Origin of the sequence: Roseibium sp. (assembly GCF_965216085.1) — a bacterium.
GTDB lineage: Bacteria > Pseudomonadota > Alphaproteobacteria > Rhizobiales > Stappiaceae > Roseibium.
On record NZ_OZ244138.1, the window covers coordinates 632,969 to 689,603 of the forward strand.

The following is a 56,635-nucleotide window of genomic DNA, read 5'->3' on the forward strand; positions in this document are numbered from 1 at the left end:
TGGTGCCACCGTCTGTTGTTCTGGTGCTTTATGCCATGATCGCACGCGCGCCGGTCGGACAGCTTTGGCTTGCCGGTATTGTACCGGGTCTGATGATGGCGACTATGTTCATCATTTACATTGCCGTGCGCTGCAAGCTGCAGCCAAGCCTTGGACCGGCCCTCACCATGGATGAGCGCGAGGCCTCAAAGGACGACAAATATCGTCTTTTGCTCGCCGGTCTTCTGCCACTCGTTATTTTCGCTGTGATGATGGTGCCCTTCGTCAATGGCTGGACCAGTTTGGTCGAAAGCTCTGCGATTGGAGCGCTAGCAGCGCTGCTGGCTTCGATCCTGAAACGCCGGATGACCAAGGACATTCTGGTCCTATGTCTGCGCAACACCCTGGGCATCTCGTGCATGTTCATGTGGATCATTCTGGCAGCGCTCGGCTTCGGCGCAGTTTTTGACGGACTTGGCGCGGTCAAGGCAATCGAAAACCTCTTCACCGAACAGCTTGGCCTGTCACCCTGGATGATCCTGATCCTGATGCAGCTGTCGTTCCTGGTCATGGGAACTTTCCTGGACGACACAGCCATGCTGGTAATTGTTGCACCACTTTATGTGCCGTTGGTTGCCACACTCGATCTCGGTATGCCGGTTGGTCAGGTGCTGATCTGGTACGGGGTGCTTTATACGATCACCACTCAGATCGCCTATATGACGCCGCCGTTTGGCTACAATCTCTTCCTGATGCGGGCGATGGCGCCCAAGGACATCACCATGCGGGACATTTACGGATCGATTACGCCGTTTGTCTTGGTGATGGCCTTGGCGCTGGCTCTTGTCATGGCTTTCCCGCAAATCGCTCTTTGGCTGCCGGAACTGGTTTACAGCCGATGATGGGGTGCGCGGGACAACAACAAGATATCCGGAGGAAACGGATTTTACATTTGCGGTTGAATGAGACCCGGTGAACGGGCGGGCCGCTTGAACTTGAAACCGAAACTAGGGGAACAGAAATGACGAACAGACGTGATTTTCTTAAAAAAGCTGGTACCGGCACCGTTGCCGCCGCTGGCGCAGTAACTCTGGCCGCACCGGCCGTCCATGGTCAGACACCGATCAAGTGGCGTCTTCAGACCTATGCCGGTCCGGCACTGGCTGAGCACGTGATCAAGCCGCACATTGATGCCTTCAATAAGGCTGCCAATGGCGAAATGGAAATTGAACTCTACACCGCCGACCAGTTGGTCCCGACCGGTGAATTGTTCCGCGCCATGCAGCAGGGCACCATCGATGCCGTTCAGTCTGACGATGACTCTATGGCGTCGCCGACCGAAGTCACCGTCTTTGGTGGTTACTTCCCGTTTGCATCCCGCTATTCCCTCGACGTGCCGGTTCTGTTCAACCAGTACGGCCTGAAGGAAATTTGGGAAGCTGAATACGCTAAAGTTGGCGTCAAGCATATCTCTGCAGGTTCCTGGGATCCGTGCCACTTCGCCACCAAAGACCCGATCCGCTCGCTGGCTGATCTTAAAGGCAAGCGCGTTTTTACCTTCCCGACAGCAGGCCGCTTCATGGCTCAGTTCGGCGTTGTTCCGGTCACCCTGCCTTGGGAAGACATCGAAGTTGCCGTTCAGACTGGCGAACTCGATGGTATCGCCTGGTCGGGCATCACCGAAGACTACACCGTTGGCTGGGCCGATGTGACCAACTACTTCCTGACCAACAACATCTCCGGTGCCTGGGCTGGTTCGTTCTTTGCCAACCAAGAGCGTTGGAATGAGTTGCCGGATCATCTGAAAACCATGCTTCAGCTGGCCATGGACGCATCCCACTACTATCGCCAGTGGTGGTACTGGGGCGGCGAAGCCAACCTGCGCGTCAATGGCACTAAGATGGAACTGACCTCCATTCCGGACGAAGAGTGGGCAACTGTTGAAACAGCCGCATTGAAGTTCTGGGATGAAATCGCAGCTGAGTCTGAAACCAAGGCGAAAGTTGTCGAGATCTTCAAGAAGTACAACGCGGATATGCAGAAGGCCGGCCGGCCTTACCGCTATGGCTAATGCACGCCTGGGACTGGCCGCGTCGCTGTGCTGATGCGGTCCGTCCATGCAACTACCGGTCCGGATCTTAGAACCGTCCGGACCGGGACTTTCTAAACTGAAACAAAACACCAAACCGCCCTACAGGGATCCGACACATGCCTGGCAATTTGACCTTTGATGCACTGAAATCTCTCGTTTCTACCGGCGAGATCGACACGGTGCTCACCTGTATCGTCGACATGCAAGGGCGGCTGATGGGCAAGCGTTTCCACGCCCAGCACTTCGTCGACAGTGCGTATGAGGAAACCCATTGCTGCAACTACCTGCTAGCAACGGATCTGGAGATGTATACGGTGGAAGGTTATGCCTCGACCAGCTGGTCAGGTGGTTATGGTGATTATGTCATGAAGCCGGATCTGTCGACGATCCGCTTAATGCCTTGGCTGGAAGGCACCGCGATGGTGATCTGCGATGTGCTGGATCATCACACACACAAAGAAGTTCCACATTCTCCGCGCGCCATGCTGAAGGCACAGGTTGCCCGTATGAGCGAGCTCGGCCTGACCCCTGTTATGGCAACCGAATTGGAGTTCTTCTTGTTCGAGAAGAGCTTTGATGAGCTGCGTAAGAACGGTTACCGGGATATGGAACCAATCTCCGGCTACAATGAAGATTACCACATCCTTCAAACGACAAAGGAAGAGGATGTGATGCGGCCGATCCGCAACGGCCTTTATGGGGCGGGCATTCCGGTTGAAAACACCAAGGGTGAAGCCGAAGCCGGTCAGGAAGAGCTGAACATAAAATACGCGCCAGCACTCGATACGGCCGAATATCACACGATCTCCAAGCATGCGGTGAAGGAAATCGCCTGGGCCAAGGGCCGCTCTGCGACGTTTTTGCCGAAATGGCGCAGCGATAAAGTTGGGTCTTCGTCCCACGTGCACCAGTCGGTGTTCGACAAAGACGGCAACAATGTCTTCTGCGATGCCAACGGCGAACACGGCATGTCCGAAATGATGCGGCACTATCTCGCCGGCCTCATCAAATACGCACCGGACTACACTTATTTTCTGGCGCCTTACATCAACAGCTACAAGCGCTTCCAAAAAGGCACTTTCGCCCCGACCAAAACGGTCTGGTCGATCGACAACCGCACCGCCGGTTTCCGCCTGTGCGGTGAAGGCACCAAGGCGCTGCGGATTGAATGCCGGATCGGCGGGTCGGATCTGAACCCTTATCTGGCGCTTGCGGTTCAGATTGCTGCAGGCCTGAAAGGTATTGAAGAAAAGCTGCCGCTCGACAAGCCGACTTCCGGCGACGTTTATGAAGCAAAAAAAGCCAAGGAAATTCCGCATACCTTGCGCGATGCGCGCGACACCATGCGCAAGTCGAAATTCCTGCGGGAAGCTTTCTCCGACGCAGTGATCGATCACTATGCGCGTGCGGCGGAATGGGAAATCGAAGAGTTCGACCGGGCCGTGACCGATTATGAAATCGCCCGGGGTTTTGAAAGAGCCTAACAATGACAAACAAAGTAACCTGTGTTTCTCCGATTGACGGTTCCGTCTATGCGGAACGTCCGGTGTTGTCTGCCGACGAAGCACGCGCAGCCGTTGCCCGGGCCAAATCGGCCCAGCTTGAGTGGCAGAAGCGTCCGCTGAGCGAGCGGATTTCATTGGTCTTGGCTGGTGTCGCCAAGGTTGGTGAGATGAACGATGAGATCGTTCCGGAACTTGCTCATCAAATGGGTCGCCCGGTCCGCTATGGCGGTGAATTTGGCGGATTCAATGAGCGCGCCACCTATATGGCCGAGATTGCCGAAGAGGCTCTGGCGCCGATTGAAGTGGCCGACGATGCGTCCTTCAAACGCCTGATCAAGCGCGTTCCACATGGTGTGGTTCTGGTCGTAGCGCCTTGGAACTATCCTTATATGACGGCGATCAACACGGTTGCACCGGCTCTGATCGCGGGTAATTCCGTTGTCTTGAAACATGCTTCCCAGACGCTGCTCGTCGGTGAGCGTATGGCCAAGGCTTTCCACGACGCTGGTGTTCCGGCTGATGTTTTCCAGAATGTCTTCCTCGATCATGGCACAACGTCTGCACTGATTGCTGAAAAATCCTTCGGCTTTGTCAACTTCACCGGCTCCGTCGGTGGCGGTCAGGCGATGGAAAAGGCAGCGGCCGGTACCTTCACCGGCGTTGGCCTGGAGCTCGGCGGCAAGGATCCGGGTTATGTCATGGAAGACGCCGATCTGGATGCTGCCGTCGACACGCTGATCGATGGCGCGATGTTCAATGCTGGACAGTGCTGCTGCGGTATTGAGCGCATCTATGTGGTCGAGAGCCTCTATGACGCCTTTGTCGAAAAGGCGGTCAAGATCGTTGATGGCTATAAACTCGGCAATCCGCTGGACGAAGACACAACCATCGGCCCAATGGCCCATGCCCGCTTTGCGGCTGAAGTCCGTGCTCAGACGGAAGAGGCGCTTGCGGATGGCGCCAAGGCCTTGATCGATCCGGCCAAGTTTCCGGAAGACGATGGCGGCGCCTATCTGATGCCGCAGATCCTGGTCAACGTCGATCATTCCATGCGCGTCATGCGCGACGAGAGCTTCGGCCCGGTCGTTGGCATCATGAAGGTTAAGGACGACGCGGAAGCTATTCGTTTGATGAACGACAGCAACTTCGGTCTAACGGCTTCGCTCTGGACCAAGGATACCGCACGCGCGGAAGCGATTGGCGATCAGATCGAGACGGGGACTGTATTCCTGAACCGCGCGGACTATTTGGACCCGGCGCTGTGCTGGACGGGTTGTAAGGACACTGGCCGCGGTGGTGGTCTTTCCATCATCGGCTTCCACAATCTGACCCGCCCGAAATCCTATCACCTCAAGAAAGCTCAATAAGATGGTGCTGACTGCAAATTGGTCATATCCAACCGCCATGCGCTTCGGCGCAGGTCGCATTTCGGAAATCGCCGATGCCTGTAAGGCCTCCGGCATCTCCAAGCCGCTGCTTGTTACGGACAAGGGTCTGGCAAGCATGGACATCACCACCAAGACCCTGGATCTTCTGGATGCCGCCGGTCTGGGTCGAGGCTTGTTTTCAGACGTTGATCCCAATCCGACCGACTTGAATGCGGCGGAAGGTGTCAAGGTTTATCAGGAAGGCGGTTATGACGGCGTTGTTGCTTTTGGCGGCGGCTCCGGTCTCGATCTTGCCAAGGTCATTGCCTTCATGGCCGGGCAGACCCGTCCGCTTTGGGACTTTGAAGATGTTGGTGATTGGTGGACACGGGCAAATGCCGACGCGATCGCGCCGATTGTTGCCGTTCCAACCACAGCCGGAACTGGGTCGGAAGTTGGCCGCGCAAGCATCATTACCAAGGTCGATACGGCTGAAAAGAAAATCATCTTCCACCCGAAGATGCTGCCGTCCGTGGTCATCTGCGATCCGGAACTGACGGTCGGCATGCCGAAGTTCCTGACCGCTGGCACCGGCCTCGATGCCTTCGCGCATTGTGTGGAAGCCTACTCCAGCCCGCATTACCATCCGATGAGCCAGGGCATCGCTCTGGAAGGCATGCGGCTGGTCGTTGACTACCTGCCGCGCGCCTATGCAGATGGCACGGATCTGGAAGCACGCGGCCATATGATGTCGGCGGCTGCCATGGGTGCAACGGCGTTCCAGAAGGGCCTCGGCGCCATTCACGCGCTCAGCCATCCGATCGGCGCGGTGCACCACACCCACCACGGCACAACGAACGCTGTGTGCATGCCGGCGGTTCTGCAGTTCAACAAGTCTGCCATCGCAGAACGGTTCGACAAGGCCGCTGGTTATCTTGGCATCGAAGGCGGTTTTGACGGCTTCTGCGCGTTCGTCGATGAGTTCAACGCATCGATGAACATTCCGAAGACCTTGACCGACCTCGGCGTCAAGGATGCGAACATCGAAGAGCTGACGGCTGCCGCCCTTCGCGACCCAAGCACAGGCGGCAATCCAATCGAAATGACCGCCGAGAATACACGGGCGCTTTTTGAAGAGATCATGTGATTTCTTTGGAAGTTTTCAATAAAAAACAATTGGGCGCCAATCGGCGCCCTTTTTGTATATCAACGGTGCCACACTTCTTGTCGCCCTAGCGAAGGCTGGGGCCAAGTAACCTCATGAAATAGCTTTTTCGCGGCAATACGCGACACGGAGTGCTGGGTCCCAGTCTTCGCTGGGACGACAACAGATAACGGCTTCAATGCCCGCCCATGTCCCCATGTACCGCGACCATGTCCAACTCCGCGGCCTGGGGTTTGATTGCTGAAAATCCTTCGCGGATTCCTTCGGCAGACAATTCGCGCTGGACGGCGAGAAGGGTGTTGTCGTCGTGCTCGGCGCACATTTCGGCCATGTAGGTGAGTTCTTCAGATGCAACACCGCGGGCAGCGTCAACGGATGGCGCGCCGTAGATGTCGACAAAATGTTGGGCCAGCCGGGTCACCAGCGTATCGAATTCACTTTCCTCAATTGGCGTGATGGCTACAAACGTCACCCGGCCAAAGGTTTCAAGTCCCAACCAGCCGTTGGTGAAGGCTTGCCGGGCTTTGCCGGTGAGTTCGGCCTCGGTCCAGTCGGAAAACTCAAAGCCGCCGGAGAGGCACCATTCTCCCGTGCGGGCCGGGGAGAAATAAACATTCTGGTCACTCTCATCGAGGTGGATCGCACGAGCGAGTTTCATGATGTTCCCTCAAGTAGAGTGGTGAGCGGGATGAGCTTGGTGGTGTCGCCGGTCCGAAGCAGCATGCCGAAGTCTTCGTCGAGACCGACAAAGGTTCCGGCCTCTCCGCCAATTTCGATCTCTTCACCAAGATTTTGTGCCAACCCGCGCCAGTCGGAATGGACCGGGCGCGGGCCGTCCTCCTGCCAACGGTTGATCCAGTAAAGCGTGTGCCGGACCCAGCTTTCAAGCAGCTGATCGGGCGTGATCTCGCTGCAGCCTTCTTCCATCAAATAGGTGCGGTCGGGGTTCTCGCCGGGATTTCCCGCCTGGCTCTCGAATTCGAGTTCCAATCCGACAACTAGCCAATCCGGGGTAGCGGACGGATCTGTTCCAGACGCCTGGACCCGCAAGCGTCCGCAGGTCGCGCCATTCACCCGGATGTTGCCATCCCACTCCAGATGGACAGCAACCTCAGGCGGCGCCAATGCGCCAAGAGCGGCCTGAAAACCGAGGCCGCAGACGGGAAGCATGGTCATGGCCTGTTCCAAAGGAACTTCAGGCGTGAAAATCAGGGTTGCGCGCAAAATGCCGCCGTCAAGATTGTAGGCGACCGTTCCGGGATCCGTGCCCATGACTGCCAAGGCAATCGCCTTATCGAAGGGATCCGCTTGCCCCTCCAGCGGTACACCTTGGAAAAGCGGAGGAAATTGCAGCTCGCTCACGCAGGTACCTCCTCAGCTGTTAATTGGGCTTTGAGCGCATTGGCCAGCTTGGTGAAAGCGGCGGACTCGGGCGCATCCGGCGACTGGATCACAGCCGGGGTGTCGCTGTCAGCTGCAGTGCGGATGGACAGGTGCAGCGGAATTTCTGCCAGAACTGGAACCCGTAATTCAGCCGCTTCTTTCGCCACGCCGCCATGACCGAAGATATGTTCTTCATTGCCGCATTTGGAGCAGATGTGCGTCGACATGTTTTCCACCATGCCGAGGATGGGCACCTTCATTTCCTGGAACATGCTGATGCCCTTGCGCGCGTCCAGCAGGGCAATGTCCTGCGGTGTTGAGATGATCACAGCACCATCGACGGCGAATTTCTGGGACAAGGTCATCTGCACATCGCCGGTGCCGGGCGGCAGATCGACAATCAAGATGTCGAGCGCTCCCCACTGAACCTGGGTCATCATTTGTTGAAGTGCGCCCATGAGCATTGGCCCGCGCCAGACGACAGCCTTGTCCGCCGGGATCATCAAACCGATCGACATCAAGGTGACGCCGTGATTGCGCAAGGGCAGGATCGTCTGCCCGTCTGGCGAAGACGGCCGGCCTTTGATTCCAAGCATTTCTGGCTGCGACGGTCCATAAACGTCGGCATCCAGCAGACCTATTTTCAGTCCTTGTGCAGCGAGGGCACAAGCAAGGTTCGACGCCACCGTCGACTTGCCGACACCGCCCTTGCCGGAGGCGATCGCAACAATCTTTTTGATCCCCGGAACTCGCTGCGGACCGGAGGTTCCTGGCGCTGCTGGGATTGGCTTGATCGGTTTGAGTTCACCGGGCTGCGGAGCGGTCTCTGGTGCGGCCTGGGCACTGGGCTGATCAGAATGGGACGTGAGAATGACCTGCGCCGACTTACAGTCGGCGAGATTTTGCAGTTTGGCGGTCGCCTCTTCCCGGAGACGCTCCATCTCATCAACCCGGCTTGGGTCTATGTTCAGGACAAAGCGGACAACACCATCGTTAACAGAGAGCCCCCGCATCATACCGGTCGCCAGCAAGTCTTCGCCCGTTGAAGGGTCAAAAACAGTTTTCAGGGTCTCAATGACAGTTTCGCGCGATAACGGCACGTTAGCTCTGCCCCTTTATTTCGCCTTCAACGACATGCTCCATCCCGAGCTCTTCGATCGTCAGCACGGCTTTGATTTTCAAGTTCTTGCCCGCCGGTCCACCTGCTTCGCGTACCGCATTTTCAATAGCTTGCTGGGAGGTGACCCCAACCTGTTTTAGAAACTTGCGCATCGACATGTTAAAATCATCGTTCATTTGGTTCTCCCGGTATTTGTAACATGCATTGACGTGTCGGCACCTGCGCTCCTAGGCTGGCGTATTAATACCAGCTGCGTGAGGGAGGAGCGCGTGTGCTGCCGTTTATTTTTATTGGCTCTGATTGGAGTGGGTCTGATCGTTGGATCTCCCGCCAGAGCACTTGCGGCCGGATCTTTCCAGCTGAGCGTGCCGCAGGATCTGCGCGATAGCGGTTTTCTGAAATATCTTCTGCCGCGGTTCTCACTCAAAACCAACACCCGTATTGAACTGGTGGATGCCGGAACACCTGCCGATGCGGACCTTTCCGATGGGGCGGATGGAACGCCCGTATTTGAAGGTCTCGGCAAAGTCTGGGTCTTAGCTGTAAAAGTGGACGCGCCAGGTGTTGTGCGGTTTGAAGAGTGGCTCACAGGGGATGTCGGCCGGCGGACGATAGATGGTTTTCCAGCTAAGAATGGTGTTTCGTTTGCCGCAGCCGCTGCCCGTGCTGTGGAAGTGGACCCGGGCCTGATTGCCGGTGATGCCGGGCGCGGTGAAAAACTGGCGGTCCTGCATTGCGGCCGTTGCCATCGGGTCAATGCAGCAAAGCGGATCTCAGGAATTGGGTCGACGCCGTCGTTTGCCATTATGCGCAGTTTCGCTGACTGGCAAGCACGGTTTGAGGGCTTCTTTGCGATCAACCCCCATCCGTCCTTTACCGTGATCAAAGACGTCACCGAACCCTTCGATGAAACCCGGCCACCTGCGATCGTGCCGGTGGAAATGACCATGGGCGAACTGGATGCGATCATGGCTTTTGTATCGCGTATTACTCCGGCCGATCTTGGCGCACCGCTCAAGGTCCAATAATCCTTCAGGCTCACGGTCAATGGTCACGCCGGATATAGTCGTCGGTTGTGCGCACGCGCGGGTGTTCACCAGCGGCAAACGGATTGTTTTCGCTGTGATAAGCCGCATTGACCCGGCAGTCGTCGCACATCTGAATGAGCCGTGCCGCACCACCTTCCTTGAACATGGAGTGTTTTCCAGCCAGCTTTTCGATCATCCGTTCCACTGTCGAGCGCACCCCAAACGGCTTGCCGCATTCGATGCACTCAAACGGTTGTTCTTCCTTCAGGACAATCGGCCTCAGTGCTGTGTCGCTTAAGTTGAGCTGTGGCACCAAAGATAAGGCACTTTCCGGGCAGATCGTTGTGCAAATGCCGCATTGAAGGCAGGCATCTTCCTGGAACTTGAGTTGCGGCTGATCAGGGTTTTCCTTAAGGGCACCAGACGGGCACAAGGATACACAGGACAGGCACAAGGTGCAGGCATCGGCGTTCATCGAAACCGCCCCATAAGGTGCTCCTGTCGGCAACTCTATTACAGCATCTGCTTCATTCAGGGCCTTTGCCGCAAGGCGTGTCACTTGCCTGCGGGACCCGAGCGGCAAGATCGGCGATAAGGCGGGTGCTTCCACTTGCTCAATATACAACTCGGCTTCCAGTTGATCTGGATCGACTGGTTCGATGAGTTTGATCTGCCGGTTTCCTGAAATTGCGGTCGCCAACTCTGCCTGGAAGGGCAGGCCATCCTTTTCGGTTTGCGGTGACAGGAGCACAGTCACCGAGGAAAAGCCGCAGGCTAAAGCTGCCAGGGCCTCGGCGTGTCCAAAGGCGGCCAGGGCCGAGACTTCCATTGGAAGGACATCTGCCGGCAAACCTTTGCCATAGCGTGCCGAGAGCCGGATCAGTTCTGCGCCATGGTTTGCGTCGTGCACCAAAAGGCGCGGCGGCTCGTTGACCGCCTTTCGCCACGTGGCGGCGAGCGTTTCTATCCGCTTGAAAATGTGCTGGGGTGCGGGCGCATCGTAAGAAACGGCACCGGACGGGCAGACTGCAGAGCAGGTGCCACAGCCGGCGCACACCATCGGATCAATCGTTATATGATCCCCAGCAGGTTTGATCGCGCCGGTCGGGCAAAGGTCCAGGCATCTGCTGCATCCCGGCTTTTGGGCCCGGGAATGCGCACAGAGATCTTCATTCAGTTTGACGTAAATCGGTTTTTCGAACGTGCCAATGAGCTGAGAGGCTTCAAGAAGTGCATTCGCATAGGCCTCTTTATTGCCCGGATCAGCGCGCAAATAGCCTTCACGCTTTTCAGCCGCCGGGAACAAAGGTGGCTCCCTGCGCAGATCAACGATGATATCGCAGGCGCTGCGGGCACCGCTGCGTGGATCGGTCCAGTTCAGTGGTCCGCGTCCACCGGGGACCCGTTCCTGCAATTCATCGAAGGATACATTGAAACCGCCCAACGCTCCGGTCGCCGATTTCACCCGGCCGCGCACGACATCGAAGCGGCGATCATCCCCAACCGGGATTTCGTCTTCGGGGTCGATGAGAACTGTAACACTCAGAGTTCCACAGAGGCTGCGGGCTGCCGAAAGGGCGATCTCTGCTTCACCAAAAACGAGGCATGTGCCTTCAGACGTGACGTCGACAACCTTGTCGGCAGGCGCAGGCAGGATAGCATCTGCAATCAGAGCTGCCATCTTCGGTGTCGGAGAGGCTTCATCAGCTCTCCAGCCAGCGCGGTCGCGTATATCAACGAATAGAGGATCATTGACACCAAGGTCTGCTGCCAATTCTTCGAAGGTGGTGCGCTCCTGCTGACATGCAATCAGAACATCTCCGGATTGCAGGGCTGATTCGGCGTCGGCGGCCTCTGCCCGGCACAAGGCCGTATGTACTTTGGAACACGTTAAACCCGTAAGTTTTTCAATCTGTTCTGCATTGATCGACTGGCTTTTCAGGCAGTCGCACAGCAGAAGTTTGGCGTCCGTCATTATGCGCGCGTCCTCTCCCCCGGCATCTCGTTTCCGGCCTCTCCCAAGCGGAAATCAAAACACCAACTCCATAAACAAGGGCGGTGAGGGGCGTACGTCAAGTGTCCTTTAGAAGGACTTGAATTTTGCCGACGCTGCGTCAGCATAAGAGGGGAGAGAAAGTGCCGGCTTGTTCGGTGCGAGGGAGGATGCGTGTCCGTGAATACAGAAAGGACCCGGTCGATGCCGGTCGGCGTGGTCGTGCGCCGATTGCCGGGTGTGACCAAATGGCAGAAGTGGTCCTGGCGGGCGGTCTCGCTTCTTCCAGGCGCTGGAAACGCCGATTGGCAAGTGCTGCGTGAAGAAGGCGATGCCGTCGAATACCACGCTGCCACTCTTCCTCTGGAGCTTCACCGTGCGGATGCGGAAGCTTATTTGGCCGCTCTCTCTGACAAGATCCCCTCCCTTTATGTTGTCATGCGACCCGCTGAACAGCTGGACCATGACGTCCCGATGGAAGTCGTGCTTGTCACCGCGTCGGCCTATGAAGGGCAAGACTATGCGGATACCAGCGAAGTTCTGGTTGAGAAGGTGCCGATGCCGCCTGGGCTGGTCGCCTGGGTTCGGGACTTTGCTGAAGCACATCACGAAGAAGAGATTTTTATCAAACGTAAGCGCGACAAAAAACGGATCGACTTGGAAGAAGAAGGCATAGGCGATCCACGTATTCGCCAACTCGCAGATGTTTACAGGTCCCCTCGCGGCAAATCGAAAGATGTCTTGCAATGACATCCGGTTCCAACGATCCAACAGACTTTTGGTCCCGCCGCAAGGCTGCGGTGCGGCAGTCGGAAGAACTGGAGCGGCAAGAGTTGGAGGCGGCTGAGGCCGCTAAAGGCCGGGCTGAGCTGGAGGAAAAGAGCGATGCGGAAATCCTGGCGGAGCTCGAACTTCCCGATCCGGAGACTTTGAGTGAAAAAGATGATTTCAAACCATTCTTGGCGTCTGCTGTCCCAGAGCGTTTGAAACGCCGGGCGCTCAGGCGGATGTGGGGTCTCAATCCGGTCCTCGCAAACCTGGATGGCCTCGTCGAATATGCGGAGGACTACACCGATGCCGCGACGGTGATCTCCAACATGCAGACCGTTTATCAGGTCGGCAAAGGCATGTTCGACCGGTTTGCACAAGATCTGGAGACCGAGGAAGACGAGAAGGATGCTGAAACTGGAGTAGAAGAGCCAGAAGAATACGCAAATAATGATGCAGTGCGGGAAGGCCAGAATATGGCATTGCACCAAAGTACAGGTGAAAAAGAAACAGCATTTGTGCAATTGACGCAAGGAGATGCCTTGATGCAAGATGCCAACTTGCGCGATGAGTGCGTGTCTTCGGTTGAGCCATTGGCGGTGGAAGAGGAGGAAATACCTCCCAGGCGCCGCCGAATGCGGTTTGATTATTCGTGAATATCTAACCGGCGGTGTAAGGGCCAACTTATCGCGTATGAGGGAGGAAACGGCGCATGGCCGCTGTTGTGACGGAATATGTAATCGACCCGGAAGACCAGGCGAGAGCAGACTTATATAATTTTTTGGGTGTTTTGCTGGTTTCTCCGGCGGATCAAGAGTTGCTGCGCCAAATCGCCAGTTTGCAAGGTGATGATACGCCCTTGGGATCTGCGCTTCGTATTCTTGCAAAGGTCTCGGCAGTTACAACTCCGGAAACCGCAGAACGTGAATTCAATGCGCTGTTCATCGGTCTTGGCCGCGGGGAATTGCTCCCCTATGCCAGCCATTATCTCACCGGTTTTTTAAATGAGAAACCCTTGGCGAATCTGCGCCAAGCGATGTCTGAGCGTGGAATTGAACGCGCCGAAGGCAAAAAAGAGCCAGAAGACCATATCGCATCCCTCATGGAGATTATGGGTGGATTGATCGTGGGTCGTTTTGGCACGGTGACGTCCGTTGCCGAACAAAAAGTCTTTTTCAAATCACATGTCGGCCCTTGGGCCATTCACTTTTTCAGCGATCTGGAAGCTTCTGGAACATCCGTGTTCTATTCGGCGGTCGGTTCGCTGGGGCGGCAGTTCATGGAGATCGAAGACCAGGCATTTGAGATGCTGCCCAATTAGGTCGTCAGCAGGTTTCTGCTGGTGGCATTTGAGTTCACGTAGGCAATTTAGGGCGGCATTTCCGCCCGCTAGGAGAGGAGGATTGCGACGATGAAACGACCCGATAAGGGGGCGCCTGAGCGAAGTTCAGGGCGCCGGGATTTCTTGAAGTTGGCGGCCATATCCGGTCCCGTTGCAGCGGCAGCTGTGGCGAGCAGCGGTGCTTCTGCGGAAGCAGCTGAGCCAGATCTGTCTTCGGACAAAATGCAAGATACAGCGCACACCCGCGCATATCTCGACAGCGCCCGGTTCTAACTGGACCCTGTGACACCCCGGCCGATGGTTGCGTGACGCCCGATGGCCGGTTCACTGAATAAACCCAGCCATATCGATTTCGATATTAGCAAGGTAGGGCAAGATGCTTAGGAAAAAGACCAATGGGGTTGCGCGACGCCCCCAGGGTGCAAGTATCCTTAGAGACGCTGCACATAAATCGGTAGACCGCAGGACTTTCTTGAAAGGTTCTGGTGTTGCCGCAGGCGGTTTGGCCGCCATCACCGCCATGGGCGGATCTGTCACCAAAGCCCAGGCACAAGCCGGCTCTGGTGCCGTTCAAAACGTAAAATCTGTCTGCACACACTGTTCCGTTGGCTGTACGGTCATCGCGGAAGTGTCCAACGGCGTATGGGTCGGGCAGGAGCCCGGATGGGACAGCCCCTTCAACCTCGGTGCGCATTGCGCAAAAGGTGCGTCGGTGCGCGAGCATGCGCATGGCGAACGCCGCCTGAAATATCCGATGAAAAAAGAAGGCGGCGAGTGGAAGCGCATCAGCTGGGACGAGGCGATCAACGAGATCGGCGACCAGATGATGAAGATCCGCGAAGAAAGCGGTCCGGACAGTGTGTATTGGCTCGGTTCGGCCAAACACAATAACGAACAAGCCTATTTGTTCCGTAAGTTTGCTGCCTATTGGGGCACCAACAACGTGGATCACCAGGCCCGTATCTGTCACTCGACAACGGTCGCCGGCGTAGCCAACACATGGGGCTACGGCGCCATGACCAACAGCTACAACGACATCCACAATTCCAAAGCGATTTTCATCATCGGCGGAAACCCGGCTGAAGCACACCCGGTTTCGCTCTTGCATGTTCTGCGCGCCAAGGAACAGAACAACGCGCCATTGATCGTCTGTGATCCACGGTTTACCCGGACCGCAGCACATGCCAACGAGTATGTCCGCTTCCGCCCGGGTACGGACGTTGCCCTGATCTGGGGTATTCTCTGGCACATCTTCGACAACGGCTGGGAGGACAAAGAGTTCATCCGCACCCGTGTCTGGGGTATGGACCAGATCCGTGAAGAAGTTGCCAAGTGGAACCCGGAAGAAGTTGAACGGGTGACTGGTACGCCGGGCAGCCAGCTGAAGCGTGTTGCGCGGACGATGGCCAACAACCGACCGGGCACCGTGATCTGGTGCATGGGCGGCACCCAGCACACCAACGGCAACAACAACACCCGCGCTTACTGCATCCTGCAGCTCGCCCTTGGCAACATGGGTACGAGCGGCGGCGGCACCAACATTTTCCGTGGCCACGACAACGTTCAGGGCGCAACGGATCTCGGTGTTCTGTCGCACACGCTGCCGGGTTACTACGGCCTGAGTGCTGGCGCATGGGGGCACTGGTCCCGCGTTTGGGAAGAGGATCTTGATTGGCTGAAAGGTCAGTTCGCTAAGACGACTGGCGCCGACGGCAAAGAAAAGAACCTGATGAACCTGACGGGTATTCCGGTGAGCCGCTGGATCGACGGTGTTCTGGAAGATCCTGCGAATATGGACAATCCGGACAAGGTTCGGGCCATGGTGCTTTGGGGTCATGCTCCGAACTCCCAGACCCGTATGTCGGAAATGAAGAAGGCCATGGAAATGCTGGACACGCTGGTCGTCATCGACCCGTATCCGACCGTTTCTGCCGTGCTTCATGACCGGACCGATGGCGTTTATCTGCTACCGGCCTGTACCCAGTTCGAAACCCGTGGGTCTGTGACTGCGTCGAACCGTTCGCTGCAGTGGCGCGACAAGATTGTCGACCCGCTGTTCGAGAGCTTGCCAGATGAAGTCATCATGGCGAAGTTCGCGAACAAGTTCGGCTGGGGCGATCGTCTCTTCCGCAACATTGAAATGGAAGATGCCGAAACACCGAATGTCGAGGACATCACCCGCGAATTGAACCGGGGTCTGTGGACGATCGGCTACACCGGTCAGTCTCCGGAACGCATCAAGTCGCATATGGAAAACCAGCACACCTTCGATCGCACGACTCTACAAGCGATCGGTGGGCCGAACGACGGCGAATACTACGGTATGCCGTGGCCGTGCTGGGGCACTCCGGAAATGAAACACCCTGGCACTCCGAACCTTTACGACATGTCCAAGCCGGTTGCCGAAGGCGGCCTGAGCTTCCGGGCAAGGTTTGGCGTGGAACGCGATGGCCAGAACCTGCTGGCTGATGGCGTTTCGAACCCAGGTGCGGAAATCCAGGACGGTTATCCGGAATTCACCATGCAGATGCTGATGGATCTCGGGTGGGATGGCGATCTGACCGATGAAGAGCGGGCGTCGATTGAGGCGGTTGCCGGTCCGAAGACCAACTGGAAGACCGATCTTTCGGGCGGCATCCAGCGGGTGGCCATCAAACATGGCTGTTCACCGTTCGGCAATGCCAAGGCACGCGCTGTGGTCTGGACCTTCCCGGATCCGATCCCACTGCACCGTGAGCCGCTATATACCCCGCGCCGGGATCTGGTGGCCGATTATCCGACCTATGAGGACCGGAAATTCTACCGCCTGCCGACGCTTTACGCTTCCATCCAGAAGCAGGACTTCTCCAAGGATTATCCAATCATCCTGACGTCCGGCCGACTGGTGGAATATGAAGGCGGCGGCGACGAAACCCGGTCCAATCCGTGGCTCGCGGAGCTGCAGCAAGACATGTTCGTCGAGATCAACCCAAGAGATGCCAACAATCTCGGGGTTCGTGACGGCGCGCAGGTCTGGGTTGAAGGGGCAGAAGGTGCCAAGGTCAAAGTGATGGCCATGGTGACCGAGCGGGTCGGTGAGGGCGTTGCCTTCATGCCGTTCCACTTCGGCGGCCATTACCAGGGTGAAGATCTGAGATCCAAATACCCGGCTGGCGCTGATCCGTATGTCCTTGGTGAGAGCACCAACACCGCTCAAACCTATGGCTATGACTCGGTCACACAGATGCAGGAGACCAAAGCGACCCTCTGCAAAATCTGGGCCGCGTAAGGGAGGAGAGAACGAATGGCACTTGGTGGACAAGCGAGGGCTAAGTTCCTCTGTGACGCTGAGCGGTGTATCGAATGCAACGCCTGCGTGACCGCCTGTAAAAACGAGCATGAAGTGCCCTGGGGCATCAACCGCCGCCGTGTCGTCACCATCAATGACGGCAAACCCGGCGAACGGTCGATCTCCGTGGCCTGCATGCACTGTTCGGACGCGCCCTGTATGGCGGTGTGCCCGGTCGATTGTTTCTACCAGAACGAAGAAGGTGTGGTCCTTCACTCCAAGGACCTGTGCATAGGCTGCGGCTACTGCTTCTATGCTTGCCCCTTCGGTGCTCCGCAGTTCCCGCAAGCGGGCAACTTCGGTTCACGTGGTAAGATGGACAAGTGCACCTTCTGTGCAGGTGGTCCGGAAGAGAACCATTCGACTGCAGAATTCGCGAAATACGGCCGCAACCGTATCGCGGAAGGCAAACTGCCGCTGTGTGCAGAAATGTGCTCCACAAAAGCCTTGCTTGCAGGGGACGGCGACGTTGTGTCGGCGATCTACCGTGAGCGTGTGGTTGCCCGTGGCTTCGGCTCCGGCGCCTGGGGCTGGGGCTCTGCATACGGCCAAAGAGGCGGTTAAGCCAGGTTACTAAAACCCGTCTGGATGAAGTATCCAGGCGGGGACCTGACTCACGTCCTTCTGAAGATTTCAAACATGTGCGGGGCGGCCATGCAGCCGCCCTGCGTGTCTCCGACTGATGTACTCGTGTGAGGTTCCAGACATGAAACGCCTGGCTCTGATTATGGCTGTCCTGTTTGCATTCATGACCCAAGTCGTTGCGCAGGATTCTGGCGCGAGTGAGGGCGCCGTGGATCGCTCGGCAACAGGAGGGGCTCAGACACTCGAAGATATTTTGAAGCGCCAGCGCGGCGAAAAAGTCGACTACGATTTCAAAAGAAATGCGACCGGCGATCCTGACTCTGCGGCAGGTATATCCTCACAAATGGGGACGCTGGGCGGTGTGTCCGACCCTGAACTCTGGCGAGCCCTGCGCTACGGGTCCGCGGACATCACTGTTTCTTCTGGCGGGACACCGGCAACCGTGCTGATGCAAGACGGTGGCATGCGGTGGCTGGAGTGGCGTAAAGGGCCGCTGGCGACATATGGCGGTATCCTACTGCTGGCCACGCTGGCATTTCTCGGGTTATTCTACCTCTTGCGCGGGAGAATCCGCATTGACGGCGAAAAAACCGGACAAACGATTACCCGTTTTAAGGCGATCGAACGGTTTGGGCACTGGCTCCTCGGTGGATCCTTCATTCTGCTTGGACTGACAGGTCTTATCACCTTGTTCGGCCGGATGCTCATCATTCCACTGATCGGCCATGATGCGTTCCATCCGCTCGCTTCGATGTCAAAGTGGGTGCACAACAACGTCTCCTGGGCCTTCATGTTGGGTCTGGTGATGGTCTTTGTCATGTGGGTTGCGCACAACATCCCGAACAAGACAGATCTAAAATGGATTGCCGTTGGCGGTGGGCTTTTGAAAAAGGGTGTTCACCCGCCAGCCAAGAAATTCAATTTCGGCCAGAAAATGATTTTTTGGAGCGTGATTGTTTTTGGCGCGCTGATCTCCATCACCGGGCTGTCTTTATTGTTCCCCTTCCAGATGCCGATGTTTGCTGCTGTATCTGATGCTTTAAACGCTACTGGCCTGCCGCAGCTTCTTGGTTTTGGAACTCTGCCAACCGAACTTGCGCCGCATGAGGACATGCAATTGGCGCAGTTGTGGCACGCGATCCTGGCATTCATTCTGATGGCCATTGTGCTAGCCCATATCTACATCGGCTCGGTCGGTATGGAAGGCGCCTATGATGCCATGGGCACGGGCGACGTGGAGTTGCAGTGGGCCCGTGAACACCACGGCCTCTGGGTCAAGGAAGTCGAAGCAGCTGAAGCAAACGAAAAGGAACGGGACGCCGCCGGGGCGGTTCCGGCTGAATAGATGCGTCCGGGTATTGTCCGTGCGTCCTTTGACGCTTTGTCAACGCTAGAAGCGCCGTTGATTAGCTGTCTAAATAAATGCCGGTTGTGGCATGGGTTTCTGGTTGCCGGGGCGGTGGTTTTCAGCGGCCAACCCCAACTTGCGGGAGCCGCCGAATTTCAAACCCTGAAAGGCCATGGCGGGCCGGTGATGGATATATCGGTTGCTAAGGAAAACGGACTTGTTGCGACCGCAAGCTTCGATAACTCTGTCGGTGTTTGGTCCGGCCGCATGCCTCAGTGGCTGGAAGGCCATGAGGCGGCCGTCAAGGCGGTAACCTTTGTTGATAAGGAACGCCTTGTCTCGGCTGGCGACGACAACGATCTGATCCTCTGGGATCTGAAAACCGGATCGCAAACCAAGCTCGAAGGTCATACCGCAAAAGTCGTTGGGATCGCGGTTTCGCCGGATAAAAAGCTCATCGCCAGTGCCAGTTGGGATTCGCGTATTGGTCTTTGGGCGATTGCGGGCGGTGAGCCACAATTCCTCAGCGGCCATTCGTCGGGCGTGAATGCGGTCGCATTTTCCCGAGATGGGCGCTCGCTTTATTCGGGCTCGGTTGATGGCTCCGTCATCCTTTGGGACTTGGACAAAAGAACCGAAAAACGCGTAATCGACCGCAATGGGTTTGGCATCAATGTGCTGGCCCTCGGTGGTGGGGACGAAGGACCCGCGAGCTGGCTTGCCTATGGCTCTCAAGACGGTGTCACCCGGATGATCGACTTGAACACCGGCGAGCGCCTGAACGAGTTTTCCTTGGACCGGCGGCCGATCCTCGGGCTGACGGTCAGTCCGGATGGTAGGCGGCTCGCGACAGGGGACGGGCAAGGGTATATCACCGTTTTTGATACAAAATCCTGGCGGATCGAAACCGACTTCCGGGCCGCTCTTAAAGGACCGATCTGGGCCTTGGCCTTTTCCCAGGACGGCAGCGTGCTTCATGCTGGTGGTATCGAAAACATCGTCTATTCGTGGCCTGTCGCAGACCTGGCCAGTTTTGATCCAATGGCCACTGAGACACCGCTTTTCCTCCGCAAGCCGGACGAAATGAGCAACGGCGAACGGCAATTTGCCCGCAAATGTTCGATTTGCCACTCGCTCACGGAAGACGGCATTCGTAAGGCCGGTCCGACGCTCCATAAGGTCTTTGGCCGAAAGGCAGGTACATTGCCCGGATACAGTTATTCGGAAACGCTTCTAACCTCTGATATCATTTGGTCGGGCGAAACCATCGATCAATTGTTCTTAGATGGACCTGATCATTATATACCGGGCTCCAAGATGCCGATGCAGCGGATTGTCTTGCAGGAAGATCGCAAGGACCTTGTAGAGTATTTAAAAACGGCAACGGTTTCTGGCCAGGCCGGGGAAGGACACCAATGAAAGCCATGCTGACCGCCTTTGCGGCCATCGTTGTGATTGCGATTGGCGCCAATCAAGTTCTGGACCGAGCCGGGTTTTCCAGTGCCGACCAGACAACCGGTAATGCTGTCCGGCTCGGGAATTAGATCTGCTACTTGTTGAAATCACAAACAATAGTGCACGTTTGACCAGTGCCAGTGTGTTTACTTTTGCCGTCTTGAGATAAGGACCTGGAATTCCGGGTCCTTGTGAAGGGGCTGAAGCGCCCAGAAATTCTCTAGCCAGGCCGTTTGCCCCTGCCAATCGCTTTCAAGCAAAAGGCGGATGTTGTCGAGTGCCCGTTGGTTGTCACCTGCCATGACGCTTGCTCCCGCGGCGGGGAAACGGCACCAATTGATATCGGCGCTTGCTTGTTCAAAGTGAGTGGCGAGTTCTGCGCAGTATGCAGAACCCAGATCACCGATGTTTTCCGCGGGCAACCTGCAGCTATAAGCGGTGTAGCGATCCAATTCGGTAAGGCCGATTGACTTGGCGGTTGCAATCGACCCTTTGTTGGACGCATGCGTATGCCATTCAATATCGGCAATTCCACGCTGAAGACAGGCATGAATCGTTGCGGATGCGGCAGCCTGGGCAAGTCCTAGCCGCCTATATTTTGAGGATGTTCGAACGCCAATTTCGCACCGTGATCCACACACGCTGTCTGTCAGGCAATGGCTGACGATTTGTTTGTTGTGGAGCGCGCAGACGCCGACCGCATTCTCAAAAAACGCATCTGGTGAACGCCATTCCTCGACCGCGCGTCGGAATAGGTCCAAGTTGCCAGGATTCCGGTTAAACAAGTTTCTATCTATCGGTACAAATTCAAATCCAGCAGGCGGTTGGATAAGCTCAGGCAGCGGATTGCCAGATGCAAAACCGAAACGAAGCCGTGGGTGGGGCAACGCGTATTTGTTGCTCCAAACCTGATCAAGAAACGGCCCCCAGTGGTCTTCACAATAAAGGTAGGCCCAGTCTGGAATGATTGCCCAGATCCTTTCCAAACTGTGCTCGGCGGGCTTCAGTTCACCTGCAAGAAAATACATGTCCCCAATAACAACAATCGCCACTTCAGGGTTGGGGCGGTGGTCGACCCAAATGTCTCCCTGACTGGTTCCGTTTAGAACGGAAAGAACAGCAACGTGTGTGCTGGCAAGTTCAGCCAGTGCGGATTGAGCCGTCGAGACGGCGTGTTTTTCGAGTTTGAACATGAGAATGCGATCCTATGGCTGTTACGCAGTGGAGCTGCGCAACAGGCAAAGAGAACTGGAACAAAGTCAGAGATGTTCCGATGACGTCCGGTATGTGCTAGCCGGCATCCTGCGTGGTGGTGTCTATCATCTTGGCACCTCGCTTTTTCTGTTCAATTCATCGCACGGGGAGTTTAGGCGTCTTCTAAGGTTCTAACAAGAGTTTTGGTTTGGTGGTGTGCCAGCTTGTATTGAAGAGTTAACTGGATCCCTTGTTCGCATTTGCAAAAAATAGCTGCTGGCCATCAATCTTATACGCGGAGATGGCGGTTTGACCCTCTTTCGACAAAAGCCAATCGATAAACCGTTGTCCCATTGCGGCTTTGACATGCGGATGGGTTTCCGGATTCACCAGGATTACGCCATACTGGTTGAACATCTTCGAATCCCCCTCAACAGCAATTTCATGCGTCCCTTTGTTGCCGAAAGCGATCCAAGTGGCCCGGTCAGTCAGAACATAAGCGCCCATGCCGGTGCCCGTATTGAGCGTTGCGCCCATTCCAGACCCGGTTTCCCGATACCAGCTGCCCGATGCCTGTGCGGGGTCGATCCCAGCAGCCGTCCAGAGCCGGAGTTCTGCCTTGTGCGTGCCGCTGTCATCGCCGCGCGAGGCGAAGGTTGCTTTGCCTTCTGCAATTTTTGTGAGGGCGGCAGAAACATCGGTTAAGCCGTAGACACCGGCTGGGTCGCTGGCAGGGCCGACAATCACGAAGTCGTTGTACATGACATCGGCGCGGGACACACCAAAACCATCGGTAACAAACTTCTCTTCAGACGGTTTAGAGTGCACAAAGAGGACATCGCCGTCCCCATTGGCGGCGTTTTTGATCGCCTGTCCGGTGCCGACCGCAACCACACGCACTTCGATCCCCGATTTTGCGGTGAACTTTGGCAAGAGGTCGTCAAACAGGCCAGAGTTCTGTGTGGAGGTCGTTGACTGAACAATAATGAACTTGTCTTCAGCCTTTGCTGATTGATCTAAACCAATCGCGGCAGCTGCGGCGAAAACAAGGCTAAAAAACAAACGTTTGGACATGAAGTAGATCCTGAATATCAGAAAGAGTGAAACTGTGTTTATTGGGAGGTGTAGAGGCGCCCATCGCGCCATGCGCGTGCGGGCTCACTTTTGGGGATGGTCAACACGCGGCCGGCAGTTCCGGTTTCTGCAACCCGACCATCTTGCAAAAAAACAACGTCCTGCCCCAATCGGCTGGCCTGACCAGCATCATGGGTGACAAGAACGATGGTGATACCCTTGGCATTTGCGTCGAGAATCAATTGTTCGATGGCAGCAGTCGAAGCTGGGTCGAGGCTCGCGGTGGGTTCGTCCAGAAACAACAAATCTGGCTCGCAGGCGAGGGCACGGACGGTGGCAAGGCGTTGCTGTTCCCCTCCGGACAGCACTCGTGCCGGGCGGTGTGCCAAATGCGCGAGCCCTGCCGCGTTCAACGCCTGATGGATCAGGCCTTCACATTTAGGCCTTTTGTGACCCCGCACCCGCAGAGCGAATTTCAGATTGGCTGCTGCCGACCGGCGTAAAAGAACCGGCCGCTGAAAGACCATCGCCTGAGCTTGCCGAGCCGTTTTGTCGAGCGGGCGGTGTTGCCATAGGACTTGCCCATCAGTCGGGGTGATCAAACCGTGCAGCAAGCGCAGAAGCAGGCTTTTTCCGGCGCCGTTCGGCCCCATGATGACGGTCCGAGATCCGCGCCGGATCTGAAGGTCGATGTTGGAAAGCAGCTGATGACCGGACGTTTCAAACCCAAGACCACGCGTCTCCAGGAGGATTTCGCGAGTGTCTGGAAGTGGATTTACGGACGGGGCCGATTGTGTGTCGAGGGGCATGTTACGCATAAGCAGCCCTTACAGCTGAGGCGCGCAGGGTCATGACCAGAGCATTGACAGTAAACGCGATTGTTAAAAGCACCACACCAAGTGCCAAGGCCAGCTCCAAATTGCCCTTAGAGGTTTCAAGCGCAATGGTCGTGGTCATCACTCGGGTGACGTGATTGATGTTGCCTCCGACGATGATGACGGCCCCTACTTCCGCAACAGCCCGGCCAAAACCTGCCAGCGCGACGGTCAACAGGCTGTAGCGTGCGTCCCACAAAAGGGCTGTCACCCTGTTGAACGGTCCAACACCCATCGATGCAAACTGCTCCGAGTACTCCAGATTGAGATCTTCGATTACTTGCCGGGTCAAAGCCGCAACAATCGGTGTCACCAAAACCGTTTGAGCGATGATCATCGCGGTCGGTGTGTAGAGCAGACGTAAGGGGCCAAGCGGGCCGGATGCGGAGAGCATCAGATAGACGAGTAGGCCGACAACAACAGGCGGCAATCCCATCAAGGCATTGAGAATAATGGTTAAAAGTGTCCGGCCGGGAAACCGGAACGCGCCCGCCAAAGCCCCTAAAGGAAATCCAATCAGGCAGGAGATCACGACAGCCGTCAGAGTGACCCGCATGGACAGGCCAATGATTTCGATCAGGTCCGGATTAAACGCGAATACCAAGCCAAAGGCTCCAGTCAACACGCTCCAGAAGCTGTCCATTCTCGTTATTTCCTCCCGACTTTCGGAGAAAATAACACAAAATGCATAAAATTGCACATTGTCCTTTCGTCCAGATGTTTGTCATTTGCGACATGGCCGAGGACGCTGGACTGTGATTGTTGGGCATGAAATAGAAAAAGCCTTGCTTCGGGCGGAGCAAGGCTAACATGAGGCGGCCTGGCACCGGATGGAGCACTCAGGCAATTTGTGGGTGGGCGCTTAATCCTTGGAGGTTGAGCCTTCGTCGTATGTCCAGCGGTAGGCTGGTGGTGTGGGTCCTTTGTTTCGGCCGCCCTGTTCGGTCTGTTCCCAGGCATGTGCCAGAATGCCGACAGACCGGGAGAGGCCGAAGAACCCCCTTGCCAGCGGAGCAGGGCAGCCCAGCTCGGCATAGATGACGGCTGTTGCGCCATCAATGTTCATTGGAACTGGTTTGCTGCGCTCGTCTGCGAGCTTGTTTTCGATGGCTCGGCCGATTGCAGCGTAGTTCCCCGAAACTTCGCCAGCAGCTGCTGCCTCCTCAACAAGGGCCAGCAATCGTGGCGCTCTCGGGTCCACGGGTTTGTGAAATCGGTGGCCGAAACCTGGAATGAACCGCCCGTGCTCCGCACGCCAGATATTCAGTGTGTCTTCTAGTGACTGCAGACCGGTTTCTTCAATTCTACGGTAGAGCTCGACCGCCTGCTCACCTGCGCCGCCATGGACATTCCCCAGCATGTTCAGCCCAGTTGCCATGGCAGATTGCAGTCCGATCCCGCAGGTGGCTGCCATGCGCGCGGCCGCAATAGATGGCGCTTGCGGTCCGTGATCGACGGCCGCAACAAGGGCGGCTTCAAATATGTGCGCCCGGTGACCGGAAATTTCTTTGCCTGTGACCATCAGCCAGATCATTTGGGCAAAGCCTGTGTTGCCGATCAGGTCTTCGACGGGACGGCCGCGCAAGGCAATCCGGCCTGGCTCCATATCGATGATGGATGTTCGCCACCAATCTGAAACGTCATTTTGATCGCTCACACCACACCCTCCTTGCGCAACTTCCTGATTTCTTCAGACGGCAAACCCAGTTCGCCAAGGATTTCCTCAGTATGTGCACCAAGCTCTGGCGGCGGGGTCGGGACGGAGGGGCGTTTGCCATCCATCATGGCGCCAATACGAACCAGGTCGATTGGCCGACCGACCCCAGGTGTTTCGTCGAAGTGCCCGAGAAAGTCACGGTCAATGATTTGCGGGTGGGCAAGGACTTCAGGCACGGTCAGAACGGCTCCTGCAGGCACGCCCAACCTGTTGAGCTCTTTGGCCCAAGTCCGGGCCGGGCGCGTTGTCAGCACTGTTTCAAGCTCTGCTTTCAGGCGCAGCCTGCTGCGTTTGCGGTCTTCGCGTGTGGCAAATTCCGGGCTGCCGATCAGATCTTCCCGTTCGAGGTGCTTGGCAAGGATTTCCCATTGCTCGTCCTTGTTCGCTGCAATGTTGATCAGGCCGTCTGCGCACTGGAACGCGCCGGATGGAGCAGACGTTGGATTTTCATTGCCGTTGGGTGTCGGAGCGACACCACCGATCAAATGGTTGGAAACCACCCAGCCCATGGTGGCAAGCACTGATTCCAGCATGGAGACATCAATGAACGTGCCGCGGTTTTCCGCAGTCAAGGCAGACGCAATCGCCATGGCCGCGGTCAGTCCGCCCACCGTGTCGGCCAGCGGGTAGCCGACCCGCAACGGAGCATTCTCAGCATCACCGGTGATCGACATGACCCCAGACGCGCCTTGTACGATCTGGTCATAAGCCGGGCGGTGTGCCCAGGGACCGTCCTGCCCAAAGCCAGAAATCGCGCAATAGATGAGGTGCGGTGCTACCTTGCGAAGCACGTCATACCCAACACCCAAGCGGTCCATAACCCCTGGCCGGAAGTTTTCGACCAGGACATCTGCTTGAGCCACAAGCCGTTTGAGCAAGTCTTTGCCGCGTGGATCTTTTAAGTTCAGCGTCAGCGATTTTTTGCCGGCGTTCTGGGCAAGAAAACTGATCCCCATACCCTTGGCGGAGAGGTCGGGATCCGCGCCGAGATTGCGGGCGAGATCTCCTCGCCCGACTGTCTCGATCTTGATCACTTCCGCGCCCAGATGTGCCAGTTGGTGGCAGGCAAAGGGTCCAGCAAGGACATTGGTCAAGTCGAGGACCTGGATCCCTTCAAGCGGTTTGGTCATCTCCGACTTTCCGTTGCGCTGCTCATCTCAATCACCGTCAGCAACGCCTTCCGCCCGGGCACGGGCCCTGCGGGCGCGGTAGCTCGGCAGGATCACGAGGATTGCCGCCAGAACCAGAAGACCCAGTGTCATCGGCCGTTCCAAAATGAATCCAATACCATCATAGAGCTGCATGGACCTGGAGAAATTGTCTTCCAGCATGGAGCCGAGGATGAAGCCGATCAGAAGCGGTGCCAGTGGGTAATCCGCAAAGCGCAGCACTGTCGCGCAAATGCCGAAGCCAACCAGGATCAGGAGTTCGGTCGCGTTGTTCTGGCCGATGTAGGCGCCCATCAAAGTGAAGAACAAAATGAAGGGGATCAGGAAGTTTCTCGGAACCGACAGAACCTTGGCGATGTAAGGGATCAGCGGCAGATTGAGGATCAAGAGGATCACATTGCCGAGATACATGGAAATGATGACTGCCCAAAAGATTTCCGGCTGATCGACCATCAAGCGCGGACCTGGAGAGACGTTCAGGGCAATCAGTGCACCGAGCAGGATTGCGGTGGTGCCGGACCCGGGAATGCCAAGGGTTAGCAGCGGCACGAAGGAGCCTGTGCAAGCGGCGTTGTTGGCGCTTTCCGGGGCTGCCAGACCTTTAACCGAGCCCTTGCCGAATTGATCCTGTTCTTCCTTGGGGGCGATGTTGCGCTCTACGGCGTAGCCGAGGAAGGATGCAATGGTTGCCCCTGCGCCCGGCAAAACCCCGATCAGGAAGCCTTGGATTGATTGGCGGCCAATGACCGGTGTGATCGCCTTGGCTTCCTCTTTGGTAATACGCAAATCCTTAATCTCACCATCGCCGCCATCTGTCTTAGACCGGCTCGGATCAAGAACGAGGTAGAGGGCTTCGGGCAAGGCAAACATGGCCATTGCAAGTGTGATAAAACCGAAACCTGATTGCAGATCCATCATCCCCATGGTGAAGCGAGGCATGTTGAACAAAGCGCCTTCACCGACGGTTGCCATGATGAGGCCGAGAATGGTCATCAAGAGAGCTTTAATCACCTGGCCGGTTCCAGCAAAAGCGGCAATGGCGGAAAGACCAACAACCATCAGCGCGAAATACTCAGCCGAATGAAACAGCAGGGCGACGGTTGCCAGAGCAGGCGCAAAGATCATCAAGAGGATGGCGCCAATGGTGCCACCGGAGAAGGATGAAATTGCAGCTACGGTCAGAGCCTTACCGGCTTTGCCTTGGCGCGCGAGCGGATAACCGTCAAAACTGGTTGCAACGGTTGAGGCAACGCCTGGTGCGTTGATCAGAATTGAAGACGTTGAACCGCCGAAGATCGCGCCGTAATAAACGCCGGCGAGCAGAATGAGGGCGGCAGATGGGTCGCCGATGGAAATCGCGACCGGGATCATGATCGCGATGATCGACATCGGCCCAAGCCCAGGCAGCATTCCTATGAAGGTGCCGATCAGACACCCGCCGACAACCATTAGCAAGTTGGTGACGGAAAAGGCCGTGCTCAGCCCGATAAAGATTCCTTCGAGCATGTCAGCCTCCGTTTCTAAAGAAGAATGGCAAGGGGCTCAGGAAAATCCCAAGAACCTGGTCAACAAGGTACCAGACAACGCCTGCGGCGATGGCTGAAGCCAGTGCCATCGTCACGTAACGCCGTTCGCCGAGGATATAGGAGCCCAGGAACAAGAAACCGACGGTCGACAGCAAGAAGCCGGCAGGACGCAAAAGCAGAGCATAGGCCACCATCAGGACGAGCAAAGCGATTGCCTGGCCGAGTTTGTAGTCGGTCAATCGACGGTAGTTGATTTCAGATGGTTTGGGCTCGCCGCTGCTCTTTTCAAAGCCTAACAAGATCAGCAAGGAACATATGATCGCCAGAACCGACAGTATTTTCGGGAATGTCGAAGGCCAAATCGGGTTCCTGCGCATGAAGGGCGCAAGAGCGTCGTCCATAGTGAAAAACGCCGTGTATCCATAAGCAAGACAGATCAACAAAATGATCATGGCGATCCATCGATCGAGCGCCATGGCGTCCTCCCCAGTGTTTTGATTTTTGAGTATGCACCGTGTCGGAGCCATTGGAAACGGAACCCGACATAATAAACAAGGCGGCGCAAGCTTATGCCGCGCCGCCAGTCAGTCTGGTTGATTAAAGGAAGCCGAGCTTCTTCATCAGATCGCCGATTTCCTTTTCCTGAAACTCCAGAAACTTGAGGAAGTCATCACCTGGCGTGTGGATGTTCACCCAGCCGTTGCGGGCACGGACTTCTTCCCAGGCATCAGTTGAGTACATCTTCGCGATTGCATACTGGTAGGCTTCAAGCTTGTCTGCCGGCAGGCCGGGGGCTGCGAAGAAACCACGCCAGTTGACAAAGTGCGTGTCGATGCCCTGCTCCTTCATTGTCGGCGCATCTTTGTAAGTGTCTACGCGTTCGTTAGACGTTACGCCGATGATTTTGACTTCGCCCGCGTTTGCAAGGTCAACTGCTTCCGAGAAACCGGTCGACAGAGCAGCGATCTCACCGGAAAGCAAAGCGGCCATAGCTTTTCCGCCAGCATCATACGGGATGTATTTGAAAGCTGTCGGGTCTTCACCAGCTGCCTGCATCGCCATGGCCGCAACCAAGTGATCCATGCCGCCAGGCACAGAACCGCCGCCAATCGCTGTACCAGACGGATCAGCTTTGTAGGCTGCGATCAAGTCTGTCATGGAGTTGATAGGGCTGTCTTTGCCAACAACAAGCGCAGCGTAATCACCGATGGTTCCTGCAACGAGTGTCAGGTCGCGGAAGTTCTGCGGGAAAACGCCTGTCAGGGACCGAATGACGATCGGGGTCGAGTTGACCATGAGCGTGCCATGGTTGGAGGCAGCATTTTCGATCAGGTAGCCGATGGCCTTGCCGCCGCCGCCGCCAGACATGTTTTCGTAGGAAGCTGTGCCAACGAGGCCAGACTTCGTAAGAGCTTCACCAGTGCCACGTGCAGTGCCGTCCCAACCGCCACCTGCACCACCAGGGATCAGGAAGTGAATGGAATCGACAATCTTGTGGTTGTCTGCCATCGCAGGCATAGCAAATGTCATGGAAGCTGCTGCCGCAGCCAGAACGACCCGGCGGGTCATTTTCATAAGTGTCATGTTTTCCTCCACATGGTCCGGCCCTTTGGTGGGCCGATTAGAGCCGCTGGACCGCAGGTGCGGACCCTCCCAGCGGGCTTGCTCTCAGCCTAACGCCGAACCCTGTCATCAACCTGTCACCCTATGCCGCCGCGCTTGCATGTGCCGATCAAGCGGGGCAAGAGTGAAAGAAGGAGGATGAAAAAAGTGCGTTTGCTGCTGGTTGAAGACACATTTGACATGGCCGAGGCGATTATGATCCGGCTGGACCGGAGCGGTATTGCCTGTGATCTTGCAAAGACGCTGGACGAAGCCCGATCGCTGCTCGATGTGCAGCGCTACGATGTGATCGTTCTGGATTTGAATTTGCCGGATGGCCTTGGGACAGACCTTCTTAAAGAGATGCGCGCGAAAGCTGACCGCACACCGGTTCTGGTACTAACGGCAGAATTTTCCGTTGATGACCGGGTGTCTACGCTGAATTCCGGCGCGGATGACTATTTGGTGAAGCCGTTTGACCATCGTGAATTGGAAGCCCGTATCCAGGCCCTTTTCCGGCGCGAAAAAGGCGACAAGGCCGAAGAGATTTTGCTCGGAGATCTAACTTTTAATGCCACTGCCCGCGTCGTTCGGCACAAGGATACGCCAGTTAATCTGACACGGCGGGAATTTTCCCTTTTGGAACTTCTCATCCGCAATCGGGGCAAAATCCTAAGTAAGGAACGGCTCTTTGAGGGTGTTTTCAGTTTTCAAGATACCGACGTCAGCATGAACGCTTTGGAGCTTTACATTGCGCGCTTGCGTAAAAAACTGTCTGGCAGTTCGGTGCGCATCGAAACCCAAAGAGGGCTTGGCTACAAGCTGGAAACAGATGGCTAGCCTTCTCAACAGATTGGGGGCGACTTCGCTCACGGCCCGTGTTGCTCTGGGCGTGACCTTTCTGTTGGCATTCGGCGGTGTGATCGTCTCGGTCGCCGCATTTGCATACGGCCGGGAGGCCGCGCGGTCCGCCTACGACCGGCTGTTGGTGGGAGCTGCGAATGATATTGCTTCCGCGATTGCCGTAGTGGACGGCAGTCCGGTTCTGGTTTTGCCTCATTCGGCTTTCGAACTTCTCGCACTCGCCCCAGATGACCGCATCGGTTACCGGATCTTGGGACCGGATGGAGAAACGCTCACAGGTTACGATGAAATCGTACTTCCTGACGGGCTGACGGGTTTTCAGGATGTTTTCTTTGATGCGCCGTTTTTTGGTGAAGACGCCCGGTATGTTGTCGTTTCGCGTCAATTTGCAGAACGTACCTGGAGTGGGACCGTCCGGATCGTTGTCGGTCAGACGTTGCTTGCCCGGGAAGCCATGGCCTTCGATATTACCCGGAAAGCGCTCTATGTGCTGGCTGCGTCCGGGTTCGCAATGATGCTGTTGGCGGTGCTCGTTGTGCGGGCCGTCTTCAATCCCTTGAAGCGTATTGCAAGTGGCTTGGCAGCCCGGGATCCACATGATCTTACGCCTTTGGATACGGATGTTCCGCGCGAAACAGCGATTATGATCCAAGCACTGAACGGGTTCATGGGACGGCTCGACAGGCAGATGAATTCGATGAGGCATCTGATTTCGGACACCGCTCATCAACTGCGGACGCCTGTTGCAGCACTCCGGGCACAGGCGGATCTTTTTTCGGACGAAAAGGATCCGGAGCGCAGAGAACGTGTTGTTGAACGGATTCAAACTCGATCTTCCAGTCTCGGCCGTTTGCTCGATCAAATGCTGAGTCAGGCGCTTGTCATTCACCGCGGTGACAGTGTCCGACGCGAACGGGTTGATTTGCGCGATGTCGTACTGGATGTTTTTGAGGATGGCGACCACACGGTGTTAATGCCGCATATGGAAGTTGTTCCGACAGTGGCGGACCATCCGATATTGGTTCTGGCGGATGCAACGTCACTTCAGGAGGCCGTCAAGAACCTACTGAGTAATGCTTTGAAATACGGGCGGGCTCCGGTGCGGATCGGGGCGACGCTTGAAGGTGATACCGCTTCAATATGGGTCGAAGACAGCGGTGGTGGCCCCGACCCTGATGTTCTTTCTGCTCTTGGGTCGCGATTCAACCAGGCAGGACCAATCCGGCAAAACAGTTCGGGCCTTGGCTTGGCAATTGCGCATGCAGTCGCAAACTCCTTTGAAGGGCGCCTCGTTTTGGAAAAGCGGCAAGGGAAAACGTTCCGTGCAGCGCTGATATTTCCGGCAACCAAAGCGGAGAGCTCATGAGACATCGATCCACGTGTTGGGCGACCTTGTTTTCTTTGCTGAGCCTGGGCCTGGCGGTTCAGGTGACACAAGGATTTGCAAATGAGCCGGAACTGATTGAACGATTTGAAGCTCCCTCCGCGACACAGACACTGATTGTCCGGTCGACCGCTGATATTTCGATCTATGCACCAGTTGTCGAGGCGTTTCTCGAAACCCAGTCAGATCTTGCCATTGTTTATGAACAATGGGGGTCGAACGATCTCTACAGCCAGACGCGGCAGGAATGCAGGGAAGATGCACCTGCAGCAGACGTGGTCATCAGTTCCGGCGTGCATCAGATGGTTAAGCTGGTCAATGAAGCGTGTGCGCAAAGCCATGTTTCCAGGGAGACTGAGCAGTTGCCACCCGCACTTCGCTGGCGCGATGAACTGTGGGGCATCACTCGGGAACCGGCTGTCGTTGTCTACAATCAGGAACTTGTTCCGCCCGATGAAGTGCCGAAATCCCGGTTCGACCTTTTGGATCTATTGCGGCCGACTTACACAAGATACGCGGGTAGGATTGCCACTTACGATATAGAGCGCTCCGGCTTGGGCTATCTTTTTGCATTCATTGATGCTCAGGAAGCTTCAACCTTTGGGGCGCTGCAAGAGGCTTTTGTGCGTACTCAGGCCGTTCTGTCCTGCTGTTCTTCGGACATTATCCGAGGGGTTGCAGAAGGGCGTTACCTCATCGCCTACAATGTGCTTGGATCCTATGCGCAAGGGTATCAGCAAACGGATGACCGGATCGGGATTGTTCTTCCCTCTGATTATACACTTGTTTTGTCGCGCGCACTCATGATCCCCAAAGGCGTAGATAATACCGCGGCAGCTGCCGAGTTTCTTGATTTTCAACTGTCACGGGTCGGGCAGCGCGCGCTCCGCGAAGCTTTGTTGATCAGTCCGCTTTTGGAAACGGAGGAAGGAGCGGAGGGGGAAACACTCAGTTCGACAGCCCTCCGGCCAATCGGCCTGTCACCTTCTTTGATGGTGGCGCGCGATCAGCTAACCCGCGAGACATTCTTAAAACGCTGGCGGGTGACGTTTCCGGTGCCGTGAGGTTATGGCGTCATGCCGAATTCTTGCGGGAAGGCCTTGCGCGCTTGGATGCTTGCGCCTTGCAAACCACCATTGTCTGCAAACGCTCCGCGTAGGACCAGCGGGGTATCATAGGTCGCCAAAGTCAGTGCGCGGGTCTTACGGTCGATTTCTGCCAGCAATTCTTCATCCGCGCTGAGCCCGCCGCTCACCGGTATGACGTCCGGTCCAAGCAGATTGACCACCATACTGAGGGCGCGGGATAGAAGCGTCGTATAGACCTCAATTGTCTTGGTTGCGTCAAGATCACCAACATGCCAAGCGCTGGTGATTTGAACGCTTGAAAGGTCTGTTCCGTGAAGGGCTTGGTGCAATTTCTCCAGGCCACGGGCCGATCCGTAGACATCCAGGCAGCCGGTTTGTCCGCAGCCGCATTCAAAATGGGGAATACCTGACAGGGTGCCGCCAGCCGTTGGGTCGACAACAGGGCCATGTCCCCATTCCCCGGCGATGCCACCATGTCCGGTTACCAAGGCGTCCTTATGGGTCAACCCGCCTCCAACGCCGGAGCCGAGAATGATGGCAAAGACGGTGTCCTTTCCGGCGCCGGCGCCGTCCACCGCCTCTGCTAGTGCAAATGCATTGGCATCATTGATGATCTGAACAGGGACACCCAATTCTTCGTTCAAGTCTGAAGCGACGCGGCGGCCATGAAGGCATGGAATGTTGGCGACGTCAGCCAGGCCGGTTTCGGCATCAAAGGCACCGGCTAGGGATATAACCGTAGGACCGGCAGGGTCAGGAAGACAGCTTCGAAGAGCGTCAACAAAGTCCGGCCAGGAATCGAGCGGTGTTGGAACGCGCCCTGCCTCAATAGCTAAGCCGGTCGGCTTTGGGTAAGCAAACCGGATGAAGCTGCCGCCAATATCAAATGAGGTCACCATTTCGAAGTCGTCTGTCCCAGTTCGTTCAACGATCTACGGAAGTCTGCAGTGGTTTTATCCAGTTTGAATAGATGGGTTTTGGGGACCCGTCTCGGATCTTTTTGGGAAGGCGAACCGGTATGTACTGTTAAAGAGCCGTGCGCATCCTATAACCGGGTGCATACACCAGTTTCACATGCGTGATTGGTTGTTCGCCTGCCCAGGTAATGCGTTCCATTGCAAACAGAGCACTGCCCGGCGCCGTATCCAGTTTTTCGGCAGCCGCCTTATCTGCACTCATTGCAAAAAGGGAGAGGTCGCCGTGGCTGTAAGGCGCGTTTTGAACGAGCCATTCGTTGGCACTGATTTTGGTGAAATCCGCCTTGGTCGCCTCCGGCGCAGCTTGCAGGTTGATGTACCGTTCTTCGAAGGCATAGGGACGTTTGTCGGCGAAATGCAGTGTTTTTAGATAAAGAACATCGCCGCTAAGGGCGGCTTGAAAAGCGCCATGTAGCATTGGTGGCAGTGGCCGTTGATCGTGGATCAGCAGGCTGTGCCGGTAGGCCTTGCCCAGGGCTTCGACTTCTTCCCGGATGATGGGAATGGTCAAAGTTGCCCGCTGCGGTGGATTAAGCACGACGCGCGTACCGGCCCGGCGTTTACGGACGACAAGGCCGCTTTCTGCAAGATCCCTGAGGGCACGGTTCACAGTGGTTCTGGCACAGCCGAATTCCTCGGCGAGATCCGCTTCATGCGGGATCAGTTCACCGGGTTGCCAAATCCGGTCATGGATCCGCTGCAACAGTTCTTCCCGGATGCCGGTCCAGGTATGGGACTCGCCAGAAGCCACGTGGGATTACCTCCTCATAACCGGTCGCGTAGGGACGCCATAGTGGCGCGGTACTTCGCCCGGATCGTCTCGCCTTTTACATGTTTTGCGCCTTGAACAACATGGCGGCCTGCAGACCAGACATCAGTCACCATGCGGTCGTCGCCAGCAAAGATGTAGGTATCGAGGATCTCGTCGCCTTCGCGGCCGTCCAGATCGATATGCGTGCCATCAAGGGCTATCAGATCCGCATAGGCTCCTTCGGCAATTGCCCCTGACTGCCGGCCGATGGCTTGTGCGCCGCCGGCAACCACACCGTCAAACAAAACCCGGCCGGTCGATTTCTCTTCTGTAGCCACAGATGCGCGGCACTTGTCGCGCAGGCGCTGAGAGTATTCCAGCGTGCGCAATTCTTCAGACAAGGAAATCCGGATGTTAGAATCTGACCCAACACCGATCTGTCCGCCCGCATCGAGATAACGCACACCATCAAATATGCCGTCGCCAAGGCTGGATTCTGTGATCGGACAAAGGCCAGCAACAGCACCAGTCTTGGCCAATCCCAACGTTTCTTCCGGTGTCATTTGGGTGCAGTGGATCAGGCACCAGTTGTTTGACACGTCATGGGAGTTCAAAAGCCAGTCAACGGGCCGTTTGCCCCTGGCTTCAAAAACTTCTTCAACTTCAGCAACTTGCTCGGCCAAATGCATGTGCAGCGGAGCGGAGCCCGCGAGCGCGATGGCGGCGGAGAGGCCGGCCTCATCCACTGCGCGCAGGGAATGGGGGGCGACACCAATTACGGAATCAGCTGGAAGCTCTTTAAGCTGTTCGAAGGCTAGTTCATGGAGCTTCTGAAAGCGCTCAAAATCATTGCCGAAACGGATCTGACCCGGCGCCAAATCCCGCTTGTCACAACCGCCATAGGTGTAAAGTACCGGCAGATGCGTGAGGCCAATGCCGGTTTCGGTGGCCGCGGCCATGATCCGATCAGACATTTCGGCAAGATTATCGTACGGGGTTCCGCCTAGCTGATGGTGCAAATAGTGAAACTCGCCAACGGCCGCATAACCGGCTTCCAGCATCTCCATTTGTACGAAAGCGGCAATGGCTTCGACATCATCCGGTGACAGCGCATCAAGGAAACGGAACATGATCTGCCGCCAGGTCCAGAAACTGTCGGTCGGTTCGGATCCGCGCCGTTCGCTCATACCGGCCATGGCCCGCTGAAAAGCATGGCTGTGCAGGTTTGCCGGGGCAGGTAACAGAATTTGTGTTGCCGTGCCGCTTGGCTTGGCGCCGGTTTCAACAGAGGTGATCTTTCCCTCGCGATCCAGATGAACCGCAACGTCCCTTGCCCATCCGTTCGGAAGCAGCGCCGTTTTTGCAAAAACCGTTTGGGTGGAGATTTTGGTCATGCAGGCTTTTCCCTCGTTGACACCTTAATATGTGCATGCATATTATATTATAACGCAATCTAATCAAGCCGGAGTTTTAAGGGTGTCTGAGCGTTTGCTAGTAAATGCCCGTCTTGCCACGATGGCCGCCAACAGCGCGCCATATGGTCTGATCGAAGATGGAGCACTTATGCTCAACGGCGGCCAAATCACCTGGGCCGGCGCGCGCAAAGATTTGCCGGCGGACTATCGCGATTTGCCTGCGGAAGACCTTGGCGGGCGCCTTGTGACGCCGGGCCTGATTGATTGTCACACCCATATTGTTTTTGGCGGCAACCGGGCCAAGGAATTCGAAATGCGGCTGGAAGGGGCTTCTTATGAAGAAGTTGCCCGGGCCGGTGGTGGCATTGTTTCGACCGTAACAGCAACCCGCCAGGCCAGCGAAGATGAGCTTTTGGTCTCCGCCCTAGGACGTGTCGATGCCCTGATTGCTGAAGGTGTAACCGCACTGGAAATCAAATCCGGCTATGGACTGAATATCGGCACTGAACTTAGCATGCTGCGTGTTGCCCGGAAGATATCCGAGGTCCGCCCGGTCGAAGTGCGGACCAGTTATCTTGCTGCCCACGCCATCCCGGCGGAATACAAGGGCAGCGCCGACGCTTATCTCGACGAAGTTTGTCTTCCGGGATTGGAGCAAGCCCATGCCGACGACCTTGTTGATGCTGTCGACGGGTTTTGTGAAGGCATCGCGTTCTCGACGGATCAGATGAAGCGGGTCTTCGACAAGGCGAAGTCCCTTAGTCTACCGGTCAAACTCCATGCAGAGCAACTGTCCAATCTGGGCGGTGCCGCTTTGGCCGCATCCTATCAGGCCCTGTCCGCGGATCATCTGGAATATCTGGATGAAACGGGCGTCAAAGCAATGGCGGAAAACGGGACGGTCGCAGTGCTGCTACCTGGCGCCTTCTACACACTTCGTGAAAAACAGCTGCCGCCGCTCGATCTTTTACGCCAGCACAAGGTGCCTGTGGCTTTGGCGACGGACTGCAATCCCGGCTCTTCCCCCTTAGCGTCTCTACTTCTAACCATGAACATGGGCTGCACCTTGTTCCGCATGACACCGGAAGAGGCATTGGCCGGTGTGACGCGTATTGCAGCACAGGCGCTTGGATTTGCCGACCGTGGTACTTTGGAAGCTGGGAAACGCGCGGATCTAGCGGTCTGGAATGTCGATCATCCGGCAGAGCTATCTTACCGGATCGGCTTCAACGCTCTTGATAAACGCATCTTTGGAGGAGCTGCATGAGCGCTCTTGTTGTTAAGCCGGGCGATGTTCGTCTTCCCGAGCTGGAACGAATTTATCGTGACAGTCTTGCTGTGCAGGTGGATCGCAGTGCGGAACCGGCGATCAAGCTGGCGGCTGAACGGGTTGCCAAAGCCGCGCAAGGCGATGCGGCCGTTTATGGCGTCAACACTGGTTTCGGCAAATTGGCAAGCGTCAAGATCGCGGCTGAAGACACAGAGACCCTGCAGCGCAACTTGATCTTGTCCCACTGCTGCGGGGTCGGCGATCGGCTCGATACAGCGACCACACGCCTGATGATGGTCTTGAAGCTCCTGTCCTTGGGCCGGGGTGCTTCAGGTGTGCGGTTTGAGGTTCTGGAACTGATTGAGGGCTGCCTTGCAAAGGGCGTCACGCCGATCATTCCATCTCAGGGGTCCGTCGGCGCTTCGGGCGATCTCGCACCGCTCGCGCATATGGCTGCGGTCCTGATTGGCGAAGGTGAGGCAGAGTTTGCCGGTGAGCGGATGCCGGGCGGTGATGCGCTCAAAAAAGCCGGTCTGACTCCGGTTGTTCTGGGGCCGAAGGAGGGTCTCGGGCTTATCAACGGGACACAATTTTCAACGGCCTGCGCGCTAGTTGGGCTGTTTGAGGCTTGGCGGTTAGCGGAAGCCACGATTTTGACGGCGAGCCTCTCAACCGATGCCATCATGGGATCGACCGCGCCGCTGTTGCCGGAAATCCATGAACTGCGCGGCCATCGGGGCCAGATCGAAGTTGCGGCAAGCATGCGCGCCGTGATGGCGGGATCGGAGATCCGGGAAAGCCACCGGGAAGATGATGCAAGGGTGCAGGATCCGTACTGCATCCGCTGTCAGCCGCAAGTGACCGGCGCCTGTGTCGATCTTCTCAGAATGGTGGCCACCACTTTGGAAGTAGAAGCCAATGCGGCGACCGACAATCCGCTGGTTTTGATCGATGCGGACCGGATTGTTTCCGGTGGCAATTTTCACGCAGAACCGGTCGCATTTGCTGCAGATCAGATTGCGCTCGCAATTGCCGAACTCGGCGCGATTGCTCAGCGGCGCATTGCCCTGATGGTTGACCCTGCGCTCTCGTTCAACCTACCACCGTTCCTGACGCCGGAACCGGGTTTGAATTCCGGGATGATGATTGCCGAAGTCACCACTGCGGCTTTGATGAGTGAAAACAAACATCTGGCCAATCCTTGTTCGACCGACAGCACGCCGACCAGTGCCAATCAGGAAGATCATGTGTCGATGGCTGCTCATGGCGCCCGACGTCTTGAGCGTATGAACAAGAACCTGGCGCAAATCCTCGGTGTGGAGCTCTTGTGTGGTGCGGCCGGAATTGAGTTCCGGGCGCCGCTCAAAACCAGTCCGCTGTTGCACAGTGTGATTGAAAAGCTGCGTCAATCGGTGCCGAAACTTGGAGATGATCGGTTCCTGGCTCCGGATTTGGAAACCGCTGCCGAGCTGGTCCGCACCCGGAAACTGGTCGAGCTTCTAGACGGCGCGGGCAACCTGACGCTCGGAGGTGACCATGCAGCCGGTTGAGGTTTTTGCGGGAGATGGCCCGATTGTTTTGGGGGTGCCGCATGCGGGCACCTATGTGCCACCGGAAATCTGGTCGCGCCTGAACGAGACCGGCCAGAAACTTGCCGATACGGATTGGCATGTCGACCGGCTGTATTCAGACCTCCTGCCTGGCGCGACGATGGTGAAGGCGAACTTTCATCGTTATGTCATTGATGCCAACCGGGATCCAAAGGGTGTTAGCCTCTATCCGGGACAAAACACGACAACCTTATGCCCGGTAACAGACTTCGACGGCCGCCCGATTTATCGCGATGGCGAAGAACCGGCTGCAAAAGAGATCGAAGCACGTCGCGCTAACTGGCATGCGCCCTATCATGAGGCGCTGACTGCCGAGCTGGAGCGTGTCCGGCATAAGCATGGCATCGCAATTCTCTATGATTGCCATTCCATCCGCTCTCAGGTGCCATTTCTGTTTGAGGGAACCCTGCCGGATTTCAACACCGGCACCAATGGCGGAACGACCTGCGCACCGGATATCGAACAGGCCGTCGTTGCAGGGACAACGAATTCGGTTGGCTACACCTCCGTCTTGAATGGCCGCTTTAAAGGCGGATGGACAACGCGCCATTACGGTCAGCCGGTGACCGGCATTCACGCCATTCAGATGGAGTTGGCGCAATCAACGCATCTGGCCACTGAAGATACGCCCTTTGCCTATGACGAAAGCAAAGCAGACCGCTTGCGCGTTCATTTGAAAGACATTCTGACGGCGCTGGAGGATCTCGCGCCGGAACTCAAGACAAAACGACAAGAAATCCTGGGAGAAGCCCATGACTGACCGCCGCCACAACGCTCGAGATGTTTTTCCGCCGACCGGAACAGATCTCAATACCAAGTCCTGGCTGACTGAGGCGCCCTTGCGGATGCTGATGAACAATCTCCATCCGGACGTTGCTGAAAACCCGCATGAGCTGGTGGTTTACGGCGGCATCGGCCGGGCCGCGCGCACCTGGGAAGACTTCGACCGGATCGTTTCCAGTTTGAAATCCTTGGAAGACGACGAGACACTAATGGTGCAGTCCGGCAAGCCGGTCGGTATCTTCAAGACACACAAAGATGCGCCGCGCGTCTTGATCGCCAATTCCAACCTGGTGCCGAATTGGGCGAACTGGGATCACTTCCACGAGCTCGATAAAAAGGGCCTGGCGATGTACGGCCAGATGACAGCAGGTTCATGGATCTACATCGGCACACAAGGCATCGTTCAAGGCACCTATGAAACCTTTATGGAAGCTGGCCGCCAGCATTATGAGGGCAATCTCAAAGGCCGCTGGATCCTGACCGGTGGACTTGGCGGCATGGGCGGCGCTCAGCCGCTGGCTGCTGTCATGGCCGGCGCCTGCTGCTTGGCCGTTGAATGCGATGAAAAGAGCGCCGACTTCCGGTTGCGCACACGATATGTCGACGAAAAGACGCACTCTCTGGACGAAGCGCTGGAGTTGATTGACCGTTGGACTAAAGCGGGTGAAGCCAAGTCGGTCGCCCTGATCGGCAATGCCGCTGACGTTTTCCCGGAACTGGTCAAGCGCGGCGTGAAACCGGACATTGTTACTGACCAGACGTCCGCCCATGACCCGGTGAACGGTTACCTGCCGCAGGGCTGGACCGTGGCCGAGTGGCGTTCAAAAGCGGAAAGCGATCCGAAAGCGGTTGAGAAGGCCGCCCGTGCTTCAATGAAGGTCCACGTGCAGGCGATGGTCGACTTCTGGAATGCCGGTGTTCCGACCCTCGATTATGGCAACAACATTCGCCAGATGGCGTTGGAAGAAGGGTTGCAAGATGCCTTTGCCTTCCCTGGATTTGTTCCCGCTTACATTCGTCCGCTGTTCTGCCGCGGTGTTGGCCCGTTCCGTTGGTGTGCGCTCTCCGGTGATCCGGAAGACATCTACAAGACGGATGCGAAGGTGAAAGAGCTGATCCCGGATGATCCGCATTTGCACAATTGGCTGGATATGGCGCGTGAGAGGATTTCTTTCCAGGGGCTGCCAGCACGCATTTGCTGGGTTGGTCTCGGTCAGCGCCACCGTCTCGGCCTCGCCTTCAATGAAATGGTTCGCAATGGCGAATTGAAAGCACCGGTCGTCATTGGCCGCGATCACCTGGACAGCGGTTCTGTGGCTTCACCAAACCGCGAAACGGAGAGCATGAAGGACGGATCGGATGCGGTGTCCGACTGGCCACTTCTAAACGCGCTCTTGAATACAGCTTCCGGCGCGACCTGGGTGTCGCTGCACCATGGTGGCGGTGTCGGTATGGGCTTTTCCCAGCACTCCGGCATGGTCATTTGCTGCGATGGTACGGACGACGCGGCCCGCCGGGTTGAACGCGTGCTTTGGAACGATCCGGCCACCGGCGTAATGCGTCACGCAGATGCCGGCTACGAGATTGCGCTGGATTGCGCAAAAGAACAGGGGCTGAACCTGCCGGGTATCCTTGGGAGATAATAACAACGGCGGACAACCCCGAATAACCTTTCAAAAAATGAGGACAGCATGAAAAGACGTGATTTTCTAAAAGCCGGTGCCATTGGAGCAACAGGTGCGGCAGCCACCACTTTGGCCGCCCCTGCGATTGCACAGGATGTTCATCAATGGCGGATGGTCACTGCGTGGCCGAAGAACCTGCCAGGTCCGGGCGTTGCCGCTCAAATGCTGGCAGACCGCATCACCACGCTTTCCGGTGGGCGCATCGAAGTTAAACTCTTTGCTGCTGGCGAGATCGTTCCGGGCAACGGCGTTTTCGACGCGGTTGGCCAAGGCACAGCCGAGCTTTACCATGCTGTTCCGGCTTATTGGGGCTCCAAGTCCAAAGGCATTCTGCTGTTCGGTTCGCAGCCGTTTGGTCTGACGGCTCCGGAACAAGCAGGCTGGCTGATCCATGGAGGCGGTCAGGCGCTTTACGATGAGATGTATGCCCGCTTCAACCTGAAGCCATTTTTGTGCGGCAACTCCGGTCCGCAATGGGCTGGCTGGTTCCGTAACGAGATCAACAGCGTTGATGACCTGAAAGGTCTCAAATTCCGCTCCACCGGTCTTGCCTCTGAAATGTGCACCAAGCTCGGTATGGCCGTTCAGGCAATGAGCGGTCCGGCGATGTTCCAGGCGTTGCAGTCCGGCGCATTGGATGCGGGTGAGTTCATTGGTCCATGGACCGATAGTGCGCTTGGCTATTACCAGATCGCCAAAAACTACTACTGGCCTGGTGTTGGTGAACCGTCTTCTGCCGAAGAATGCGCGGTCAATCTGGATGCCTTCAATAAGCTGCCGGACGATCTGAAAGACGTTGTCACCCAGGCCTGTGCCAGCCTCTACAACGATGTCTTGACCGAGTACAACACCAAGCACGCTCAGGCCCTGACCAAACTGGTCGATGAGCATGGTGTGATGGTGCGCAAACTTCCGGATGATGTCATCGTCGCCATGGGCAATGCCGCGGGTGAGGTGATTGCGGATCTGCGCGCCGACAGCGATGATCTGGTCAAGAAGATCACCGAAAGCTTCCTCGGCTACCGCAAGCTGATGCGTGAGTACATGCCTTACGCCGACAACGGCCAGATGAACGCGCGTCTTCTGGACTACAAATACGACTAAGTTCAATCCGGGATGACCCATCAACGAAGTCATCCCGGACGAATTTGGTGCGATCCGGGATCTGGGAGCTGCTGCATTTTCAAAGTGCTTGGGGTTTTCCGATTCCGGATCGTGTTCCACTTGGCCAAGATGTCATACTGAATGGAACGTCAATACTTAGACCGTCATCCCATGGCTTGACCATGGGAGCCATTCCGTTTTCCTTACCACGGGCGAATGCGCTGTCATGCCGGGGTGCGGAATGCCGGATCAAATCCGGCAATGACCAAATGAGAATTCGCCGGGAACAGGAAGACCGCGATGGCAAGACTTGCGGACGTGCTGGAGCGCGTCAATTCGGTAATAGGCAATACGCTGTGCTGGGCGGCGCTCGGCATGCTGTTGTTGCAATTCGTGATCGTTCTCCTGCGTTATGTCTTCGGCTACAGCTTCATTTTCCTCGATGAAGGTGTGCTTTATTTTCATGCCGCGATTTTCATGATCGGAGCTGGGTATACGTTTCTCGTGAACGCCCATGTCCGGGTCGATATCTTTTATGCAAAGGCAAGCGAGAGGGCTCAGGCCTGGATCGATGTCTTTGGGCATCTGTTCCTGCTGACACCGGCTCTGTTGGTCCTTTTGTGGTTCTCCTGGCCCACTGTCCGCGGCAGCTGGGCCATCTTGGAAGGACCGATTTCGGTTGGCGGGATCCCTGCGTCTTTCCTTCTGAAAACTCTCATTCCCGCCTATTGCGTGCTTCTCCTGATGCAAGGAACAGCTGCTTTGATCCGTGATATCGCCCGCTTGAAAGACACGCCCGCATGAGCCTGCCGCTTGACCTGATAATGTTCGGCGCGTTGATCGCCTTTATTCTGCTTGGTTATCCCGTTGCTTTCACAATTGCAGGCGTCGCAACCGGATTTGCGCTGCTTGGCTGGGGCTTGGGCGAATTCAACATTCAGTTGATGGGTGCCATGGGGCAACGGTTCTTTGGTGTTCTCACCAATCCGGTGCTGACCGCCATTCCACTGTTTGTGCTGATGGGCGTGATCCTGGAAAAAAGCCGGATTGCTGAAGAGCTTCTCGAAACCATGGGCCGGCTGTTCGGCAAGATGAATGGTGGCCTCGGTGTTTCCGTGGTGTTGGTCGGTGCGCTTTTGGCTGCCTCCACCGGTATCGTTGGAGCCACTGTTGTTGCGATGGGGCTGATCGCCCTGCCGACCATGCTGCGCAACGGCTATGATCCAAAACTGGCGTCCGGCATGGTTTGCACGGCCGGAACTTTGGGGCAGATCATTCCGCCATCGACCCTGCTGATTATTCTGGCTGACGTGATGTCGAACGCCTTTCAGCAGGCGCAATACGCTCAAGGCAAATTTACGATCGAGACCATCTCGGTCGGCCAGACCTTCGCTGCGGCGATGGTGCCGGGTCTGTTGCTGGTGGCTGTCTACTGCGTCTATATCATCGCCCGGGCGAAACTGTTTCCCTCCGATGCCCCAGCGATGACGGAGAGCGTTGAGAAACCGGATTTCAAGGAAATCACCTCGGCCATCGTTCCGCCAATTCTTTTGATCATCGCGGTCCTGGGCTCGATTCTCGGCGGCGTGGCCTCGCCGAATGAAGCTGCGTCAGTCGGCGCCATCGGAGCAATCCTGCTCGCGGGGCGGCGGCTTGGAGTTCCTGCCAAGCTTATCATTCTGGCCACGGTTGCCTTGTTGATCCTTGCCGTCGCCGCGGCGGTTTTTCCGGTACGTTTGCAGAGATCCGATGTGACGTTTGGCGGGTATATTCTTGCTGCGATCTATGCCGGTCTCGCGCTGTTTTCCGTTGGCGTTGTTCTGAAAATTCTGAAAGCGGCTTTTGCGGACGGCCTGTTGAAGTCATCCCTGTTATCGACGCTAACTGTGACCTCAATGATCTTTGCGACAATCCTGATGGCAAGTTTCTTCAGCTTGGTGTTTGTCGGTCTTGGGGGAGAAGAACGGGTCCATGAGCTCTTGAAGGAAATGCCTGGCGGACCAACTGGTGCGCTGATTTTCGCAATGCTGTTTGTCTTTGTGCTCGGCTTCTTCCTGGACTTCGTCGAGATTTCCGTGATCCTGCTGCCCGTTCTGATCCCGCCGTTGATCCTGATGGGCATCGATCCGATTTGGCTGACAGTGCTGATCGCGATCAACCTGCAGACCTCGTTCCTGACGCCGCCTTTTGGTTTCTCGCTGTTTTATCTGCGCGGGGCCGCGCCCAAGGAGATCACCACGGGCCAGATTTACCGGGGCGTTGTGCCGTTTATTGGTTTGCAGATTGCGGCCGTTGCGATCCTCTGGATGTTCCCGGTCATCGCAACCTGGCTGCCGCGCTGGCTGTATTAGAAATAGGCCGGGCAGCTTTGGTGCCCGGCTTTACCTTATTTCTTTCGCGAAGGGCCTTCGCGCTCCGAAGAAGCAGCCCACAAATTGATGTTCGCGTCTTTTGCTGTTGCATCAATTTCCTGGAGTTCGGCATCGGTGAAATCGAGGTTGTTGATTGCTCCGACGCAGTCGATGACTTGGGCCGCCCGGCTTGCACCGATCAGAGCGGTGGTCACCCGACCTTGGCGCAGCACCCAGGCAAGGGCCATCTGCGCCAACGTTTGCCCGCGCCGTTCGGCGATCGCATTGAGTGACCGGACCATTTTCAGGTTCTCTTCACTCAGGAATTGATCTTGCAAGGATTTGCCTTGTGTTGCGCGGCTGCCGTCTGGAATGTCTTTTAGGTATTTGTTGGTCAGCATGCCTTGAGCCAGCGGTGAGAACGCAATGGAGCCGATCCCGTGTTCATCTAACGTATCAAGCAGGCCGTCATCTTCCACCCAGCGGTTGATCATCGAATAACTCGGCTGATGGATCAGGCAGGGTGTCCCGAGGTCCTTCAGGATCGCGGCCGCCTCCCGCGTGCGCTTTGCATTGTAGGAGGATATGCCGACATAAAGTGCCCGACCGGAGCGGACGATGTGATCGAGCGCCATCATGGTTTCTTCCAGCGGCGTTTCCGGATCGAAGCGGTGGGAATAAAAGATATCGACGTAGTCGAGGCCCAAGCGTTTGAGTGATTGATCGCAAGAGGCAATCAGGTATTTCCGGCTGCCCCACTCGCCATAGGGGCCTGGCCACATGTCATAACCGGCTTTGGACGAAATGATCATCTCATCCCGGTAGGGCGCAAAATCTGTTCTCAGCAGCTCGCCAAAGGCGCTTTCCGCAGCGCCTTTTTTCGGTCCGTAGTTGTTGGCAAGATCAAAGTGGGTGATGCCGAGGTCAAAGGCTGTTCGGGCAATTTCCTGCTTGCGCTGATGTGGTGTGTCATCGCCGAAATTGTGCCATAGGCCGAGGGAGATCACAGGCAGTTTCAATCCAGATTTGCCGCAGCGGCGATATTCCATGGAGTGGTATCGGTCAGGTGATGCGGTCCAAGTCATGGTGTGTCCCTTTGAGGCAGCACTTCTGGTCTAACTGCAGGGATGCAGCTTAAGGCAAGAAGCAGATGTTTCGATGCTGATTGTAGGCCGGTATCACCGGAGGATGGACCAAGTTTTTCGCATTATCTGACTGAATTGTGAAGTTAAAAGTATATTAAACGAAAATAAAACGAAATCGTCAGCGGCTGCCTCGGCAGCCGCTGACGGTGTGTATCAGGCGCCGAAAATATCGGTGGTGATGCCTTTGTACCAACCAACAGATTCTTCGTAAGTGGCTTGGCGCATCGCTGCATCTTCGCCGGTCTGGCTGATGAACTTTGATGTCGACGCGATTTTTTCAGGCGAAGGCGCATATTGTGCGCCAACTTTCACACCGTCATTGGTTTCAATGAGGCTCCAGCAAGTGTTGGAGTATTTCGCAGGGAAGACTTTCGAGCCGGTGAGATCCCCCCGGATCGCCATAGCGGCCACTTTGGCCTGACTGTTGGCCGAGAAACCAGACTTCGGCATGTCGCCGGCAATCGAGGCGTCACCAATTACGAAGATGTTCGCATCCGCTTGCGAGCGCATCGATTTTGGATCGATTGGGCAGAAGCCACTATCATTGGTGAGGGCCGTTTTGGCGGCGATCATGCCGGCTTTCTGGGCCGGGATGACATTCACCAGATCGCCTTTGAACGTGTCGAAATCCGTTTCGACCTCTCCCGTTGATGGGTCAACCTTGACGATGCCGCCATGTACATCCGGGCCATACCATTCGATCATGCCAGGATAATGCTTCTCCCAGCCTTCCTGGAAAAGCGCCTGTTTGGAGAATTTTGGTTTCGGATCGATGATCGTGATCTTGCTGTCGTTAAAGCCTTTTTCTTTCAGGATATGGGCCATCATGGATACCCGCTCATAGGGGCCAGGAGGACAGCGGTAGGGATTAGGCGGCGTGACCATGACGATCTGCTGGCCGTTTTCGATCGCGTCGAGTTTGGCTTTCAGGAGTTGGGTCTGCGGTCCGGCCTTCCAGGAATGCGGCATGATTTCAGCCGCTTCTTTAGAATATCCTGGGACACTGTCGTAAATAAGATCAATTCCCGGTGCGATGATCAGCCGGTCATAAGGCACCTTGGAACCATCGGCCATCACGACCATTTTTGCGTCCCGGTCGACCGCATCGGCCATGCCGTTGACGACCGTGATGCCGTAGTTTGAGGCCAGCGTATCGTAGCTGTGGGTGATCGATTCAAAGGTGCGGAAACCGCCGAGATAGAGATTGGAAAAAAAACAGGTCGTATATGTGGGATTGGCTTCAATCAGCGTCACATCGAGATCTTCACCCGCATCCTTGGCCATATACCGGGCGGCGGTTGCACCGCCTGCGCCGCCGCCGATCACAACGGCTTTGGGTTTGCCTTGGGCACGGGCGTAGTAGGGCAGGGCCAGTGACGTCGCCCCGGCGCCCACGAGAGCTCCAAAGCTGCGGCGTGATAGATTTGGCATGTCATTTCCTCCCAGATGTGCAGCTTGGCCCAGGCAATCTGGCGGAGACCTATTGCGGATCAATCGTCCCGAAATAGGCGGCCAAAGCTGCGATTTCCTCGTTGCCGAGATTAACTGTCATGTTCTGCATGACTTGGTGACTTCGGATGTTTGTCTTGTATTCAAACAAAGCCCGGATGAAAGGTTTCTTCGGCCAGCCGATGATAGACGGAATGCCGTCGGCGCGCCCAGAGACTTGATGGCAGGTCACACATTCACTTGATAAATACTCGCCATAGTCGGGGTCGCCCTCGATCTGCATGGCAACAGCCCCCATCTCCGCCCGGCTTTTTGGTTCTTGACCGTTTGCCGCTGGTTCAGCCTGCGACAATTCCTGAAGGTAAGCGATGATGTGGGTTCGGTCTTCCGGTTTTCTCATGCCGCGGTAGGACATTCGGGTGCCAGGGACATAGTCGCGCGGCTTTTTCAAATAGAGATCTAATGTTGTCTCATTCCAGACCAAACCTTCTTGGCCTTGCTTCTTCATCGCGCTGGAGTACTTGAACCCCTCCAAAGATCCGGCTGACCGTTCAAACAATCCATCAAGATGAGGCCCCACACCGTTACGTGCATTGGGGCCAACTTCATGGCAGGACACACAGGCCCTGAAAAGTTTTTCGCCCTTGTCTGGATCGCCCTCCGAAGCGAGGGCCACGGGGTTTTGCTGTATGAAGACAATGGCGACACAAGCCAGCCACGCGGGCAAGGGCAGGTGTTTTACTATATTGGACCTGCCGTTGCGCCCAGGGGTCTTTTTTAAGTCTCTGTCCATACCGGGTTCCTCCCGCAATCCGGTTGGGTCAGTCGACGGCACCAGCGCCGGCGTTGTCACCTTCGTCCGAATCTGGGGTCACGTCCAATATCCGGGCGCGCATGGTGACCTTCACTTCGTTAGCCACACAATCCGTCATGCATGGCTCTGCCTTAGCCGTGTAATGTGGCTCCTCATAGCGGTCATCTGCAATGAAGTTCGCCTCATTTGGCAAACGGATGTCCAGGAAATTCTTATCTGACAGTTCGAATTCCTCATCGTCAACCTGATCGTTCAGGTAGAGGAGGTAGGCGGTGATGGCGTAGACATCATCATCCGACAACGACCGGGCGTCGCCAAAAGGCATGGCACGGCGCACATAGTCATAAACAGTCGACAAATACGGCCAGTAGGAGCCGATTGTTTTTTCGGGGCGCTCCTCAGTTAAGGTGTCATGGCCACCGGCCAAAACCGGCCAACGGTCCACACCTTCTCCGAAATCGCCATGACAGCTGGCGCATTTTTCAGTGAACAAGACCTCGCCATCTGCCACTGTTCCTGAGCCAACCGGCAGACCTTGTCCATCTGGGCGGACGTCAATGTCCCAGGCCGCAATCTCTGCTTCCGTTGCCACACGTCCAAGACCGAAAACACCGCCTTCGCGCGTGTTGGAGACTGGAGTTGCAACGGGCTCTGCGCTAGCGGTTTTGGTTTCTGTGGAGGTCTCTGTCGCCTCGGGCGCTGCGGCTGCATCACTGGCGGCTGGAGCTGCGGTAGAAAAGGTTTCCAGATAAGCAATAATGTTTGCGACATCGGCTTCCTTGCGCAGACCTGCAAAGGCCATCTTGGTGCCTTTGATCATTCCTTTTGGCTTTTCCAGGTAGGTGCCAACTGTTGCAGCATCCCAGACAAGGCCCTCTTGTCCTGCCTTGATCATGGCTTTTGAGTACTTGTAGCCATCAATGCCGCCGGCCGTCCGCCCAAACAAATCGTTCAGATGCGGCCCGACCTTGTTCTTTGCCTTCTCACCAACCGCGTGACAGGCCTTACATTTTTTGAAGACCTTTTCGCCCTTGGCAACGTCCCCGGCGATTGCTGTTGAGACCATGGCCGGATAAACGACCAGAGCAGAACCGAGTGCGAGCGTTTTAAGCAACTTCGACATTTTCAACGCTCCCGTCTGCTTTGACATGCCAGGTCTGGATGCCGTTGTTGTGGTAGATTGAGTTTTCACCACGGGAGATCCGCAGTTCGTTTTTAGTGGGCTGGTAAAAGCCGTGTTCGTCCATGGCACGCGATTGCAGCAACATGTCCGAGCCGTCCCATTCAATGTCGAGATAAAAGCGGTGCAGCGACTTCGACAGGCTTGGCCCGTCAATGCGCGCTGTTTTCCAATTGCGGCCACCGTCCAGCGAAACATCAACGCGGGTGATACGCCCATTCCCGGACCAGGCTAGACCTGAGATCACCATCGGGCCTTTGCCGTGTGTGATCGGCATTTGCGGGCTCGGGCTGGTGATGACTGATTTCGGATCCATCACCCAGGTGAAGCGGCGGGCCTTGCCGGTTTCCAGAAGGTCGGTGTATTTGGAGGTTTCTTCGCGATGGTGCCAGGGCTGGTCGCCGACTTCGAGACGGCGGAGCCATTTGACCCACATGTTGCCTTCCCAGCCGGGAACGACAAGACGCAGCGGATACCCTTGCTCAGGGCGCAAGGCTTCCCCGTTCATCTTCCAGGCGACCAGACAATCATCCAGCGCCTTTTCCATCGGAATGGAGCGGGTCATATGGGAGGCGTCAGCCCCTTCCGGCAAGACCCACTTGCCATTGGTTTTGACACCGGCTTCTTCGAGAAGCGTCTTGAGTTTCACACCGGTGTACATGACGTTGTGCACCATGCCGTGGGTGAATTGACAGCCGTTCAGCTGGGCTCCGCGCCACTCCATGCCGCCGTTGGCCGCGCACTCGAGGAAATAGACATGGTTTTCGCGCGGGAAGCGTTTCAGGTCTTCCATGGTGAAGACGAGCGGCGTGTCGACCAAGCCATTGATCATCAACCGGTGATCCTGAGGCCGGATTTGAGCCACACCGCCATGGTGACGCTCGAAACACAGACCATTTGGCGTGATGATGCCGTCGAGCTCGTGCAGAGGCGTGAAGTTGATCGAGGCAACCGCATCGGCCGTCAGCCATGGAACGTTGCGCCGGACAACGTCGGCCTCGAATTCCGATGGCAGGCCATAAGGCGCAGCGTCCACGCCATCGCCCAGATAACGGTTCCAGTCTTGAATTTCGGTGATCAGCGGATCACCGCCGGCGCGGGCGGCGCCTGCTGATCCGGCAACAGCACCGGCAGCAAGACCTGCCTTGAGTAGGGACCGACGGGAAAGATCGGGTGTTTTGGAAACCTTGGTATCACTCATGATGTTGTCCTCAAGGGTGTCCTCAAGCGTATTCGTCACGATCAGCCGGCAAGCTTGACGGACTGGTTGTCCGGCAACTTGACGACTGGGTTCTTGGAGATGTGGGTTTCAACGACGTCCCAGATGGCGGGACCTTCGGTGTCTTCGTTCACGGATGCCCATCCGGCAACGACGTAATCCTTGGCCGGATCAATAGCCTCGCCAGTGGCAAGCAATGTCATATCGGAGATGCGCTCGCCGATCTCCTTATTGGGATCGATGGTGTAGCCCATGCCACCGACACGAACCATGTCGCCACCTTGCTGGTAATAGGGGTCTTTGTTGAAGAGGTTATCGCCGACGTCCTCTAGGATGTCCTTCACCATCTGGCCGCTCATGGTGGAGCGATAAGCGGCCGGATAGGTCATGGCGCAGGCGTTGTGGAGGTCTTCCAGTGTGATGTCCTGGCCAGGAAGTACGCTAGTCCCCCAACGGAAGCCGGGTGAGAGAGCGATTTGGGCGTCGCGTTCTTCCAAAAGAGCCTGACAGATCAGATCGTCGAAGGTGCCGTTGAAGTTGCCACGCCGGTAGAGGAGGCTTTCCGTTTTGCCCAGAACCCGGGAAAGATCGGCTTCATAGGGCGCGCGGACTTCGTCAATCAGGGCCGACATATCGGCGTCCGGGGTGATTACATCAGAGAAGATCGGGATCAACCGGTAGCCATATCCGGCCACCTTGCCGTCTTTCACATCAAGGTCGACCCGGGAGACGAACTTGCCATTGGAGCCGGAGGCGATCACCAGCGTGCCGTCAACAATGACCGGCTCTGGCAGGGCATCGTGCGTATGACCCGTCAGGATCACGTCAATGCCGCTAACCCTGGAGGCCAGTTTACGATCGACATCAAAGCCGTTGTGAGAGAGGAGGACAACGACCTCAGCGCCTTCGCTGCGGGCTTCTTCGACATGTTTTGCAATGTCGTCTTCTCGGATGCCGAATGACCAGCCCGGGATCATCCAGCGTGGGTTGGCGATGGGGGTGTAGGGGAAAGCCTGACCTATGACCGCGATCTTGGATCCGCCGCGTTCAAACATTTTCCAGGCTTCGAAAGCGGGTTCATCCCACTCATTGTCGTAGATGTTGGATCCAAGGAAGGAGAAGGGGAGCTCGTCAATGATTTCCTGGACACGATCGGTGCCGTAGGTGAATTCCCAATGGCCGGTCATCGCGTCCGGTTCGAGAGAATTCATGACGGTGATCATGTCCTGGCCAAGGGTCATGTTGGAGGTGTAGCTGCCTTGCCAGGTGTCCCCGCCGTCGAGCAGCAGTACATTGTCTGCTCCGCGTTCGGCCCGAATACGTTTGATAACCGTTGCGACCCGGTCCATGCCGCCCATCTTGCCATAGGACTTGGCGAGGGCGGTAAAGTCTTCTGAGGTCAGCGCATAGGCGTCCGGAGATCCAGCTTCGATGTTGTAGAGCTTCAGAAAGTCGGCGCCGGTCACATGCGGCGGTTTGCCGGTGACGTCGCCAATGCCGAGGTTGATGGAGGGTTCGCGGAAATAGATCGGTTTCAGCTGGGCGTGAATGTCCGTGATGTGGATCAGGGTCAGAGACCCGGTTGGTTCCATCGCCAGCAGCTGGTCTTCACTCAAAGACTGTTGTGCCATCAGCTTTGACCAAGACCCGGCCATGCCAGAGCCGATCAAGGCGCTGGTGGCTGTCGCCGCCATCAAGAACTCGCGTCTTGAAAACATTCACTTAACTCCCAAAATCAGCGGAGGCTTGGGCCTCCAAAAAGCCAATGGCGAATGGCATAGTTTATCTGTTGGCGCATGAAACCCCATGCACCTGGATCACTCTATAGATCGGTGTCGGTTTGTTCAGTTTGCCGGAAACCGGCGATTTGTTGGGAGCGGCAGTGACCCGCCGCGCCCGTTGTTTAATCCAAGGTTACTGGCGGACGGCCGGTGTTTCGACCGAGAGGCCGGAGCCGCGCCAAGCCAGATAGAGTTCAAGCGAGGTAAACTCGTCAGACCCGCGTTTGAATGGAGTGGCACGGATGTTATCCATGCAGCCCTTAAACCGGCGGTGGGTCGAGCCGAGGCCCTGCCACTTCAGACGGTATGTCGGAAATCCATTGATCTGACCCTGACTCAAGTGGTCGGCCCGGATCATGTTGCCGTAGTTGTCTTCATGGCAATTCGAACAGGACATGTCGAGCTGTCCAACGCGGGTGTAATAAAGCTCCTTGCCCTTGTTGAACCACTCTTCGGCCGGTCCATCGACTTTAACATTGACCGGCATGCCGCGGGATTGCAGGCCGATAAAGGCCGTCATCGCCAGCATTTCCGCGCTTTCCCATTTCCAGGGATCGGCGCCCTGATGTTCTTTTCTGGACCAGTTGATGTGGTCTTCGAGTGTCATCAGAGTTTCTTCACCTTCATGCCATTTCGGCAATGAAGCCCGCAGGCCTTTCATGCTTTCCGAGGCATCGCCATGGCAAGACGCGCAAGACTTGCCGGAAGTTCCTGCTGCTTCTTCCCAAAGTTCGGCGCCATAGTCGACAGCCGTAAATGCCGGATTGTCGAAGTCATCCGTTTGCAAAGCCTGGGTTTCGTCTGACCGAAAGCGCCAGCCCGAGAGAATTTCGTCCAGCGGATGGCCCTCTGGCGCGGCAACTTTGGTTACGATCTTCTCGCCTTCGATGCTCAGTTCAGCGTTCTCGTCCGCGATTGATGGCAATGCTGTAAACGACAGGACCAAACCTGTTGCAAGGGCAACTGCGGTTGTCCGTCCGGTGTAATTCGTCATGGTCAAATCGTCTCCTCCCGATTTGTGCGACCTGATAGTCCGCAGGCTCTACTCAACCTTGATTTTCTTTTCGGTCTCATAGACGCTGCCGTCGTCATCGACCCAGGTGAACTTAAAGGTTCCGCTGTTGTCGACTTTGGCGCTGAACTGCAGATACGGGTTGGCCGACACTGCGGGGTCGAGGTCACAAGAAAAGACCACCTGACCTTCGAACTCACAGGTGAACTTGTTGATGATTTTGCGCGGGATCAGCTCGCCGGTTTTTTTATCCTTGCGCTGGCCCGATTCCATCGGGTGGCTGATCAGCGTCTTGATGGTGATGACTTCACCCTTGTCGGCCTTCTTGGGCACTTTTACACGGGGTTTTGGGGATGCCATGTTGCGTTTCCTCTTGTCCGGTCTTCGTCAGTTAGCCGCCGCAGCCGCCAATGGTGACCTTGACTTCTTTGGTGTCCATGAAGGTTGATCCGTCGCTCATTTTTGCGACTGCAATGACATTTTGCGTCTTGGCCAACCGGATTCGGGTTTTAGCTTCTGCAGCTCCGCTCATTGCAGAGAAGTGGAACGTAGCAACAGCCGGGTTCGGATTGCCATCGGCCAGGATCAGAACCGAAGCCACATAGTTGTCCGAGGTCATCGGGCTGTCGACAGAAACGCCGACCGGAACGGTGTTGCCGTTTTCTGCGATTTCAGGCGTGTCGAGGGACACTGTTCCTGCAGTCGGGGTGGCTCCGCCGGTGAACGCCTTGATGGCAGCTTCCGTGTCAGAAGTCGCCGCAAAGGTGAGGCGCGGGCTTAGTGCCAGAAAGGCCGCCGTTCCTGCGGTCAGGCCGAGGGTCTGGCGTCGTGTGAGTGTCATTTTTTGCTCCTTCAATCCGGAGATCAGTTCTCTTTAAGGGTCAGCAGGTAGGCGACCACATCTTCGACTTCCTGAGCCGAAAGGATCGTCTTACCGGTAAATTTTTCCGCAATACGGTCGCCCAGGGATGTGGTGTAAAAACCTGGCATGATGGTGTGGTCACCAAAGACCTGTTTGCTGTCGACAACGATCGCGCGCAGCTCTTCAGTGCTCCAACGGTCGGCGACGCCATTTAGTTCTGGGCCGACTTCGCCGTGGAACAGCAACTCGCCAAGATCTGCATTCACGTGGCAGGCAAGGCAATTGCCTTTCTTCCGGTTGGCGAAAGTTTCGCGTCCCGCAACCGGATCACCCGGTTTTCCGGTCAGCGATGTTTTGGCTTCCATGTCGACAATGTTGACATCAGTCGGGGCAACTGTTTCTGCTTGCAATGGGCTTGCGGAAATCGTTCCGGCCAAGCAGATTGCAAAAGCAGCGCCCCTAATTCTTGCGCCCTGGGTCATGTTATTGGCTTTCCTCCTCAGTGTGGGTGCGCTCCACCGCACCCGTGGTGAACCAGTGTTTCCAGTTCACCTGTCCTCCTCACATTAAAAGATATGATTTTTTGCATATATTATGCAATAGGCCTTTTTGCGAAGACCCGATTTTCTGTGTTCTCAGTTTTCCGAAAGGCGGCCTTGTTCCCGTAACTCATTGATAATACGGGCATGATACTTCTGAAAGTGCTCGTCGCTTTCATAGCCTTTTTCTTTCACCCAGCGGAACATATTCAAAAAAGTCCACTTGCCGAAGGAGCCTGGCATGGTCGCGACTGCCGATTCTGCTGTTGTTCCGTCTTCCGGAGCAGTCTCGGGCAAAAAGACAATTGTGGGTGTGAAAACGTAGCCCCATTTGCGGGCGGCAGTCTTTTCGGTGAGTTCATCACCGTTCAGATCAATGACCTCTTCGTCGCCAAACATATTGTATTGGACGACCATGAAATTGGCCTTGATGTAGTCGGCCACTTCCGGATCGCTCAGGATTGTTTCATGCATTTTCCGGCAATAAATACAACCGCGCTGCTCAAAGACGATAGCCAGGCGTTTATCCTCTGCTGCAGCTGTTTCGATGTCTTCGGCCATGTCTTTGAAGGTAACTGTGAACCACGGCTGCTTGTGCAAGCCGTCTTCGCCAACCGTCGCGGCACTGCTGGAACAGATGCCAGCCAACACAAAGGCCGCTGCCAAGACTGATTTTGTGATTGCACGCATAAAGAAAACCCTCCCGGATAGGATCAACCGATTTTCGAGAAAACTGGAAATGTCTCCAAAAGCCAGAAGGCGATGGCAGACATTTGGCCGGTGATGAAAAGGATGCCGGTTAGAACCAGCAAGCCGCCCATGATTTTTTCAATCAGTCCCATGTGTTTGCGGAACCGGCTGGCCCAGTCGAGAAAGCGGCTGGCAAAGGCTGCTGCAAGGATAAATGGCAGACCGAGCCCGAGCGCATATATGGCCAGCAGACCGGCGCCGCTCCAAATCGTGTCTGAAGACCCGGCAACAAACAGGATTGCGGCTAATACGGGGCCGACACAGGGGGTCCAGCCAAAGGCGAACGCCAGTCCCATAATGAAAGCGCCGATCAATCCAGCCGGTTTGCTTTCTACGTGAACACGCGCCTCGCGGAACAACAGCCCAATCCGGAATACGCCCAAGAAATGCAGGCCCATCACAATGATGATGGTTCCGGCGATATAGGACAAAACATCGTAGTAGCGGGCAATGGACTGGCCAATGACGCTGGCCGTTGCCCCCAAGGCGACAAACACAACGGAAAAGCCAAGAACAAAGGCGATGGCTGCCAGAATAATCCGCCGTCCGGTGTCCGATGTGGCGGTCTCTCCTTTTAACTCGTCAACACTGACGCCAGCGAGATAACACAGATATGGTGGTACGATGGGCAACACGCACGGGGAGACAAAAGATAGAAGCCCAGCCAGAAAGGCTGCACCTAATGAGACTTCCAGCATACATGTCCTCCCAGAAATGCTTTGTGTCCGGTTTAAAATATTCAAATTCTCATATATATTGCAATGACAGAAAACGCGGAGAAATGATAGTGCGCGCTTTGAATATTCCCGGGATAGTAGTCTGCATTGCGATTGTACTAGGAATTTCAGTCGCTTCGGAAAAGTCAGAAGCTGCTGAACTTGTCATGCTGGAACAGCAAGGGTGTGCCTGGTGTGAAGTTTGGAACGAGGAAATCGGTATTGCCTACCCCAAGACCGACGAAGGCAAGGCCGCGCCCTTGCGCCGCGT

General features: G+C 56.2%; 55 protein-coding genes (2 of these 55 cut by a window edge). 26 read left to right on the forward strand and 29 right to left on the reverse strand.

The window, feature by feature from the left end; translation table 11 throughout:
• The 5 genes from ACOOFE_RS02955 to ACOOFE_RS02975 form a co-directional block, all read left to right on the forward strand.
• Window positions 1-881, forward strand: the 3' portion of a protein-coding gene (locus tag ACOOFE_RS02955; protein ID WP_420413577.1) for a TRAP transporter large permease. 460 nt of this gene lie to the left of the window's left edge; only the last 881 of its 1,341 coding nucleotides appear in the window; its start codon lies off the left edge, out of view; the stop codon is at window positions 879-881.
• Between the two features lie 119 nt (window positions 882-1,000).
• A complete protein-coding gene (locus tag ACOOFE_RS02960; RefSeq protein WP_141185044.1) occupies window positions 1,001-2,050 on the forward strand; it encodes a TRAP transporter substrate-binding protein in 1,050 nt (349 codons plus the stop codon).
• Between the two features lie 137 nt (window positions 2,051-2,187).
• Entirely contained in the window at window positions 2,188-3,555 is a 1,368-nt protein-coding gene (locus tag ACOOFE_RS02965) for a glutamine synthetase family protein (protein WP_420413578.1), read from the forward strand.
• A gap of 2 nt (window positions 3,556-3,557) precedes the next feature.
• On the forward strand, window positions 3,558-4,943 hold the full coding sequence (locus ACOOFE_RS02970; RefSeq protein ID WP_420413579.1) for an aldehyde dehydrogenase family protein: 1,386 nt from the start codon (window positions 3,558-3,560) through the stop codon (window positions 4,941-4,943).
• A 1-nt stretch (window position 4,944) separates the two neighbouring features.
• Entirely contained in the window at window positions 4,945-6,090 is a 1,146-nt protein-coding gene (locus ACOOFE_RS02975; protein WP_420413580.1) for an iron-containing alcohol dehydrogenase, read from the forward strand.
• Between the two features lie 193 nt (window positions 6,091-6,283).
• Here the strand turns inward: ACOOFE_RS02975 and ACOOFE_RS02980 are convergent, their stop codons facing one another.
• Genes ACOOFE_RS02980 through ACOOFE_RS02995 form a run of 4 tightly spaced genes read right to left on the reverse strand, consistent with a single transcriptional unit; the run spans window position 6,284 to window position 8,787 of the window.
• The gene (locus tag ACOOFE_RS02980; RefSeq protein ID WP_420413581.1) at window positions 6,284-6,766 is read right to left on the reverse strand and encodes a DUF6505 family protein; all 483 of its coding nucleotides are present in this window, start codon (window positions 6,764-6,766) and stop codon (window positions 6,284-6,286) included.
• Entirely contained in the window at window positions 6,763-7,470 is a 708-nt protein-coding gene (locus ACOOFE_RS02985; RefSeq protein WP_420413582.1) for a DUF4444 domain-containing protein, read from the reverse strand. Before ACOOFE_RS02985 ends, ACOOFE_RS02980 begins: the two co-directional genes overlap by 4 nt.
• Entirely contained in the window at window positions 7,467-8,591 is a 1,125-nt protein-coding gene (locus ACOOFE_RS02990; protein ID WP_420413583.1) for a P-loop NTPase, read from the reverse strand. The genes ACOOFE_RS02985 and ACOOFE_RS02990 overlap by 4 nt, the downstream gene beginning before the upstream one ends.
• Window position 8,592: 1 nt before the next feature.
• Window positions 8,593-8,787, reverse strand: coding sequence for a DUF6494 family protein (locus ACOOFE_RS02995; protein ID WP_420413584.1), 195 nt, complete (start codon window positions 8,785-8,787; stop codon window positions 8,593-8,595).
• Between the two features lie 93 nt (window positions 8,788-8,880).
• Between ACOOFE_RS02995 and ACOOFE_RS03000 the strand changes: the two genes are divergently transcribed.
• On the forward strand, window positions 8,881-9,639 hold the full coding sequence (locus tag ACOOFE_RS03000; RefSeq protein WP_420413585.1) for a hypothetical protein: 759 nt from the start codon (window positions 8,881-8,883) through the stop codon (window positions 9,637-9,639).
• Between the two features lie 16 nt (window positions 9,640-9,655).
• On the opposite strand, the gene ACOOFE_RS03005 is transcribed toward ACOOFE_RS03000, so the two are convergent.
• The gene (locus tag ACOOFE_RS03005) at window positions 9,656-11,614 is read right to left on the reverse strand and encodes a 4Fe-4S binding protein (protein ID WP_420413586.1); all 1,959 of its coding nucleotides are present in this window, start codon (window positions 11,612-11,614) and stop codon (window positions 9,656-9,658) included.
• 198 nt (window positions 11,615-11,812) lie between these two features.
• Here ACOOFE_RS03005 and ACOOFE_RS03010 point away from each other — a divergent pair, with 198 nt between their 5' ends.
• From ACOOFE_RS03010 to ACOOFE_RS03050, 9 genes are all read left to right on the forward strand, one after another.
• Window positions 11,813-12,382 (forward strand): DUF3305 domain-containing protein, encoded by a 570-nt coding sequence (locus ACOOFE_RS03010; RefSeq protein ID WP_420413587.1) that lies wholly within the window; start codon window positions 11,813-11,815, stop codon window positions 12,380-12,382.
• Window positions 12,379-13,056, forward strand: coding sequence for a DUF3306 domain-containing protein (locus ACOOFE_RS03015; protein WP_420413588.1), 678 nt, complete (start codon window positions 12,379-12,381; stop codon window positions 13,054-13,056). The genes ACOOFE_RS03010 and ACOOFE_RS03015 overlap by 4 nt, the downstream gene beginning before the upstream one ends.
• Before the next feature lie 56 nt (window positions 13,057-13,112).
• Entirely contained in the window at window positions 13,113-13,721 is a 609-nt protein-coding gene (locus ACOOFE_RS03020; RefSeq protein WP_141185055.1) for a TorD/DmsD family molecular chaperone, read from the forward strand.
• Between the two features lie 90 nt (window positions 13,722-13,811).
• Window positions 13,812-14,015: a twin-arginine translocation pathway signal protein gene (locus tag ACOOFE_RS03025; RefSeq protein WP_420413589.1), complete on the forward strand. Its 204-nt coding sequence runs from the start codon at window positions 13,812-13,814 to the stop codon at window positions 14,013-14,015.
• 103 nt (window positions 14,016-14,118) lie between these two features.
• Window positions 14,119-17,010 carry a molybdopterin-dependent oxidoreductase gene (locus ACOOFE_RS03030; RefSeq protein WP_141185057.1) on the forward strand — a complete coding sequence of 964 codons (2,892 nt, stop codon included), beginning with the start codon at window positions 14,119-14,121 and terminating at the stop codon, window positions 17,008-17,010.
• A gap of 15 nt (window positions 17,011-17,025) precedes the next feature.
• The gene (gene fdh3B / locus ACOOFE_RS03035; protein WP_141185058.1) at window positions 17,026-17,634 is read left to right on the forward strand and encodes a formate dehydrogenase FDH3 subunit beta; all 609 of its coding nucleotides are present in this window, start codon (window positions 17,026-17,028) and stop codon (window positions 17,632-17,634) included.
• Between the two features lie 142 nt (window positions 17,635-17,776).
• Window positions 17,777-19,000, forward strand: coding sequence for a formate dehydrogenase subunit gamma (locus ACOOFE_RS03040; RefSeq protein ID WP_420413590.1), 1,224 nt, complete (start codon window positions 17,777-17,779; stop codon window positions 18,998-19,000).
• A 189-nt stretch (window positions 19,001-19,189) separates the two neighbouring features.
• A complete protein-coding gene (locus tag ACOOFE_RS03045) occupies window positions 19,190-20,422 on the forward strand; it encodes a c-type cytochrome (protein WP_420413591.1) in 1,233 nt (410 codons plus the stop codon).
• Window positions 20,419-20,547 carry a hypothetical protein gene (locus ACOOFE_RS03050; RefSeq protein WP_256370149.1) on the forward strand — a complete coding sequence of 43 codons (129 nt, stop codon included), beginning with the start codon at window positions 20,419-20,421 and terminating at the stop codon, window positions 20,545-20,547. The genes ACOOFE_RS03045 and ACOOFE_RS03050 overlap by 4 nt, the downstream gene beginning before the upstream one ends.
• Before the next feature lie 57 nt (window positions 20,548-20,604).
• On the opposite strand, the gene ACOOFE_RS03055 is transcribed toward ACOOFE_RS03050, so the two are convergent.
• The 9 genes from ACOOFE_RS03055 to ACOOFE_RS03095 all read right to left on the reverse strand — a co-directional run bounded on the left by ACOOFE_RS03055 (window position 20,605) and on the right by ACOOFE_RS03095 (window position 29,597).
• Window positions 20,605-21,651: a GNAT family N-acetyltransferase gene (locus tag ACOOFE_RS03055; protein ID WP_420413592.1), complete on the reverse strand. Its 1,047-nt coding sequence runs from the start codon at window positions 21,649-21,651 to the stop codon at window positions 20,605-20,607.
• Window positions 21,652-21,889: 238 nt separating this feature from the next.
• Window positions 21,890-22,726: a substrate-binding domain-containing protein gene (locus ACOOFE_RS03060; protein ID WP_420413593.1), complete on the reverse strand. Its 837-nt coding sequence runs from the start codon at window positions 22,724-22,726 to the stop codon at window positions 21,890-21,892.
• 38 nt (window positions 22,727-22,764) lie between these two features.
• The gene (locus ACOOFE_RS03065) at window positions 22,765-23,544 is read right to left on the reverse strand and encodes an ATP-binding cassette domain-containing protein (RefSeq protein ID WP_420413594.1); all 780 of its coding nucleotides are present in this window, start codon (window positions 23,542-23,544) and stop codon (window positions 22,765-22,767) included.
• Window positions 23,537-24,244 (reverse strand): ABC transporter permease, encoded by a 708-nt coding sequence (locus ACOOFE_RS03070; RefSeq protein WP_420413595.1) that lies wholly within the window; start codon window positions 24,242-24,244, stop codon window positions 23,537-23,539. Before ACOOFE_RS03070 ends, ACOOFE_RS03065 begins: the two co-directional genes overlap by 8 nt.
• Window positions 24,245-24,463: 219 nt before the next feature.
• The gene (locus ACOOFE_RS03075; protein ID WP_420413596.1) at window positions 24,464-25,258 is read right to left on the reverse strand and encodes a citryl-CoA lyase; all 795 of its coding nucleotides are present in this window, start codon (window positions 25,256-25,258) and stop codon (window positions 24,464-24,466) included.
• Window positions 25,255-26,448: a CaiB/BaiF CoA transferase family protein gene (locus ACOOFE_RS03080; protein WP_420413597.1), complete on the reverse strand. Its 1,194-nt coding sequence runs from the start codon at window positions 26,446-26,448 to the stop codon at window positions 25,255-25,257. The genes ACOOFE_RS03075 and ACOOFE_RS03080 overlap by 4 nt, the downstream gene beginning before the upstream one ends.
• Window positions 26,449-26,475: 27 nt before the next feature.
• A complete protein-coding gene (locus tag ACOOFE_RS03085; protein WP_420413598.1) occupies window positions 26,476-27,993 on the reverse strand; it encodes a tripartite tricarboxylate transporter permease in 1,518 nt (505 codons plus the stop codon).
• Window position 27,994: 1 nt separating this feature from the next.
• Window positions 27,995-28,489: a tripartite tricarboxylate transporter TctB family protein gene (locus ACOOFE_RS03090; RefSeq protein WP_141185068.1), complete on the reverse strand. Its 495-nt coding sequence runs from the start codon at window positions 28,487-28,489 to the stop codon at window positions 27,995-27,997.
• Window positions 28,490-28,610: 121 nt separating this feature from the next.
• The gene (locus ACOOFE_RS03095; protein ID WP_141185069.1) at window positions 28,611-29,597 is read right to left on the reverse strand and encodes a tripartite tricarboxylate transporter substrate binding protein; all 987 of its coding nucleotides are present in this window, start codon (window positions 29,595-29,597) and stop codon (window positions 28,611-28,613) included.
• Window positions 29,598-29,783: 186 nt separating this feature from the next.
• Here ACOOFE_RS03095 and ACOOFE_RS03100 point away from each other — a divergent pair, with 186 nt between their 5' ends.
• From ACOOFE_RS03100 to ACOOFE_RS03110, 3 genes are read left to right on the forward strand one after another with little or no spacing between them, the layout of a single operon-like run.
• On the forward strand, window positions 29,784-30,455 hold the full coding sequence (locus ACOOFE_RS03100; protein WP_209010979.1) for a response regulator transcription factor: 672 nt from the start codon (window positions 29,784-29,786) through the stop codon (window positions 30,453-30,455).
• The gene (locus tag ACOOFE_RS03105) at window positions 30,448-31,845 is read left to right on the forward strand and encodes a sensor histidine kinase (RefSeq protein ID WP_420413599.1); all 1,398 of its coding nucleotides are present in this window, start codon (window positions 30,448-30,450) and stop codon (window positions 31,843-31,845) included. The genes ACOOFE_RS03100 and ACOOFE_RS03105 overlap by 8 nt, the downstream gene beginning before the upstream one ends.
• Window positions 31,842-32,927 carry an ABC transporter substrate-binding protein gene (locus tag ACOOFE_RS03110; protein ID WP_420413600.1) on the forward strand — a complete coding sequence of 362 codons (1,086 nt, stop codon included), beginning with the start codon at window positions 31,842-31,844 and terminating at the stop codon, window positions 32,925-32,927. The genes ACOOFE_RS03105 and ACOOFE_RS03110 overlap by 4 nt, the downstream gene beginning before the upstream one ends.
• A 2-nt stretch (window positions 32,928-32,929) precedes the next feature.
• Here ACOOFE_RS03110 and ACOOFE_RS03115 read toward each other — a convergent pair whose 3' ends face one another.
• The 3 genes from ACOOFE_RS03115 to ACOOFE_RS03125 form a co-directional block, all read right to left on the reverse strand.
• The gene (locus ACOOFE_RS03115) at window positions 32,930-33,850 is read right to left on the reverse strand and encodes an ROK family protein (RefSeq protein ID WP_420413601.1); all 921 of its coding nucleotides are present in this window, start codon (window positions 33,848-33,850) and stop codon (window positions 32,930-32,932) included.
• A gap of 127 nt (window positions 33,851-33,977) precedes the next feature.
• A complete protein-coding gene (locus tag ACOOFE_RS03120) occupies window positions 33,978-34,679 on the reverse strand; it encodes a UTRA domain-containing protein (protein ID WP_420413602.1) in 702 nt (233 codons plus the stop codon).
• Between the two features lie 14 nt (window positions 34,680-34,693).
• A complete protein-coding gene (locus tag ACOOFE_RS03125) occupies window positions 34,694-36,073 on the reverse strand; it encodes a formimidoylglutamate deiminase (RefSeq protein WP_420413603.1) in 1,380 nt (459 codons plus the stop codon).
• 121 nt (window positions 36,074-36,194) lie between these two features.
• On the opposite strand from ACOOFE_RS03125, the gene hutI reads away from it, so the two are divergent.
• The 7 genes from hutI (at window position 36,195) to ACOOFE_RS03160 (ending at window position 44,897) form a co-directional block, all read left to right on the forward strand.
• A complete protein-coding gene (hutI, locus tag ACOOFE_RS03130; protein ID WP_420415535.1) occupies window positions 36,195-37,361 on the forward strand; it encodes an imidazolonepropionase in 1,167 nt (388 codons plus the stop codon).
• Window positions 37,358-38,914: a histidine ammonia-lyase gene (hutH, locus tag ACOOFE_RS03135; RefSeq protein WP_420413604.1), complete on the forward strand. Its 1,557-nt coding sequence runs from the start codon at window positions 37,358-37,360 to the stop codon at window positions 38,912-38,914. The genes hutI and hutH overlap by 4 nt, the downstream gene beginning before the upstream one ends.
• Complete coding sequence (gene hutG / locus ACOOFE_RS03140) at window positions 38,901-39,734, forward strand: N-formylglutamate deformylase (RefSeq protein ID WP_420413605.1); 834 nt, start codon at window positions 38,901-38,903, stop codon at window positions 39,732-39,734. Before hutH ends, hutG begins: the two co-directional genes overlap by 14 nt.
• A complete protein-coding gene (hutU, locus tag ACOOFE_RS03145; protein ID WP_420413606.1) occupies window positions 39,727-41,400 on the forward strand; it encodes a urocanate hydratase in 1,674 nt (557 codons plus the stop codon). Before hutG ends, hutU begins: the two co-directional genes overlap by 8 nt.
• A 48-nt stretch (window positions 41,401-41,448) precedes the next feature.
• A complete protein-coding gene (locus ACOOFE_RS03150; protein ID WP_420413607.1) occupies window positions 41,449-42,546 on the forward strand; it encodes a TRAP transporter substrate-binding protein in 1,098 nt (365 codons plus the stop codon).
• Window positions 42,547-42,846: 300 nt separating this feature from the next.
• Window positions 42,847-43,350, forward strand: a complete 504-nt coding sequence (locus tag ACOOFE_RS03155; RefSeq protein ID WP_420413608.1) for a TRAP transporter small permease subunit — start codon at window positions 42,847-42,849, stop codon at window positions 43,348-43,350.
• Window positions 43,347-44,897 (forward strand): TRAP transporter large permease, encoded by a 1,551-nt coding sequence (locus ACOOFE_RS03160; protein WP_420413609.1) that lies wholly within the window; start codon window positions 43,347-43,349, stop codon window positions 44,895-44,897. The genes ACOOFE_RS03155 and ACOOFE_RS03160 overlap by 4 nt, the downstream gene beginning before the upstream one ends.
• Window positions 44,898-44,932: 35 nt before the next feature.
• Here ACOOFE_RS03160 and mgrA read toward each other — a convergent pair whose 3' ends face one another.
• The 12 genes from mgrA to ACOOFE_RS03220 form a co-directional block, all read right to left on the reverse strand.
• The gene (mgrA, locus tag ACOOFE_RS03165) at window positions 44,933-45,982 is read right to left on the reverse strand and encodes an L-glyceraldehyde 3-phosphate reductase (RefSeq protein WP_420413610.1); all 1,050 of its coding nucleotides are present in this window, start codon (window positions 45,980-45,982) and stop codon (window positions 44,933-44,935) included.
• 213 nt (window positions 45,983-46,195) lie between these two features.
• A complete protein-coding gene (locus tag ACOOFE_RS03170; protein WP_420413611.1) occupies window positions 46,196-47,473 on the reverse strand; it encodes an FCSD flavin-binding domain-containing protein in 1,278 nt (425 codons plus the stop codon).
• 49 nt (window positions 47,474-47,522) lie between these two features.
• Complete coding sequence (locus ACOOFE_RS03175) at window positions 47,523-48,167, reverse strand: c-type cytochrome (protein WP_420413612.1); 645 nt, start codon at window positions 48,165-48,167, stop codon at window positions 47,523-47,525.
• Window positions 48,168-48,312: 145 nt separating this feature from the next.
• Window positions 48,313-49,428: a c-type cytochrome gene (locus ACOOFE_RS03180; protein ID WP_420413613.1), complete on the reverse strand. Its 1,116-nt coding sequence runs from the start codon at window positions 49,426-49,428 to the stop codon at window positions 48,313-48,315.
• Window positions 49,412-50,686 carry a sulfite dehydrogenase gene (soxC, locus tag ACOOFE_RS03185; RefSeq protein ID WP_420413614.1) on the reverse strand — a complete coding sequence of 425 codons (1,275 nt, stop codon included), beginning with the start codon at window positions 50,684-50,686 and terminating at the stop codon, window positions 49,412-49,414. The genes ACOOFE_RS03180 and soxC overlap by 17 nt, the downstream gene beginning before the upstream one ends.
• Window positions 50,687-50,727: 41 nt before the next feature.
• Window positions 50,728-52,422 (reverse strand): thiosulfohydrolase SoxB, encoded by a 1,695-nt coding sequence (soxB, locus tag ACOOFE_RS03190; RefSeq protein ID WP_420413615.1) that lies wholly within the window; start codon window positions 52,420-52,422, stop codon window positions 50,728-50,730.
• A 196-nt stretch (window positions 52,423-52,618) separates the two neighbouring features.
• Window positions 52,619-53,479: a sulfur oxidation c-type cytochrome SoxA gene (soxA, locus tag ACOOFE_RS03195; RefSeq protein ID WP_420413616.1), complete on the reverse strand. Its 861-nt coding sequence runs from the start codon at window positions 53,477-53,479 to the stop codon at window positions 52,619-52,621.
• A 48-nt stretch (window positions 53,480-53,527) separates the two neighbouring features.
• A complete protein-coding gene (gene soxZ, locus ACOOFE_RS03200; RefSeq protein WP_141185089.1) occupies window positions 53,528-53,857 on the reverse strand; it encodes a thiosulfate oxidation carrier complex protein SoxZ in 330 nt (109 codons plus the stop codon).
• Between the two features lie 31 nt (window positions 53,858-53,888).
• Window positions 53,889-54,338, reverse strand: coding sequence for a thiosulfate oxidation carrier protein SoxY (gene soxY / locus ACOOFE_RS03205; RefSeq protein ID WP_420413617.1), 450 nt, complete (start codon window positions 54,336-54,338; stop codon window positions 53,889-53,891).
• 23 nt (window positions 54,339-54,361) lie between these two features.
• Window positions 54,362-54,841, reverse strand: a complete 480-nt coding sequence (gene soxX, locus ACOOFE_RS03210; protein WP_420413618.1) for a sulfur oxidation c-type cytochrome SoxX — start codon at window positions 54,839-54,841, stop codon at window positions 54,362-54,364.
• Between the two features lie 153 nt (window positions 54,842-54,994).
• Window positions 54,995-55,588, reverse strand: coding sequence for a SoxW family protein (locus tag ACOOFE_RS03215; protein WP_141185092.1), 594 nt, complete (start codon window positions 55,586-55,588; stop codon window positions 54,995-54,997).
• A 23-nt stretch (window positions 55,589-55,611) separates the two neighbouring features.
• The gene (locus ACOOFE_RS03220) at window positions 55,612-56,346 is read right to left on the reverse strand and encodes a cytochrome c biogenesis CcdA family protein (protein ID WP_420413619.1); all 735 of its coding nucleotides are present in this window, start codon (window positions 56,344-56,346) and stop codon (window positions 55,612-55,614) included.
• 83 nt (window positions 56,347-56,429) lie between these two features.
• On the opposite strand from ACOOFE_RS03220, the gene ACOOFE_RS03225 reads away from it, so the two are divergent.
• Window positions 56,430-56,635 carry the 5' portion of a transcriptional regulator gene (locus tag ACOOFE_RS03225; protein WP_420413620.1) on the forward strand. Its footprint extends 190 nt past the window's final position, so only the first 206 of its 396 coding nucleotides appear in the window; its start codon is at window positions 56,430-56,432; its stop codon lies beyond the right edge, outside the window.

What these genes read in the sequence shown, in the direction of transcription:
- ACOOFE_RS02960 (WP_141185044.1), top strand. Translation starts at nt 1,001, where the DNA reads ATGACGAACAGACGTGATTTTCTTAAAAAAGCTGGTACCGGCACCGTT.
- ACOOFE_RS02965 (WP_420413578.1), top strand. Translation starts at nt 2,188, where the DNA reads ATGCCTGGCAATTTGACCTTTGATGCACTGAAATCTCTCGTTTCTACC.
- ACOOFE_RS02970 (WP_420413579.1), top strand. Translation starts at nt 3,558, where the DNA reads ATGACAAACAAAGTAACCTGTGTTTCTCCGATTGACGGTTCCGTCTAT.
- ACOOFE_RS02975 (WP_420413580.1), top strand. Translation starts at nt 4,945, where the DNA reads ATGGTGCTGACTGCAAATTGGTCATATCCAACCGCCATGCGCTTCGGC.
- ACOOFE_RS02980 (WP_420413581.1), bottom strand. Translation starts at nt 6,766, where the DNA reads ATGAAACTCGCTCGTGCGATCCACCTCGATGAGAGTGACCAGAATGTT.
- ACOOFE_RS02995 (WP_420413584.1), bottom strand. Translation starts at nt 8,787, where the DNA reads ATGAACGATGATTTTAACATGTCGATGCGCAAGTTTCTAAAACAGGTT.
- ACOOFE_RS03005 (WP_420413586.1), bottom strand. Translation starts at nt 11,614, where the DNA reads ATGACGGACGCCAAACTTCTGCTGTGCGACTGCCTGAAAAGCCAGTCG.
- ACOOFE_RS03015 (WP_420413588.1), top strand. Translation starts at nt 12,379, where the DNA reads ATGACATCCGGTTCCAACGATCCAACAGACTTTTGGTCCCGCCGCAAG.
- ACOOFE_RS03020 (WP_141185055.1), top strand. Translation starts at nt 13,113, where the DNA reads ATGGCCGCTGTTGTGACGGAATATGTAATCGACCCGGAAGACCAGGCG.
- ACOOFE_RS03025 (WP_420413589.1), top strand. Translation starts at nt 13,812, where the DNA reads ATGAAACGACCCGATAAGGGGGCGCCTGAGCGAAGTTCAGGGCGCCGG.
- ACOOFE_RS03030 (WP_141185057.1), top strand. Translation starts at nt 14,119, where the DNA reads ATGCTTAGGAAAAAGACCAATGGGGTTGCGCGACGCCCCCAGGGTGCA.
- fdh3B (WP_141185058.1), top strand. Translation starts at nt 17,026, where the DNA reads ATGGCACTTGGTGGACAAGCGAGGGCTAAGTTCCTCTGTGACGCTGAG.
- ACOOFE_RS03040 (WP_420413590.1), top strand. Translation starts at nt 17,777, where the DNA reads ATGAAACGCCTGGCTCTGATTATGGCTGTCCTGTTTGCATTCATGACC.
- ACOOFE_RS03045 (WP_420413591.1), top strand. Translation starts at nt 19,190, where the DNA reads ATGGATATATCGGTTGCTAAGGAAAACGGACTTGTTGCGACCGCAAGC.
- ACOOFE_RS03050 (WP_256370149.1), top strand. Translation starts at nt 20,419, where the DNA reads ATGAAAGCCATGCTGACCGCCTTTGCGGCCATCGTTGTGATTGCGATT.
- ACOOFE_RS03055 (WP_420413592.1), bottom strand. Translation starts at nt 21,651, where the DNA reads ATGTTCAAACTCGAAAAACACGCCGTCTCGACGGCTCAATCCGCACTG.
- ACOOFE_RS03060 (WP_420413593.1), bottom strand. Translation starts at nt 22,726, where the DNA reads ATGTCCAAACGTTTGTTTTTTAGCCTTGTTTTCGCCGCAGCTGCCGCG.
- ACOOFE_RS03065 (WP_420413594.1), bottom strand. Translation starts at nt 23,544, where the DNA reads ATGCGTAACATGCCCCTCGACACACAATCGGCCCCGTCCGTAAATCCA.
- ACOOFE_RS03070 (WP_420413595.1), bottom strand. Translation starts at nt 24,244, where the DNA reads ATGGACAGCTTCTGGAGCGTGTTGACTGGAGCCTTTGGCTTGGTATTC.
- ACOOFE_RS03080 (WP_420413597.1), bottom strand. Translation starts at nt 26,448, where the DNA reads ATGACCAAACCGCTTGAAGGGATCCAGGTCCTCGACTTGACCAATGTC.
- ACOOFE_RS03085 (WP_420413598.1), bottom strand. Translation starts at nt 27,993, where the DNA reads ATGCTCGAAGGAATCTTTATCGGGCTGAGCACGGCCTTTTCCGTCACC.
- ACOOFE_RS03090 (WP_141185068.1), bottom strand. Translation starts at nt 28,489, where the DNA reads ATGGCGCTCGATCGATGGATCGCCATGATCATTTTGTTGATCTGTCTT.
- ACOOFE_RS03095 (WP_141185069.1), bottom strand. Translation starts at nt 29,597, where the DNA reads ATGACACTTATGAAAATGACCCGCCGGGTCGTTCTGGCTGCGGCAGCA.
- ACOOFE_RS03105 (WP_420413599.1), top strand. Translation starts at nt 30,448, where the DNA reads ATGGCTAGCCTTCTCAACAGATTGGGGGCGACTTCGCTCACGGCCCGT.
- ACOOFE_RS03110 (WP_420413600.1), top strand. Translation starts at nt 31,842, where the DNA reads ATGAGACATCGATCCACGTGTTGGGCGACCTTGTTTTCTTTGCTGAGC.
- ACOOFE_RS03115 (WP_420413601.1), bottom strand. Translation starts at nt 33,850, where the DNA reads ATGGTGACCTCATTTGATATTGGCGGCAGCTTCATCCGGTTTGCTTAC.
- ACOOFE_RS03125 (WP_420413603.1), bottom strand. Translation starts at nt 36,073, where the DNA reads ATGACCAAAATCTCCACCCAAACGGTTTTTGCAAAAACGGCGCTGCTT.
- hutI (WP_420415535.1), top strand. Translation starts at nt 36,195, where the DNA reads ATGGCCGCCAACAGCGCGCCATATGGTCTGATCGAAGATGGAGCACTT.
- hutH (WP_420413604.1), top strand. Translation starts at nt 37,358, where the DNA reads ATGAGCGCTCTTGTTGTTAAGCCGGGCGATGTTCGTCTTCCCGAGCTG.
- hutG (WP_420413605.1), top strand. Translation starts at nt 38,901, where the DNA reads ATGCAGCCGGTTGAGGTTTTTGCGGGAGATGGCCCGATTGTTTTGGGG.
- hutU (WP_420413606.1), top strand. Translation starts at nt 39,727, where the DNA reads ATGACTGACCGCCGCCACAACGCTCGAGATGTTTTTCCGCCGACCGGA.
- ACOOFE_RS03150 (WP_420413607.1), top strand. Translation starts at nt 41,449, where the DNA reads ATGAAAAGACGTGATTTTCTAAAAGCCGGTGCCATTGGAGCAACAGGT.
- ACOOFE_RS03155 (WP_420413608.1), top strand. Translation starts at nt 42,847, where the DNA reads ATGGCAAGACTTGCGGACGTGCTGGAGCGCGTCAATTCGGTAATAGGC.
- ACOOFE_RS03160 (WP_420413609.1), top strand. Translation starts at nt 43,347, where the DNA reads ATGAGCCTGCCGCTTGACCTGATAATGTTCGGCGCGTTGATCGCCTTT.
- mgrA (WP_420413610.1), bottom strand. Translation starts at nt 45,982, where the DNA reads ATGACTTGGACCGCATCACCTGACCGATACCACTCCATGGAATATCGC.
- ACOOFE_RS03170 (WP_420413611.1), bottom strand. Translation starts at nt 47,473, where the DNA reads ATGCCAAATCTATCACGCCGCAGCTTTGGAGCTCTCGTGGGCGCCGGG.
- ACOOFE_RS03180 (WP_420413613.1), bottom strand. Translation starts at nt 49,428, where the DNA reads ATGTCGAAGTTGCTTAAAACGCTCGCACTCGGTTCTGCTCTGGTCGTT.
- soxC (WP_420413614.1), bottom strand. Translation starts at nt 50,686, where the DNA reads ATGAGTGATACCAAGGTTTCCAAAACACCCGATCTTTCCCGTCGGTCC.
- soxB (WP_420413615.1), bottom strand. Translation starts at nt 52,422, where the DNA reads ATGTTTTCAAGACGCGAGTTCTTGATGGCGGCGACAGCCACCAGCGCC.
- soxA (WP_420413616.1), bottom strand. Translation starts at nt 53,479, where the DNA reads ATGACGAATTACACCGGACGGACAACCGCAGTTGCCCTTGCAACAGGT.
- soxZ (WP_141185089.1), bottom strand. Translation starts at nt 53,857, where the DNA reads ATGGCATCCCCAAAACCCCGTGTAAAAGTGCCCAAGAAGGCCGACAAG.
- soxY (WP_420413617.1), bottom strand. Translation starts at nt 54,338, where the DNA reads ATGACACTCACACGACGCCAGACCCTCGGCCTGACCGCAGGAACGGCG.
- soxX (WP_420413618.1), bottom strand. Translation starts at nt 54,841, where the DNA reads ATGACCCAGGGCGCAAGAATTAGGGGCGCTGCTTTTGCAATCTGCTTG.
- ACOOFE_RS03215 (WP_141185092.1), bottom strand. Translation starts at nt 55,588, where the DNA reads ATGCGTGCAATCACAAAATCAGTCTTGGCAGCGGCCTTTGTGTTGGCT.
- ACOOFE_RS03220 (WP_420413619.1), bottom strand. Translation starts at nt 56,346, where the DNA reads ATGCTGGAAGTCTCATTAGGTGCAGCCTTTCTGGCTGGGCTTCTATCT.